Source organism: Nocardioides sp. YJ-D4, from assembly GCF_054031495.1.
In genome coordinates this window covers 5,030,172-5,086,585 of the sequence record NZ_CM132932.1, presented here as the reverse complement: position 1 = coordinate 5,086,585, position 56,414 = coordinate 5,030,172, and the positions used below count along the sequence as shown (strand labels likewise).

Here is a 56,414-nt window from a genome sequence, read left to right as displayed (position 1 = left end):
TAGGCGGCGGTCGCGAAGGCCGCCTCGGACTCCGGGTTGCGGGCTACGGAGCGGCGGGCGAGGGCGAACGCGACGGCACCGAGGACCGAGGTGACGACCATGGTGATCGCCAGCGGAACCGCGGTGTGCTCACCGGCGACGGCGCCGAGCGGTGAGGCGAGGCCGCCGCCGAGGAACATGATCCCGCCCATCAGCGCCGAGCCGGCGCCGACCGAGGGACGGGCCTGCTCGATGGCCAGGGCGCCGGTGTTGCCCATGATCAGGCCGACGCAGGTGGTGACGACCAGGATCGGCAGCAGGATGAGCGCCTTCGGCACCGGCAGCAGCGCGACGACGAGCACGAACAGTGCGCCGATGGCGAGCACCGGCTGCGCCGACCGGATGATCTGCGCCGGGTGCACCTGCCGCTTGGCCAGCCGTGCCGAGAAGAGCCCGGCGACCGTCAGGAAGGCGGCGTTGACCGCGAACCCGATGCCGTAGACCGCCGCCGACGTGCCGATCACCGACTGGTAGAGGAACGAGGAGGAGGAGACGTACGTCATCAGGGTGGCGAACGTGAGCGACTGCGTCAGCGTGTAGCCGAGGAAGGCGGGCTTGGCGAGGAGACGGCCGAGGTCGGCGTACTCGACCCGGCGGCTGCGCCGCTCGACGGGGAGCGACTCGCGGATCACCAGCATCACGACGACGACCTGCGCGACGGCGATCGCGGCCACGATGCCGAGCACCCCGCGCCACGGCACGAACCCGGCGAGGGCGCCGCCGATCACCGGGGCCAGGATCGGCGCGATCCCGCTGATCGACATCATGATCGACATCGCCCGGGCGGCGGCGAAGCCGTGGAGTACGTCGGCCACGATCGCCCGCGCCATCACGATCCCCGCCGCGGCGGCGAGCGCCTGGATGAAGCGGGCCGTGATCAGCAGCTCGACGGTGGGTGCCAGAGCGGCCAGCACACCGGCCGCGGCGGCCACGACCGAGCCGATCAGGAGCGGCTTGAGCCGTCCGAAGCGGTCGGAGATCGGCCCCCAGGCGATCTGTCCGAGCGCGAGCCCGATCAGGAAGGCGGTGAGGGTGAGCTGGACGTTGCTCGCCGCGGCCCCCAGATCGCTGCCGATCTGCGGGAAGGACGGTAGGTAGAAGTCGATCGCCAACGGCGCGGATGCCGAGAGCAGGGCGAGCGCGAGCAAGAGCCGCGGCGGGACTGACGTCACCGAGTGAACCTCCGGAGAGTTTGGTTGAAGAAGACAACCAACCGAACGCCGAAGTCCCGCCGGGCATTCCTCACCAGAGCGTGACGGACCTCTCGAAGATCCCGGTCAGGTCCTCCGCCGACGGCTGCTTCGGCGCGGTGGCGAGCAGCCGCTGCTGCTTGAGCGCCCCTTCGACCAGGTCGGGGATGTCGCCGGCGACGTAGCCGACCTCGCCGATCCCGGCCGGGATGCCGATGTCCCGCATCAGGTCGCTCAGCACCCGGGGCAGCAGGTCGCGCGGCTCCTCCTGAGACTCGTCGAAGCCGGGAGCCAGCAGCCGGGCCGCACGCAGGTGCCGCTCAGGAGCGGCGTCGAAGGTGTAGCGGAAGGCCTCCGGAGCGGTCAGCGAGACGGCCATCCCGTGCGGCACCAGCGCCTCGTCGCCGGGGTAGTCCTTGGGGTGGAAGTCGCGCACCCGCCCGGCGATCGGGTAGGCGCAGGCGTGCGGGATGTGCACGCCTGCGTTGCCGAAGCCCAGACCCGCGAAGGTCGCCGCGAACGCCATGTCACCGCGTGCGAGCGTGTCGTCGCCGTGCGCGACCGCCTGCCGGAACGAGCCCGCCAGCAGCGACAGCCCCTTCTCCGACCACATGTCGGAGATCGGGTTGGCGCCGCAGTAGGGGACGCGCTGATCAGGCGACTTGCGATCGTAGGAGGTGTAGGGGCGGGCCGTGTAGCTCTCCAGCGCGTGGCACAGGATGTCCATCCCGGAGGCGGCGGTCACCCCGGCGGGCTGGGTCATCATCAGGTCGGGGTCGACGACGGCCAGCGTGGGGCGCAGGCGCGCGTGCGAGATCCCGGTCTTCACCTTGAGCGACAGCACGTCGAGCACGCACACGGTCGTCGACTCCGCACCGGTGCCGGTGGTGGTCGGCACCGCGACCAGGGGCAGCAGCGGGTTGGCCGGCGCGAGCCCGCGTCCCACCGGCGCATTGAGGTAGTCCATCAGGTCGCCGTCGTTGGTGGTCAGCAGGTTGACCGCCTTCGCGGTGTCGATGCTCGACCCGCCCCCGACCGCCACGATCGCGTCGAACGGCCCGTGCTCGCGGGCGAACTCGACCGCCTCGCGCATGCTCTCGTCGGTCGGCTCGACATGGACGCCGTCGAAGACGACGGCAGTGACGTCGTACGCCTTCATCTGCTCGGCCGCGCGCTGCGGCAGCCCGGTCGCGGAGATGCCGGGATCGGTCACCACGAGGGCGCGGCGGGCGCCCAGCGACGCGAGGTCGTAGCCGATCTCGGCCGAGGCGCCGGTGCCGAACTTGAGCTGCGGGGAGCCATAGGTGAACACGGTCTCAGGTGTGGCGTGCGTCATGAGGCGCACGATATCGACCGGCTCCCACCCGCATCACCGGTCGGAGTGCCCAAACGTCTCGTGAGACACCCGTGGTCTTAAGTCATGTATTTCACTAGACTTTATTCAGATCAAGCCGACGCCGTCAGAGGAGACCACCCATGACCATCACCGAAGCATCCCCCGTCAACGAGCTCACCGTCCACAAGGTCGGCGGCCGGATCGGCGCCCGCATCGACGGCGTCACCCTCTCCGGCGACCTCCCCGCCGAGACGATCGCCGAGATCCGGTCCGCCATCCTGGCGAACAAGGTCGTCTTCTTCCGCGGCCAGGACCATCTCGACGACCGCGCGCAGATCGCGTTCGGCGAGCGTCTGGGTCCGCTGACGACCGCCCACCCGACCGTGAACACCGGCAGCGCCCGCGTCCTGACCCTCAAGGCCAACCGCGGCATGGCCGCCAACTCCTGGCACACCGACGTCACCTTCGTCGACCGGCCGCCGGCGTTCTCGATCCTGCGCGGTGCGGAGATCCCCGAGTACGGCGGCAACACCGTCTGGGCCAACACCGTCACCGCCTACGAGCGGCTCCACCCCCAGCTCAAGGCGCTCGTCGACAACCTGTGGGCGGTCCACTCCAACGACTACGACTACGTACGCCCCGACCAGGCCGAATCCACCGACGACGTGGCCGCGCGCAAGCGCGAGGAGTTCGTCTCCACGATCTACCGGACCGAGCACCCTGCGGTCCGGATCCACCCCGAGACCGGCGAGCGCGCGCTCGTCCTGGGCCACTTCGTCAAGCACTTCACCGGCCTGAACCAGAAGGAGAGCGCGATCCTCTTCAACCTCCTCCAGGACCGGGTCACCGCCCTGGAGAACACCGTCCGGTGGCACTGGCAGCAGGGCGACGTCGCGATCTGGGACAACCGCGCCACCCAGCACTACGCCGTCGCCGACTTCGACGAGCTGCCACGCGAGGTGCGGCGCATCACCGTCCAGGGTGACGTACCCGTCTCCATCGAGGGCGAGCACAGCCGGGTGATCGAGGGCTCCGCCGAGGTCTACAACCGCCTCGACGAGCTGATCTCCTGACCGACGTACGTCCGGGAGGTCAGGCGAGCGTGAAGCCGACCTTCCGGGCGACGACGTCGGCCGTCTCCAGGCGTACCTCGACCTCCTCGCCGAGCGGGAGCGCCGTCGTGCCGGTGACCCTGGCCTCGATGGCAGGCTCCTCGACGGTGATCGAGCCCTTCTGCTTGTCCTCGTCGTCGATCTCGACCACCACCGCGGTGAAGGTCTCTCCGACCCGGTTGTGCAGCACCCCGGCCTCGACCAGGTCGACGACGCCGCGTTCGTAGGCACCGCTGGTGCGCGAGGAGGCACGCATCGTCTCCGGAAGGGCGGTGAACGCGCTCGTGACCCAGTCGGGGACCGGCTGGTCGGCGCAGAGCGCAAGGCAGACCTCGCCGGCGTAGCGGTCGATCAGCCGGCGCAGCGGCGCCGTCACGTGCATGTACTCGTTCGCCAGCGCCGAGTGCTCGGTCAGCGCGGGCAGCTCGCCGTTGAACGAGGCGTACCCGCTCCCGCGCAGCAGCCGGGTGCACGCGATCGCCATCGCGGCGTGCTTGCCGTTCTTGCCGTCGAGCGAGCGGATGAAGTCGGGGTAGAGCATCTCCGCGGGCCACTCCAGCCCGAGCGCCCGAGCGGTGCGGTGCAGCCGCTGGACGTCTCGGGGGTCGGGTTCGGGGAGGGTCCTGAGGAGCCCGACGCGGGCGTAGACCATCAGGTCGGCCGCCCCGAAGCCGGTGAGCAGCGAGATCTGGGCGTTCCAGTCCTCGACGGGGAGCAGGTCGCGGTACTCCAGCGACCACTGATCGCCCTGGACCGAGATCTCCTGGTCGCGCAGCGGCAGGTTGACCCCGCCGCGGGCCGCCTCGAGGGCGATCCGCTTCTCGCCGATCTCCTTCAGCAGCTGGAGGGAGTCGGCGTAGTCGGTCTCGGCGAACCCGTCGCCGTCGAACATCTTCTGCACGCCCTCGTAGGAGAGCTTCGCCCGCGATCTGACCAGCGCTCGCTCCACGAAGGTGTCGGTCCCCTCGCCGGTCGCGTCGAGCCTGTGGGTCCACAGCAGGGCGGGGCGTACCTGGTCCGGGAGCAGCGAGGCGGCGTCCTCGGAGAGCACCTTGGGGTGGAGCGGGATCTTCGCATCGGCGGCGTAGAGCGTCTCGCCGCGCCTGTTGGCCTCCAGGTCGACCGGGTCGCCGGGCGCCACGAAGGCGGCCACGTCGGCGATCGCGTAGTGCACCACGTAGCCGTCGCCGTCGCGCTCGAGGTGAAGCGCCTGGTCGAGGTCCATCGACGTCTCGGGGTCGATCGTGACGAACGGCAGGTCGGTGCGGTCGAGCTCCGGGAGCCTGGGGTTGGCCGCGGCTGCGGCCGCCGCTTCCTCCACCTCAGGCGGGAACTCGGCGGTCACCCCCAGCTCGGCCTGGAGCGCGGCGATCCCGTCGCGGAGCGTGGTGGCGGCGACACCGTTGTCGGCACTGGCGACCCGGATGATGCGTGCGGAGCCCATGGCCAGAACTGTAGTGGCTACTTCTTCTTCGAAGCCTTGTACGCCTTGTGCAGCGCGGCGGCTTCCTTGCCGAACGCCTTCGGGTTGCCCTTGAAGGCGTCGAACTGCCCCCACAGACCCTTCGTGGACCTGCTGTGCGCCTTCGCCGTCCTGTCGATCTTGGCCACCGCCCTGCGCTGGGAGGAGGTCAGCGACCGCTTCGCCCGGAGGTGCTCCGAGCGCGCCCGAGCCTTCTTCGAGACGTCCTGGATCAGCCAGAACAGCCCGACGATGATGATCACGACGAGGAAGCCGGCAAGGTTGGGCCCGGAGGCGGACTCGGCGGCCAGAACGATCATGACTGGAACGTAAGCTCGCACGTTCCCGCAGGTCACAGGCGCTTTGAAAGATACCCAATCCTCGATTCGGCCATCCTGGCCCCGGGCGGCACGATAGTCCCGTGCTGATCCTGCTGCCGCCCTCGGAGGGCAAGACCGCGGCCGTACGCGGCAACCCGCTCGCGCTCGACGACCTCCGCCTCCCGGGGCTCAACCCGGCCCGAGCCAAGGTCATCGACGCGCTGGTCGAGCTCTGCACCACGCGCCCGGACGAGGCCGTCGACATCCTCGGCATCCCGAAGACCCAGCCCGAGCTCGTCACCCTGAACGCCGGGCTGGCCGATGCCCCCACCGCGCGCGCCGACCGGATCTACACCGGCGTCCTCTACGACGCCCTCTCCCCCGCCACCCTGTCGCCGGCCGCCAAGCGCCGCGCGACCAGCCGGGTCATGGTGACCAGCTCCGTGTTCGGCCTCGTCGGCCTCGCCGACCGCATCCCGGCGTACCGCCTCTCGGGCGACACCACCCTCCCCGGCATCGGCGGCGTCCAGGCCCACTGGCGCGCCCACCTCGGCGCCGGCGTGTCCGAGGCCCTCGGCGACGGCCTGCTCGTGGACCTCCGGTCCGGGACGTACGCCGCCTTCTGGCGACCAGAGGACGTCGCCGCCCGCACCGCCACCGTCCGTGTCCTCCACGAGCACAACGGCCAGCGCAAGGTGGTCAGCCACTTCAACAAGGCCACCAAGGGCCGCCTCGTCCGAGCCCTCCTCGAGTCCGGCGCCAACCCCCGCACCCCCGCCAAGCTCGCCGACGCCTTCCGCGACCTCGGCTGGACCGTCGAGGCCGGCCCCGCCACCAAGACCGGCACCCAGCTCGACATCATCGTCTCCGAGATCTGACCCCGCGCCGAGTCGGCTCGTCCTGACCGAAAACCTCGCCGAGTCGGCTCGTCATGACGAGCCGACTCGGCGAGAAATCAGGTCAGGATGCGCCGAGTCGGCGTCAGAAGAGGCCGGAGGCGAAGGGGTCGCGGGAGACGGGGAGACCGTTGAAGAGGCGCATCGAGGCGCGGTCGTCGGCGAAGAAGGAGACGACGGTGACGGAGGCGGGCGAGAGCTCCATGCTGAAGACTCCGCCGATCGGGGCGCCCAGGGCGTGGGCGACGATCAGCTTGATCGGCGAGACGTGGGAGGTGACCACGACGGTCTCGCCGGCGTGGGCCTCGAGGACCCGCGAGAGGCCGTCGAGCACGCGGGCCTGAGCGGAGTCGAAGGACTCACCGCCCGGGGGCGCGACCTCGGTGGCCCCCATCCACGCCTTCATCTCGTCGGGGAAACGTTGGGCGACCTCACCGAAGGTGAGCCCCTCCCACTCCCCGAACTCGATCTCGGCGAACGCGGGCTCCTCGACCAGCCGGGCACCGAGCGCACCGGCGACGAGCTCACCGGTCTCGACGGTGCGCAGGACCGGCGAGGTCACGACGGTCGAGACCGAGGACGCGAGCGGCTTGAGCCACTCGGCGGTGAGCATCACCTGCTCGCGACCTTCCTGGGTCAGCGGCGGGTTGTCGCCGCCGAGGCCTCCGGAGAACGCCTTGGCGGCGGTGTGCTTGGTGACCCCGTGACGTACGAGAACCAGCGTCGTCGCCGCCGCGCCGGCTCCCCACCCGCGCGCGGTCTTGGAGCTCACAGCCCCGACTCGGCGGTGCGGACCAGGATGCGGGAGCACTCCTCGCAGCGCACGACCTCGTCGGCGGCGAGGCCGCGGATGCGGGAGATCTCGGCGGGGTCGAGCTGGAGGTTGCAGCCGCCGCAGCGGCGGGCACGCAGCTCGGCAGCACCGACACCCATCTTCTCGCTCAGCCGCGAGTAGAGGGCGAGCAGGTCGTCGGGGATGCCCTCGAGCGCGGGCGTCCGCTCCTCGGCGACCGCGGCGAGCTCGCCGTCGATCTTCGAGGTCTCGACGTCGACGGAGTCGACCGCGACCGCGAGCTTCTCGGTGATCTCGGCGAGCTCGGCCTCGAGCCGGGTCACGGCCGTCTGAGCCTCCTCGAGCTGCTCCATGACCTCGAGCTCCTCGTCCTCGAGCACCGAGATCCGGCGGTCAAGGGTGGCCAGCTCGTGCTGCATGCGCTCGAGGTCCTTGGCGCTGCTGATCGCCCCGGAGTCCATCCGCTCCTGGTCGCGGCGGCGGCGGGTCTTGACCGCCTCGACGTCGGCGTCGGCCTTCTTCTGCACCCGCTCGAGGTCGTCGCGCGTGATCCGGGCGTCGCGTACGGCATCGTCGGTGGTCTTCTTCGATGCCTGCAGCTCCGCCACGACGGCGGCCTGCGGCAGGTGCGCACGGCGGTGGCGCAGCTGGAGCGCACGCGAGTCCAGCTCACAGACGTCGAGCAGCTTCACCTGGGCGAACGGGTCGGCTTTCAGCGGATTCTCCTCAGCTATTCACGATCAAGGTCCACGGGTCGGTGACGATCTCCGAGACCCGGGTCTCCACCGTATCTCCGAATGCCTCCCGAAGTCGCCTCGCCAGGACAGGCAGCCAGGTCCACTCCGCCGCCCAGTGCGGGATGTCGATCAGCGCACCGCCCTTCTCGAGGAACTCCGAGGCCGGATGGTGGCGCAGATCGCTGGTCACATAGACGTCGTACGCAGCCACCTGGTCGAGCAGGAAGTCACCCGCGCCGCCGCACAGCGCCACCGAGGAGACCGGCCGGTCGAGGTCTCCGGCGACCCGGATCCCGGCCGCGGTCGCGGGCAGCGCGGCCGCCACGGACTCGGCGAAGGCGCCCAGCGTGGTCGGCGCCACCGTCCCGGCCCGGCCGGTCCCGACATCCTCGGTCAGCCCCGGCACCAGCGGCCGCAGCGAGCTCAGCCCGAGCGCGAGCGCCAGCGACTCCGAGACGCCGCCGAGAGCCTGGTCGGCGTTGGTGTGCGCGGTGAGCAGCGCGCACCTCGCGGAGACCAGCGTCGAGAGCGTACGCCCTTTGGGGGTCGTCGCGGCGAAGCCGTGCACACCCTTCAGGAAGAGCGGATGATGGACCACGACCAGGTCCGCACCCCACGCGGCCGCCTCCTCGGCGACCGGGAGGGTCGGGTCGACGGCGAGAAGCACCTTCGAGACGGGCTGCGAGGGCTCGCCCCAGACCAGCCCGACAGCATCCCATTCGTCGGCGGTCGCGGGCGGGTACCAGTCGTCCAGCAACGAGGTGACGGTGGACAGAGTGGGCGGGGTCGACATGGGGTAAACCCTAGATCCCGGGACCGGGGCCGCACTCAGCGGCGGCGACGTACACGAAATCAAGTTCGTAACCGTTCTTTTACAACTGATTCCGTACTTTTCCCCGGATCTTGTGGTGGAATGCAGCGCTAAGTGAACAATCGACTGGAGCAGCGATGACCACGACAGCTACCCCGGACCAAACCTCCGGCTCGGTAACCATCACCGGCCTGACCAAGACCTATGGCCAGGCCACGGCGGTCGACGGCCTGGACCTGGAGATCCGGGCCGGCGAGTTCATCTCGCTGCTCGGCCCTTCGGGCTGCGGCAAGACCACGACGCTACGCATGATCGCCGGGTTCGAGAAGCCCGACTCGGGCAGCATCGTCATCGGCGGCAAGGACGTGGTCAGGCTCGCGCCCTACCAGCGCGACGTGAACACGGTCTTCCAGGCGTACGCACTGTTTCCGCACAAGTCCGTCGCGGAGAACGTCGCCTACGGCCTGCAGCAGCGCAAGACACCCAGGGCCGAGGTCCGCGAACGGGTCGTCGAGGCGCTGCGGATGGTGCGGATGCTCGACTACGCCGACCGCGGCCCGGCCCAGCTCTCCGGCGGCCAGCAGCAGCGGGTGGCGCTCGCGCGGGCGCTGGTCAACCGTCCCGGCGTCCTCCTCCTCGACGAGCCGCTGGGCGCCCTGGACCGCCAGCTGCGCGAGGAGATGCAGCTCGAGCTCAAGCTCCTCCAGTCCCGCCTCGGGATCACTTTCGTCTTCGTCACCCACGACCAGCACGAGGCGCTCGCGATGAGCGACCGGATCGCGATCATGCGCGCTGGGCGGATCGAGCAGCTCGCCGACGCCGAGACCGTGTACAACCAGCCTGCCAGCGCGTACGTCGCCGGCTTCGTCGGCCAGCAGAACTTCCTGCACGGTGAGGTCAGCGCCGACGGCACCAAGGTCGAGACCCCCTTCGTGGTCGTCGAGGGTCCCGCCAAGCCCGACGGGAAGCCCGGCGAGGCCCACCAGGCCGCGATCCGCCCCGAGATGATCTCGATCGAGCCCCGGGCCGAGTCCGGGACCGTGACCGAGGGTCTCAACTCCGTCGCCGGCGAGGTCCTCCAGGTCTCCCCGCTCGGCGAGGTGATCCAGTACCTCGTCAAGGTCACCGACGAGCTCAGCCTGCTGATCCGGCGCCCCACCCACGGCGCCGCCCGGCTCTCCCCTGGCGACCCGGTCCTCTGCGGCTGGGCCGCCGAGGACGTACGTCTCTTCCCCCTCGACACCCCGCTAGCCCCGTCCACCGCTAGGAGCCCACAGTGAACAAGCCTGTCAACAAGAACGGCAACGTACGGATCCTGGCCAGCCATGCCGGCGCGCGAGCGATCCGCCAGGAGCTCTCGCGGCGCCACTTCCTGAGCCTGGCCGCTCTCGCCGGTGCCGGCGTCGCGCTGAGCGCCTGCGGCTCGGACGGCGGTGGCGGGGCGTCCAGCGCCGTCGAGCCCGGCGGCGGCGCGACCGGTGGACCGGTCGAGAAGTCGCTGTCGATCTACACCTGGGGTGACTACGACTCCCCCGAGGTGATCGACGCCTTCAGCAAGACCGGCCCGAAGGTGACGCTCGACTCCTACGGCTCCAACGAGGAGCTGATCTCGAAGCTGGTCGCGGCCGAGGGCACCAGCGGCTACGACATCGTCGTGCCGACCGGGGTCTACATCCCGCAGCTGATCGAGAACGAGATCATCGTCCCGCTCAACAAGGACCTGATCCCCAACATGGCCAAGGTCGACCCGAAGTTCCTCGGCCAGGACTGGGACCCGGAGAACGAGTACTCGGTGTGCAAGTGCTGGGGCACCACCGGGTTCGTCTACGACACCACCGTGATCAAGCGCGACCTGGCGACGTGGAACGACTTCATCGACGCGATGCAGAACGAGGCCTCGGGCAAGACCTCGCTGCTCGACGACCCGCAGGGTGTCTCCGGCCTGTACTTCTGGGCCAACGACATCGACTGGAACACCGAGGACATGGCCGACTACGACGCCTACGAGGCCGAGGCGGTCGAGAAGTGGGCGCCGCACATCGCCGGCTTCGACTCCTACCCGGCCACCGGCGCGATGCAGCAGAACACCTTCGCGCTGATGCAGAACTGGAACGGCGACTCCCGCCTCGGGATCCTCGAGCACAAGCAGCCCGACCGCTGGAAGTGGGTCCTGCCCGGCCCGACGACCGAGCTGTGGATGGACAACTGGTGCATCCCGACCGGCGCGCCCCACCCCGAGGCCGCGCACGCGTTCCTCGACTACGTGCTGGAGCCGGAGAACTCGTTCCTGGAGATGGACTACATCGGCTACAACACCGGCGCGCTCGGCATCGAGGAGATGGCCAAGGAGCGCAAGGTCGAGCTGCCCGAGATGATCTTCTTCACCGACGAGCAGCTCGCGACCATGAAGAACGGTGCCGTCAACGAGGCTCAGGACCGGCGTACGGAGGTCTACGACAAGCTGAAGGCCGCCGCCAGTGCGTGACCGAGCGGCGAAGCGCCTCCCGGGTTTCGTCCTCGCCGTACCGGCGTGGCTGTGGCTGACGGTCTTCTTCGTGGTGCCGTTCCTGCAGATCGCCTGGTTCAGCTTCGGCGAGAAGCCCGGGATGTTCGGCACCCACAGCAACGCGGTGATGTCGCTGGACCGCTACGCCGAGGCGTTCAGCCCGACCTTCTTCACGATCTTCCGGGCGACGCTGTGGATGAGCGTGCTGGGCACGGTCGCCTGCCTGCTGATCGCGTTGCCCGCCGCGTACTTCATGGCGGTGAAGGTCCCCGCACACCGCCGCGGGCTGCTGGTCGCCCTGGTGATGGTCCCCTACTGGACCTCCTTCCTGATCCGGACGATCGGCTGGAAGGTGATCCTGTCCTCGGAGGGCGCCCTGGCCGGGTTCCTGACCGACGTCGGCCTGGTCGCCGACCCGCACGACCTGCTCAACACCCGCGGTGCGGTGCTGCTGGGTCTGATCTACAACTATCTGCCGCTGATGATCCTGCCGATGTACGTCGCCTTCGACCGCGTCGACAACGCCCTCGGTGAGGCGTCCAAGGATCTCGGCGCCGACCGGGTGCGGACGTTCTTCCAGGTCACCCTGCCGTTGGCGCGGCCTGGGATCATCGCCGGCATCGTCCTGGTCTTCATCCCGATGATGGGCGACTACGTCACCCCGGCGGTCCTCGGCGGCGCGAAGGGCACGATGGTCGGGTCCCTGATCGCCAGCCAGTTCCTGACCGCACAGAACTGGGCGCTGGGCTCGGCCATGGCGGTCGTCCTCATCCTGCTCACCATGCTCATCGTCGTCCTGGCCATCACGCTGATGTGGGCCGTGGGATGGCTCCTGCACAGGCGCAGCAAGCTGGTCATCGGAACCGTCCCGTCTTCGGACACGAGGCTGCACACCAAGGAGGTGGTGACCGCATGAGCAGACCCTCTGGCACCAATCTCGCGCTCGGCGCGTGGACGACCCTGGTCTTCCTCTTCCTGTTCGCCCCGATCATCGTGATCGGCATCTACTCCTTCAACGGCGGCCGGCTGCTCACCGCCTGGGACGGCTTCAGCCTGGAGCCGTTCACAGCGATCGTCGAGCGCCCGACCGTACGCCACACCGTCGCCGTCTCCCTGCAGACCGCCGTGGTCGCCGCCCTCCTGGCGAGCGTGCTCGGCACCCTGGCCGGGATGGCGATGGCCCGGTTCCCGGGCCGCTGGGCGGGCCCGTTCACGCTGCTGTTGCTGCTCGTCTCGGTCACGCCCGAGATCGTCGACGGCATCGCGCTGCTCCCCTGGTTCGTGACGCTCGGGCAGGACTGGTTGCTGCTGCCGTTCAACAACGGCTACGTACGCCTCGTGGTCGGCCACTCGCTCTTCGCGACCGCGGTCGTCACCTACATCGTCCGGGCCCGCCTCGTCGGGCTGGACGCGTCGCTGGAGGAGGCCTCGGCGGACCTGTATGCGCGACCGGTGGCGACGTTCTTCAAGGTCACGATCCCCCTCGTCGGGCCGGCCGTGCTCGCCGGTGGGCTGCTGGCCTTCACGCTGAGCCTTGACAACACGGTGATCTCCTCGTTCATCAACGTCTCCGGCACGACCTCGTGGCCGGTCTACGTGCTCTCCTCGGTGCGCTCCGGTCTCAAGCCCGAGATCGCCGCGGTCTCCACGATCCTGCTGGTCTTCACGCTCCTGGTCCTCGGCCTGGTGGCGCTCGTGCTCAAGCGCTCGGGCTCCTCGGTCACCGACACCATGGCCGTCAACTGATGGGCTCCGACGCCCTCGCAGCGGACCTGCTGCTGCGAGGTGGCCGCGTGCTGCGCGAGGGCCGCTGGGAGGACGTTTCTCTGGCCGTGCGCGACGGCCGGATCGCGGCCATCGGCACGGAGCTCGACGCTCTGGCCGGCCCCGAGACGGTGGTCGAGGAGCTCGACGGCCAGTGGGTCCTGCCCGCCTTCCATGACTCCCATGTGCACCCGATCCAGGCCGGGCTGGAGATGAACCAGTGCGACCTGACCGGTCTCTCGACCCTCGAGGGCTATCTGGACGCCATCGGCTCCTACGCCGCGGCCAACCCCGGACGCACCTGGGTCACCGGCGGTGGCTGGTCGATGGACTCCTTCCCGGGAGGCGTGCCGACCGCGTCGCCTCTGGATCGCCTGCTTCCCGACCGGCCGGTCTTCCTGCCCAACCGCGACCACCACTCCGCCTGGGTGAACAGCCGCGCGCTCGAGATCGCCGGCATCGACGCCGGCACGCCCGATCCCGCCGACGGGCGCATCGAGCGCGACTCCGCCGGCCGGCCCACCGGTGCGCTGCACGAGGGGGCGATGGCCCTGGTCGGCTCGCTGGTCCCCGCCCCGACCTCGCGCGACCTGACCGAGGCGCTGCTCACCGCACAGCGCCATCTCCACTCCGTCGGCATCGTGGGCTGGCAGGACGCGCTGGTCGGCGACGGCCTCGGCATGCCCGACTCGCTACCCACCTACATCGCCGCCAACGAATCCGGCGCGCTCACCGCGAAGGTCGTCCTCGCCCAGTGGTGGGACCGGGACCGAGGCCTGGAGCAGCTCCCTGAGCTGATCTCGCGCCGCGCTCGTGCCGCACAGGCAGGGCTGGACGCGGCCAGCGTGAAGCTGATGCAGGACGGCGTCTGCGAGACGCACACGGCCGCCATGCTCGACCCCTACCTCGACTCCCACGGTCATCTCACCGACAACCGCGGGCTCTCCTTCATCCCGGCCGACGCTCTGGCGACGTACGTCGCGGCGCTGGACGCCAACGGGTTCCAGGCGCACATCCACGCGCTCGGGGACCGGGCGGTCCGCGACAGCCTGGACGCGATCGAGCACGCGCGGGCGACCAACGGGGCCACCGGGCTGCGGCACCATCTGGCCCACGTCCAGGTCGTCGCGGCATCCGACGTCCCCCGGTTCGCCGCGCTCGAGGTCACCGCCAACATCCAGCCGCTGTGGGCCTGCCTGGACGAGGCGGTGGAGGTGCTGACCCTGCCGTTCCTGTCACCGGCGGCGCGGGGCCAGCAGTATGTGTTCGGGTCGCTGCTGCGTACGGGTGCCCGGATAGCGTGCGGCAGCGACTGGCCGGTCTCCGACCCGGCGCCGCTGCTCGGCATGCACGTGGCGGTCAACCGCCGCTCCCCCGACCAGCCCGCCGACGCCACCCCGCTGCTGCCCGAGGAGGCGCTGCCGGTCGCCGAGGCCCTCGCCGGCTACACCACCGGCACCGCCTACCTGAACCGTCTCGAAGGGTCCACGGGCCGGATCGAGACCGGGTACGCGGCCGACCTGGTCGTCGTCGACCACGACATCCTCGGCGAGGACACGACCGTCCTCGCCCGGACCCGGGTCACCCACACGTACGCGGACGGTCGCGAGGTCCATCGGCGCTGACCGCGTGCAAGACTCGTCGGCATGATCATCTTCGGGCTCAAGACCTACACGCGACTGCTGGCCACGCTCTCGCTGGTCTGCCCACACTGCCGCCAGCAGGCAGCCCATCGCCTGTTCGAGGTCGTCAACAAGTTCACGCTCTTCTTCATCCCGCTCTTCCCGGTGAGCAAGTCGCGCCGGATGGACTGCACCTACTGCGGCTACGCCTCGAAGCTGTCCAAGGAGCAGGCGGACCAGCTCCAGTCCGCCCCGCGTCCGAGCCTCGGCTGATCCTCGGCATTCACAGGAACCCCACAGCCGGGGCAGGAGGTCCTCACGGATCCGGACGTCAGAGTCAGGTCAACGCACCAGGACCGACGTCGAGGAGAACCAGATGAGCCGCGTACCCGAACCCGAGAACACCCCTGAAGGCCCGGCCTATGAGGGCCGCCTGCTGGCCCGCCCCGCGGAGGAGGTGGTCGACCAGGGTGCCGGCTTCGACATCTCGACACTGCTGACCCGCCGCCGGGTCCTCGGGCTCGTCGGGGTCGGGGTCGGAGCGGCCGCCCTGGCCGCCTGTGGGGCGGGCTCGTCGGGCTCCTCCACGGGCGGCTCCGCCGCCACCACCTCCACGACCGCCGACGGCGAGATCCCGCAGGAGACCAACGGCCCCTACCCGGCCGACGGCACCAACGGCACCAACGTGCTGACCGAGTCCGGGATCGTACGCAGCGACATCACCTCCAGCCTCGACGGCGGCACCACCGTCGACGGCGTGCCGCTCACCTTCACCTTCACCGTGACCGACATGGCCAACGACGACGTGCCCTTCGAGGGGGTCGCGGTCTACCTGTGGCAGTGCGACGCCCAGGGCCGCTACTCGATGTACTCCGAAGGCGTCGAGGACGAGACGTACCTCCGCGGGGTCCAGGTCGCCGACGCCAAGGGCCAGGTGACCTTCAAGACCATCGTCCCGGGCTGCTACGACGGCCGCTGGACGCACATGCACTTCGAGGTCTACCCCGACGCCGACTCGGCCACGACCGGCGAGAACGCGATCGCGACCTCGCAGGTCGCCTTCCCGGAGAAGATGCTGAGCAAGGTCTACCAGGACGACGCCTACGAGGGCTCGGCCGACAACCTCGCGAAGGTCAGCCTCGACACAGACAACGTCTTCAGCGACGGGTACGACCTGGAGATGGGCACGTTCACCGGCAGCCCGAGCGCCGGCTACAAGGGCTCGCTCGCCGTCGCTGTCGACACCACCACCGAGGCAGCCATGGGCGCCGCTCCCCCGACTCGGCGCTGATGCCCCGCCAGAACCGGCCGAGTCGGCGCAACTGTCCCACCAGATCCCTGGTCGAGCAGAAGGTCGGCCGCGCGCACCCACCTCCGGATGGCGACGCGGCCTGCGCCCTACGCTGATCGGGTGAACGACGCCCAGAAGCCGAAGGATCAGGCCGGCGACGCCGCGGCGCGCGGGACGCGTCGACGGGAGCGAACCCGCGCCCGGGTGCTCGAGGCCGCCGAGCAGATGTTGTCGCAGCATGCCCCTGAGGAGATCAGGATCGAAGACGTCGCCGCTCTGGCGGGGATCTCCCCGGCGTCGGTCTACGTGCACTTCGGCACCAAGGACGGGCTGATGGCAGCCGTCACCGAGCGAGTGCTGACGGTGGCCACCGAGACCCTCCGGTCGGCCTACGCCGCGCAGACCACGCCGCTCGAGCGCTTCGCCGGCGTCGGGTCGGCCTACCTGAAGCTGCTGCTGGAGCACCCGACGGTCGTGAAGTACCTGATGGTCACCGGCGAACGCGGCCCCGGGTCGGCGGTGGAGGATCTGGTCGTCGAGCGGTTCAGCGAGCTGCGTGGCGAGTTCGAGCAGAGCATCCGTGATGCGGTGGACTCGGGCGCGATCCGGGCAGTGGATCCGGAGCTGTTGTCCTACTTCCTCTTCGGGTCCTGGAACGGGGTGGCCGCACTGGCGTTGCGCCGGGACGCACTGGCGCTGGAGCCTGACCGCGTCGAGCTGGCCGTGATCGAGGCCGGCCTGATGTTGCTCGAGGGTCTGATCAAGGCTCCGCCCTCAGCCTGACGGACAGCGGGACTTGGCGGAACGGGTCAGAACGAGTTAACTGGAGTCCGACTCCAAATCACTGCTCCGAAAGCGGCCGGCGATGACCCAGACTGCAGCACCCCCCACTCCGGGCCACGAGGCCGACGACCACACCTGGGATGCCGTGGTGGTGGGCGCCGGGCCGGGCGGCCTCACCTGCGGGGCCTACCTCGCCGCCAACGGCAAGCGGGTCCTGGTGCTCGAGGCCAACCAGGTCGTCGGCGGCAGCACCCAGGTCTTCCGCCGGGCAGGCAACAAGTTCGAGTTCGACGTCGGCACCCACTACGTCGGCGAGTGCGGCCCCGGCGGTCGGATGCAGACCGCGCTGTCCGGCCTCGCACTGACCGAGCGGATCAAGTGGCTGCGCCAGCGACCCGAGGGCCACTGTCAGGTGATGATCCCCGGCACCACCTTCCAGACACCGACGGGCTGGGACACCTACCTCGACCGGCTCATCGCGGCCTTCCCCAGCGAGGAGGCCGGGCTGCGCCGCTGCGTACGGATCATGCGGATCATCGCCGCCGGGGAGCAGCCGCGGCGGCGCCCCTATCACCTGCTGCGCTGGGGCATCCGGCCGATCACGAAGCTGATGGACGCCTGCGGTCTGAGCGCGGACGCGCAGGCCGTGATCCTCGCCGAGAACGGCGACTACACCTGGCCGCCCTACCGCACGCCCACGGCGATGCACGCCGGCTTCCTCCACCACTACCTCCAGGCCGGCGCCTACTACCCGCGCGGCGGCGGGCAGGTCATCGGCGCCCACCTCACCGACGTGATCACCACGCACGGTGGCCGGGTGCGCACCAAGGCCCGGGTCGAGAGGATCCTCATCGAGGACGGACGAGCGGTCGGCGTACGTCTGGCCGACGGTGAGGAGATCCGCGCCGAGGTCGTCGTCTCCGCCGCGGATTTCAAGAGGACCTGGGCCGACCTGGTCGGCGACGAGCACCTGACCCGCCGCCTGCGCCGCCGGCTGAAGGACCTCGAGATGACGCTGCCGATGTTCGCGGTCTACGTCGCTCTCGACGTCGACCTGCGCGAACGCGGCACGCCGCCGCTGGCGTGGGTGTGGCCCACCAACGACGTCGACGGCTACTACCGCGAGGTCGAGGCGGGCCGCTGCCCGGAGCAGATGCCCGTCGGGATCAGCTGCCCCACCGCCAAGGATTCAGAGGGTACGCACTCGGCGCCTGCGGGGTACTCCACGCTCGAGCTGGTCAGCTGGGCGCCGAAGGGACACGAGTTCTGGAACGTCTCCGAGGACCCCACCGACGGAGCGTCGTACGGCCGTGACGAGCGCTACCTCCAGCTCAAGGAGCAGCTCACCCAGCGGGTGCTCAACACCGCCGAGCTGATGATCCCGGACATCCGCGAGCGGATGGTCTTCTGCGAGGCCTCCACGCCGATCACCCAGGAGCGCTTCACGTTGACCAGCGACGGCTCCTGCTACGGCATCGCGCCGCTGATCAAGAACCTCGGCCCCTTCCGGCCGCGGGTCACCACCCACATCCCCGGGCTGTTCCTCGCCGGCGGCAGCACGGAGCACATGTTCGGCATCAACGCCACGATCTGGGGCGGCATGGGCACCGCCGGTGCCGTGCTCGGTCGCGACCTCGCCGCAGAGGTACGCGACGGCGCGGTCTTCGTAGACGAGGCCGACCTGACACCGATCACCGATGACTTCGACCCGCTCCTGGCCTCGAAGCCGGGCTCGGTGATCCGTCGGGCCGCCCGGCGTCGCCCCAGGGCGACGGCCTGAGCGACCCGCCAGCTCGTCTAGTTGACCTTGCGCTCGCGGTCACCCCAGTAGGGCTCACGGAGCTTGAACTTCTGCAGCTTGCCGGTGGCCGTACGCGCCAGGGAGTCGCGGAACTCCACGACCGTCGGCGCCTTGTAGCCGGCGGCTCGCTCCTTGCACCAGGCGATCAGCTCCTCCTGGGTCGCCTGGGCGCCCTCGGCGAGGACGACGAGGGCGAGGATGGTCTCGCCCCACTTCTCGCTCGGGATGCCGATGACGGCCACCTCGGCGACCGAGGGGTGCAGGAAGAGGACGTCCTCCACCTCGGCGGAGCTGACGTTCTCGCCGCCGGTGATGATCACGTCCTTGATGCGGTCGGAGATGGTGAGATAGCCGTCGTCGCCGAGGCTGCCGCCGTCGCCGGTGTGGAACCAGCCGTCGGCGAGAGCCTTCTCGGTCTCCTCCGGCTTCTCCCAGTAGCCCTCGAGCACGACGTTGGAGCGGGCCAGGACCTCCTTGTCGGGCGAGATGTCGAGGCTCACGCCGATCGCCGGCGCGCCAGCGCGGGTCAGCTTCGCGGCGCGCTCCATCGGGTCGAGGTCGTCCCACTCGGCACGGGTGCGGTTGATGGTCAGCAGCGGCGAGGTCTCGGTGAGGCCGTAGATCTGGATGAACTCCCAGCCGAGCTCCTCCTGGACGCGGACGACGGTCTTCGTGGGCGGCGGAGCACCGGCCATGATGATCCGGACCTTGTCCCGCCCGGGGATCTCGCCCTCGGTGGCCTGCCACTGCGGGAGCGCGTCGAGCACGGCGGCCGCCACCGCCGGCGCGGCGCACATGTAGGTGACTCCGTGGTCGCGTACGCGGCGCAGGATCTCCATCCCGTCGACCTTGCGCAGCACGATGTGCTTGATGCCGAGGCCGGTCGCCGCGAACGGCATCCCCCAGCCGTTGGCGTGGAACATCGGCAGGGTGTGCAGGTAGACGTCACGATCGGTCAGCCCGGCGTGGAGCCCGAACGTCAGCGCGTTGGTCCAGATGTTGCGGTGGGTGATCTGCACGCCCTTGGGCCGGGCGGTGGTGCCGGAGGTGTAGTTGATCGACGCGGTCGCGTTCTCGTCCGGCTCCCACGGCGTCGGCTCGACACCCTCCTCGGCGTAGAGGTTGGCGTCGTCGCCGAGCACGAACCGATGCTTCGCGGTCACGTCCTTCAGCGCCTCGTCGACCTCGGGGTCGACCCAGAGCACCGAGGCGCCGGACTGCTCCACGATGTAGGAGACCTCGTCGGGACGGAGGCGGAAGTTGACGGGCACCAAGATGCGGCCGTAGCCGGAGACGCCGTAGAACGCGGTCAGCAGTCGCGCCGAGTTGTGGGAGACGATCGCGACCCGCTCCCCCACCCCGATGCCGAGCTCGTCGAGCCTCGCGGCCATCCGCTTCGCGAGCGACTTCATCTCGGCGTACGTCACCTCCCCGAGCGAGGCCGCCGGCTGGTCGGGCTCGTCGACGATGCCCACCCGCTCGCCGTAGACGGATGCGGCACGGTCGATGAAGTCGTTGACGCTGAACGGGACGAACACGGGCGTTACCTCCAGGTGCAAGTGGTGACCCGGATCACTGTATCGATGAGAGGTCTCTCATGGACCCCCACTTCGGACAGGTGGTCAGGCACTATCGGAGGGTCATGTCGCGCACCCTGAAGATCCTTCTCCCGCTGGTGGTCCTCGTGGCTGTCGGCGTCTACCTGGCCGGCTCCTTGGCCGGAGCCTCCGAGAACGACCCGCCGCCCCGCGAGCCCGTCGTACTGCCTTCGCAGTCGGTCTCCCCGTCCGCGCCGAGCACGGGATCGTCTCCGAGCACAGATCCTTCGAGTGTCCCGGTCGTCACTCCTGGTCCCGTCGACGATGATGATGACGACGATGACCGCGACGACCGACATGACGACGACTGACCCACGCCGGGGGCTGTCCGTACGCACCCGGATCACCGCCTCGGTGGCCCTCCTGGTCACCCTCGCCCTCGCCGGCGCCGGGCTCATCGTCTACGCCGTCGAGCTCAGCCGGGTCGACGCCGCGACCACGCGCGAGATGGAGCAGGAGCTCGACGAGTTCTCCAGGCTGCGCACCGAGGGCATCGACCCCGAGACCAGGGCGCCGTACGACGTGGAGGGCCTGCTGCGGACGTTCCTGAGCCGCAACGTGCCCGACGACGACGAGCTCCTCGTCGCCTGGGTCGACGGCCGGCCGCGCGCGCACTTCCCCGAGGACCCGCTGGTCGAGTCGCCACGGTTCCGCAGCGCCGTACGCGACGTGGTCCGCGACGGCGGGACGACCTATCTCGACACCGCGGACGGCGAGGTACGCATCACCGGCCAGCCGGTGCGGCAGGGCAACGCCCAGGGCACCACGGAGGGCGCCCTGCTGGTCGTCTCCTACCTCGACGAGGACCGTGCCGAGCTGCGCAGCACCATGCGGACCTACACGATCGTGGCCGCCCTTCTCGCCCTGCTCGTCACCGTGGTCGCGGCCTGGCAGTCCGGGCGGCTGCTGGCCCCGCTGACCAGGCTTCGGCAGGCAACAGGTGCGGTCAACGCCAGCGACCTCTCGGCCCGGCTGCCCGAGTCGGGTAATGACGACATCTCGGCTCTGACCAGGAACTTCAACGACATGCTGGCCCGCCTGGAGCAGGCGTTCTCCGACCAGCGTCAGTTCCTCGACGACGCCGGTCACGAGCTGCGTACGCCGTTGACGATCATCGGCGGCCACCTCGAGCTTCTCGACGAGTCCGACCCGGCCGAGGTCGAGCAGACCCGGCGGCTGGCGCTCGACGAGGTCGACCGGATGGGCCGTCTGGTCGGCGACCTGATCCTGCTGGCCAAGCACGACCGGCCCGACTTCCTCACCCTGGAGGAGGTCGACGTCGACACCCTCACCGAGGACATCCTGGCCAAGGCCAGCGCGCTGGCCGACCGCGACTGGCACCTCGACGAGGCCACCCCAGGCACCTGGCGCCTGGACCCGCAGCGGGTCACCCAGGCGATGCTGCAGCTGTGCGACAACGCCGCCGGGCACACCTCGCCCGGCGACCGGATCGCGGTCGGCTCGGCGACCGTCGACGGCACACTGCGGCTGTGGGTGCGCGACACCGGACCGGGCGTACCCGCCGAGGACCGGGACCGGATCTTCGAACGGTTCGCGCGCGGCGCTGAGACCGGCTCCGGCGACCGGCCGGGCCTCGGGCTCGGCCTCGCCATCGTCTCGGCCATCGCCACCGCCCACGGCGGCACCGTGGGCGTCGAGGACGCGACACCCTCCGGCGCCCGCTTCACGATCACCCTGCCCGCACGCACCGAAGGAGAGGCATGGCCCGCATCCTGATCGTCGAGGACGAGGACCGCATCGCGGCCTTCCTCGCCAAGGGCCTGAGCGCCGACGGCCACCAGGTCAGCACCGTCGCCGACGGGCTCGAGGGGCTCGAGGAGGCGCTGAGCGGTGCCTTCGACCTGATGGTGCTCGACATCGGTCTGCCGACCATCGACGGCTTCGAGGTCCTCGACCAGCTCCGCGCCCAGGGCTCCCGGATGCCGGTGGTCGTGCTGACCGCCCGCGACTCGGTGCACGACACCGTCTCCGCGCTCGAGGGCGGCGCCGACGACTACCTCGCCAAGCCGTTCCGCTTCGCCGAGCTGCGGGCCCGGATCAACGTACGCCTGCGCCAGCAGGACAACACCGACGCCGAGGTCGGCGAGCTCCGCTCCGGCTCGGTGGCGCTGGACCTGCGTACCCGGCGGCTGCGGGTCGACGGGCGCGAGAGCGACCTCTCCGCGCGGGAGTTCGCACTGGCGGAGGTGCTGCTGCGGCATCCGGGGCAGGTCCTCTCCCGGGCGCAGCTGCTCGACCTGGCCTGGGGCATGGACTTCGACCCGGGCTCCAACGTCGTCGACGTCTACGTCGGCTACCTGCGCAAGAAGCTGGGCTCGGCCCGGGTCGAGACCGTACGTGGCATGGGCTACCGCTTCCAGCCCTGAGCTCGGTGCCGGGAACGGCTGAGGACCCGGCAAGCGCCGGGCCTCAGCCGCAGGGGATATCGAGAAGGGTCAGTGGATCCGCAGGCCGCCCAGCGAGGCTCGCGGGAGCCGCTCCAGCGCGGGCGAGACCGTCTCGGCGATCTCCGCGGGGGCCGGCCGGTCGCCGGCATCCGGCGCGAGGCACGCCTCGATGACCTTGACGACCTCGGGCGGCGTACGCCTGGGGAGGTCGACGGGCCCGGAGACGAGCTGCGGGTAGCGCTCGGTGCGGTCCGCGGCGTCCGGGTCCCCGGCAGGGAACGGCCGCTCGCCGGTGACGGCGTGGAAGAGCGTTGCGCCGAGCGCCCACACGTCGCTGGCGGGGCCGACCTCGCCGCGCTCGCCGGGCAGGCACTGCTCGGGGGCCATGTAGGCGTCGGTGCCGATCTCGTGGCGCAGCGCGGCGGCCGCGGCGGCCGGCCGGGCCACGGAGAGGTCGATCAGCCGGGCCGGCGAGCCCATGATCAGGTTGCTCGGCTTGATGTCGAGGTGCACCCAGCCGGAGCGCCGCAGATAGTGCAGCGCCGAGGCGAGGTCGAGCGCCAGCGGCAGGTACTGCTGCTCCGGGAGGCGCCCGTGGCGGCGGATCAGCGTCGAGAGCCGGGGACCCTCGACGTGCTCCATCACGACGTACGGGCGCTCGCCGTCGAGGTCCTCGCGCAGGCCGCGGACGAGGACCGGATGACGCAGCTGCGTCAGTGCGTCGGTCTCGCGCCGCAGCGCGTTGCGGCTGGTCTCGCTCTCGATCAGGTTCGGTCGCAGGACCTTCGCGACCACCGGCCCGTAGGTGATCTCGTCGAAGGCCAGGAAGGCCTCGTACGACGAGCCGCCCCCGAGCAGCCGCATCGCGGTCAGCTCGGGGGTGATCGCGTCACCCTGGACCAGGCCCCAGGTGTCGGTCATCTTCGACTCAGCCCTGGGTCCGGTCGTTGGTGTTGTTGTCGCGCGGGTTGTTGTCCCGCGTGTTGTCCTTGGTGTTGTTGTCCTTGGTGTTGTCGTCCTTGGTCTGGACGTCGCGGGTGACGTTGTCGCGGGTGTTGTTGTCCCGGGTGTTGTCCTTGGTCGCCCGGGTCACACCGGTGCCGTTGGTCGCGGTGTCGTTGCCGGCGGCGTCGCGGGTGACGTCGTCGGCGTCGTTGTCGTCGTCATCGTCGACGGTGGTCACCTGGGTGTTGGACTTCTCCTCACGCTTGGCATAGCCGTCGTCATCGACAGCGGCAGCGCTCTGGTAGCTGAACACAGCGGCCGCGACCACGCCGACCAGGCCGGTCCCGAGGATCATCGGAAGCTTCTTCATCATTCGTCCCTTCAGGTTCTGCCCCGGGTGTTCCCGGCGCCATGCAAGAACCATCTCGACCCGCGGTGAGGTGATCGTGAGATGACCATGAGAGCTCTCTCATCCGCGAGCCGGTTCGGGTCCTGGGGCCGGTGGTGATAGGAACGTCCCGTGCAGAGCAGCGAGCGGCGCGAGATCGCGATCAAGGTCGGTGTGCTGCTGCTGGTCGGGGTGCTGATCTCGGTGGCCGGCTACGGCTACTCGCGCTCGCGCTTCCGCGAGCACGCCACCGAGCAGTCCGAGACGGCCGCCAGCCGGTTCGCCCGGACCACGAGCTGGACCACGGTCGAGGCGAAGCCGGAGCTGGTGGCGCAGTGGGCGCGGGCCTGTCCCTCCGTCCAGACCCCGCCCACCGAGAAGACGGCCGACGCGCGCGGCCACCTGGAGAAGGTACGCATCACCTCCACCGACCTCACCGAGACCGGCGCCACGGTGGAGCTGACCCCCGACGGCGGCAGGTCCGTGTTCACCTTCGTGGTCACCCGCTCCGGCGAGGGCAAGGACGAGGAGTGGCACGTCACCGAGGTCACCTGCGCAGCCGGTTGATCCGACCCCCGTGTGACGTCCCCTGTGGCTGGGTACCACACCGATATGGACACCGCTGGATTCACCAATCTGTTGACCCGACCCGGGCCGTACGCCACCGTGCTGGCCGATGTCAGCCAGAACTCGGAGGACGCGGCCCATGCCAAGGAGCTCCGGGTGCGAGCCGCCTGCGAGAAGCTCTCCGCCCAGGGCGCTCCCCCGGGCGTCGTCGCCCAGGTCTCCGACCGGCTCGAGGCGAACGTACGCCAGCCGGCCCCGCTCGCGCGGGTCGTCGTCGCGACGCCCGAGGGGATCGCCTACGACGAGGTCGCCGTAGCCGAGGTCCCGAACCCGGTCGCGACCTGGGACGCGCTCCCCGACCTCGGCTCCTGGATCGCCGCACGCGAGGCCTCGATGCCGTTCGTGCTGGTTCTGGCCGACCACACCGGCGGCGACATCTCGCTGTGGGACTCCGGACTGCCGCAGCCCACGAGCACGACCACCGTGGCGGGCGACGAGCTCGAGCACGTCCACAAGGTCCACGACAACGTCGGCTGGGCGGCCTTCCGCATGCAGCAGACCACCGACAACGTCTGGCGGCACAACGCCGACAAGGTCGCCGAGGAGGTGACCAGACTGGTCCGCGACCACGGCCACGAGCTCGTGCTCATCGGCGGCGACCCGACCTCGGTGGGCAGGCTGCGCGAGAAGCTCGCCGGCCTTCCCGCCGAGGTGGTCGAGCTGGCGAGCGGTCAGCGCGCCGAGGACGGCGGCGACCACGCTCGCGACGAGGCGATCCGCACCGCGGTGCTGGACCAGGTCGTACGCCGCCGAACCGCGCTGGTGCGGCGGCTCGAGGAGGCCTGGGGCAAGGGTGAGCGCGCGGCCACCGGCGTACGCGACGTCGCCGACGCCTTCGTCACCGGCCGTGTCGAGACGCTGCTGATCGATCCCGGCGCACTGGCCGGGCACACCCTCGACCCGGCGGACCATCCCGGCCTCACCTTCGGCGAGGCCCCGGTCTCCGGTCCGGTCCCGGCCGGTGAGGCGCTCGTCGCCGCCGCGGTCCTCACCGACGCGGAGGTGTGCGTCCTGCCCGCCAGCGTGCTCGGCGACGCGCCCGTCGCCGCGCTGCTGCGCTGGGCCTGAGTAGCTGGGCCTGAGTGTCAGCGGCGCCAGGCGTTGATCCGGTCCGGCTCGGGGTCGGGTGACTCCGTGGCCGCCCAGACCTTGCGCCACTCGGCGATCTCCTCGCCGGCGGGGTCGGGCGTGCGTTCCTCGGCGGCGCGGCGCATCGAGGCGTACCAGGCGGTGGCGTCCTCGTCCAGCAGCCTCGCCACCGCCGTCCGGATCCGGGGCGCGAACTCGCGGATCGACTCGCCCTCGGCGGGGCGGAGCGGCTCCCCGAAGCGTACGGTCAGCTGGCGACGGCCCCCGGCCTTGTCCTTGCCCGGCCAGTTCACCCCGCGCGGCATCGCCGCGTAGGTGCCGCGGTGGGCGATCGGGACGACGGGGACGCCGTACTCGATGGCCAGGTAGGCGGCGCCCGACCGGAACCGGCCGACGGTGCCGTCCTTGGACCGGGTGCCCTCGGGGAAGACGACCAGCGACCAGCCGTCGGCGAGCACCTCACCGGGCGCGTTCGCGAGCGCGCCCCCGCGGCGGTCGATCGGCAGCGTGTTGAAGACCAGCGAGGAGCCCACCGCCCGCCACCAGGTGTCGAAGAAGTAGTCGGCCGCGGCCGCCACCGCCGTACGCCGCCGCCACCGGTCCGGAAGGCTCAGCAGGATCAGCGGAGTGTCCAGGTGGGAGGCGTGGTTGGCCACGAAGATCACCGGCCCGTCGAGCCTCTCGAGCACGTCCAGCCCCTCGACCTGGGTCTTCACCTGCGACCGGAAGACCGCCTCGAGCCCGGCCTGGGCGACCTCTCTGACCGCCCGCGCGGCCGGCTTGCGCGACCACTCGTTGTCGAAGACCGTCGTCGTCGCCGGCGGTACGAACGGCTCCGCCGACCGCGGCACCTGCGCCCGGTGACCCCATCGCCAGCCCCGCTGGAAGAGCCGTACGTCGCGGGCCGTCTCCTTCCAGAAGCTGCTCATCGGACGTCCGCCAGCAGGTGGGGAGGGTTGCGCAGGTAGGTGATCGACGGCGACGGCCCGACGGTCGAGCTCGCCATCTCGAGCGCATCCCGCAGGGTGGATGCCGAGCGGAAGCCCATCCGCGCCGCGGCCTTGGGGTTGCCGCCGACCCAGATGACGTCGCCGAGGTGGTCGAGGGCGTGCGCGATCCAGTACCACATGTAGAACGGGTGAACGCCGTGGTAGGCGTTCGAGGTGCGGTAGAGGTGGACGTACCAGGGGTCCGTGGCGAACTGCTCCTCGAACTTCGGCCCGATCAGCGCCGGGTCGGTCGTGTCGGCCAGCACCTCCTCGTAGAAGTCGACGTAGGAGGGGTGCGTGAGGGTGTTGAAGCCCTCGTCGAGCGGGTGGTAGAGGATCGCCACGCCGCCCTCGCGCACGACCGGCTGGCGCAGGTAGGAGTTGAAGTAGTAGCCCAGCCCCATGCAGGCGGCCAGGATCGGGTTCATGGTCGAGTTGACGTTGTAGGGACCCAGATAGGGCACCCCCATCACCATCACGTCGGACTGTCCCTCGACCTTGACCCGCTGCTGCTGGTGGACGCGCTGCACGGTCAGCTCGTGCACCGGTTCGACGGCGCCGGCGGTGATCCCGGTCAGCCCGTAGTTGGACCGCAGGTCGTGGAACATCTTGTGGCGCATCTTCTGCGGCGCGACCGCCAGCCCGCGACGCAGGCCGAGCACGGTGGCCTGGTCGCGCAGCGACCACTCCCACTCGCGCTTGAGCAGAGTGTCGTACGGCTTCCCGAACACCTCGTTGTCGAGCGTCGTCTCGATCTGGAAGACCTTGACGTGCTCGCCGATCAGCCGGCCCATCCGCCAGGCCGAGGAGTGCATCTCGGAGTGCTTGTGGTCCATGAAGCTGCGCGAGTGGACCATGGTCTTGGCGTTGTGGTGGTGCTTGATCGACTTGTAGGACGCCAGCCCGATGCCGACCGACTTGTGGCCGCCGTCCATCGCGACGAGGTTGACGTTGACGTAGATCAGCAGGTCGGAGGTGGCCGCCCGCTTGTTGATCTCGACGTCCTCGCCCTTCTCGGTGACACCCATGTGCTCGAGGTTGGCGCGGTCCTCGGCGTCGTGGTTGTAGAGCAGCCCCTGCGGCGCGAAGCTCCGGAAGACGCGCTCGCCGACGATGTGCTTCATCTCCGCGTCGGTCATCCGGCGGTGCAGGGCCAGCGCGGCGATGATCTCGACGTCGTCGACGCCCTTCTCGGCCGCGATCGTGAGCACCTGCTCGATGATCCGGCCCCGGATGTCGGGCGCCTTCATGGTCGGCAGCGGCAGGGAGAGGTCGTCGAAGGCGATCGTCAGCCGCATCCCCGGGAACATCAGCTCCCGCAACGGCTCGGAGTCGACCGGGTTCTCCAGCGACTCGCGGATCGCCGCTTCCACATCCGGCACCGTCGGCAGCGACTCGGGCGGGTAGACCACCCGGGTGCCCTGCGGGAACTCCTCCAGCCGGAACCCGAGCCCCTCGTGGACGAGCAGGGGCGGCGTACGGTCGTCGACCTCCAGCACGAAACCTGGCCGTGTCATCGATGACTCTCCTTCTTCAAGACGTACGTCTGGGGTCGAACGCCACCTTGACGGTGCCGAGCCGACCGGCTGAATGGGCATGGTCGAGGGCCTCGCGCCAGCGGTGGAGCGGGTAGGGCGCGACGGTCTTGGCCAGCCGGCACATGGCGTCGTGGCCGACCAGATCGAGGGCGGTGGCGAAGTCGCCGGAGCCGCGCGAGGAGGCGTACGTCCCGACCACCTCGAGCTCTCGGAACCAGGCCGCGGACAGATCGGCGGAGGCGGGCATCCCGGAGAGCACCACGCGTCCACCCGCGCGGGTGGCGTGCAGGCAGGTCTGCAGCGACTCCTTCGAGCCGACCGCATCGACGGTCACGTCCACGCCGCCGAGCAGGTAGGGCGAGGAGAGCATCTCCGGCTCGAGCATGAACGCGCTGGTCGCGCGCCTGATCCTGCGCAGCGTCTCCGACGGTGCGACGACCTCGGTGGCGCCGAACTCGAGCGCCAGCTCGCGCTGATGAGCATGCTTGGCGACGACCAGGATCTCGCCGGCGTCGGTGAGCTCGCGCAGGGCCAGCGTGGCCAGCAGCCCGACAGCCCCGGCGCCCGAGACGAGCACCCGGTCACCGGGCTTGACCGCGGCCCTTCGCGCCGTGTGCACCGCGCAGGCGACCGGCTCCGCGAGCAGCGCCTGCTCGTCGGAGTAGCCCTCCGGCACCACGTGGAGCTGGGAGCGGTGCACCGAGAGCTGCTGGGACCAGCCGCCGCCGGTGTCGTGGCAGAACCCGGTCTGCAGCCCGGAGGAGATGTCGCCGACGGTGATCCGGGAGCACCGGTTGGTCTCGCCCCGCGCACACGCCTCGCACGCCTCCAGCCCGCGCGCGGCGCAGGTCAGGACCGGGTCGACGACCACGCGGGTCCCGGCCGCCAGGTCGCCGCAGGGGTCGAGCAGCTCGCCCACGATCTCGTGGCCGGGCACGAACGGCAGGCTCACCAGCGGCTGGAAGTAGAGGCTCGTCCTGCCCGACAGCATCCCCAGGTCGGAGCCGCAGATGCCGGACAGCGAGACCCGCAGCCGTGCCCATCCGTCGTGCTCGACCCTCGGCGGATCGAGCGTCACCATCCGCAGCGGCGCCGCGGCCCCGGTCAGCAGCAGCGGCAGCCGCCCGCCGGCGACCTTCCCCAGCGCCGTCTTGGCGACGCTGCGGTACATCTCGAGCGCAAGCATTCAGGCCCTCCTCATCGGTGCAGCCCGGCCGGGTCGAGCGTCCTGCTCGCATGGCCCGGCGACTCCCAGTCGACGATCGACCAGTGCGACTTCTTGGCGTGGCGGAAGAGAGGTACGTCGGGCCGGACCGCCACCGGGTGCCCCACCGCCGCGAGCAGCGGGAGGTCGGAGTGGGAGTCGGCGTAGGCGAAGCAGTCCGACGGCGAGATGCCCTCGCGGCGCGACCACTCGCGGACGAACGCCCCTCGCGACTCCCCGACCAGCGGCGACGCGGCCAGGTGGCCGGTGCAGAACCCACGGTCGTCGACGGCCAGGTCTGCCGCCTCGATGTGGTCGAAGAGCGGCATCAGCGGCCGGGTCAGCGGCCGGATCGCGCCGGTGACCAGCACCGTCACGTGCCCCGCCGCCCGGTGCTCCCGGATCCGCCGGACAGCGTCCGGGGCCAGCCGCCCGAGGATGTGCGTGGTCAGGTGCTCGTCGACGATCTGGTCGAGCTCGGAGAGCCGGGCACCGGCGTACTCCTTGTAGACCGTACGCAGCAGCGTGCCGCGCTCGGTGCGGTCCGCCCACACATAGCCGGGCACCTTGCTCGCCATCCGGGCGATCTCGGCTGCCTTCTGGGTGCCGGAGAGCTCACCGAGCCGCAGCCACAGGTAGGTCTCGATCACGTTGGAGGACATCAGGGTGCCGTCGAGGTCGAAGAAGGCCGCGACGCGCCCGTCCCTGAGCTGCGGCAGCCGGCCGGAGTCCGGCCTCTTCCGCAGCTTGCGCAGCTCGTCGAGCTCACGGACCGGCTTGGTCACCGACGGCACGTGGATGTCGTAGAGGTATTCGTGCCAGTCGATCACGCCGGTGTCAAAGGCGAAGGTCTCCTGGTCGGCCGGCGACAGCGACCGGTAGAGCGCGAGCGTGTTGGTGTCGACGAAGCGCAGGTCGGCCTGGGCGTACTCCTTGTAGAGGTCCAGGTAGCGACGGAGGAACTGCAGCCGCCGACCCTGCCGGTCGAGGTCGCGCGCCCAGCTGCGGGTGCGGTCGCTGCGCGGGGCCAGCCCGAGCAGCCGGTCGGCGATCTTGTGCACCCGCTCCCCGGTCACCATCATCCGCTCGACCGAGGCGCCTCCGGGGAACGTCCACTCCGGCAGCCGGGCCGCGCCGCGGTCTCCCGCCGCGAACGGCTCCTTGGAGAAGTAGGCCCGCACGGTCTCGTAGAGCATCCCGAAGGTCACCGGGTTGCGGTCGCCGGAGGCGAGATGGAAGTAGGCCGGGTCGCCCGGCTCGGGCGGGTGCGCCAGGCACGCCACGATCGAGGCGACGACATGGTCGACCGGCACGATGTCGACGGGGGTGTCCGCGGCCGCCGGGAAGAGCGGCAGCTCGCCGCGCCCGTAGGCGAGGATCAGCGGCTCGGCCATCTTGAAGCCCTCGATCCAGCCCGGATGCGGGCGGGAGACGGCCGACTCGATGATCGCCGGGCGGTAGATCGTGGCCCGGTGCCCGGCTGCGGCGTGGGCTTCGACCACCCGCTCCCCGAGCGCCTTGGTGAACGTGTAGGCGTCGGTCCAGCCCAGCGACCGTGCCCGCTCGGTGCCGAGGCGTACGAGCTCGTCCTTCACCCACTTCTTGCGCGCCTCCTCCGCGGCAGCGGCGGCGGTCATCAGACCGGCACGACCGTGCTCCCGCTCGGCCTGCTTGCGCAGCCTGGAGATCACCTCGACGCTGCGCGAGCGCTCCTCGACGGCCGCGCGCTGCGCCAGCCCCCAGGCAAGCTCGGCGTCCACGTCGACGGCGTGGTCGACCGGCCCCTCGGGGATGTGGCCCCTTCGCCGCCCGGACACATAGGCCGTCGAGACATGCAGATAGTGGATGTCGCGCCCGGTCTCCTCGACCCGCTTGAGCAGCTCGCGGACGCCGACGACGTTGGTGACGAACCCTTCGTCGACCGGCGGGTCGAAGGAGACATCGCCCGCGGAGTGCACCACGGCGTCGAGATCGTCCGGCAGCACCGGCGGTGCGGAGAGATCGCCCTCGACGACGTTCACCTCCGCATCCGAGACGGACGCGAAGATCGGCTTGGTCAGCATCTTCGCGATCCGGTCCGCCCCCGACGTCGACCCCTTGCGCCGGACCAGGACGCTGAGACGTACGTCCGGCACCTCGGTCAGCATCAGATGCAGCAGCGCCTCGCCGACAAACCCGGTCACTCCCGTGAGCAGCACATGCTGCCCCGCGAGCCGTTCTCCGATGTCAGAGTTCACGCCGGAGATTCTGCCCAATCCAGCAAATGTCGCACGGGAATTCTGTTCAAATCAGCACACCCAACCTTCGGCGAGGCTCGATACGTGTCAGTCATCGGACAACCGAACTGGAGACCGATGTGCTGACCAATCTACTCGAAGAACTCGCCCGTGAGGCGCCTTCCGGCGGCGAGACACCCGGACAGCTGTGGCGGCGTGGCCGCCGCATGGCGCGTACGCAGCGCGTCGGCACGATCACCATCGCTGCTGTCGCCTGCTTGCTGCTGATCGCGCTCGGCACGGCGACCTGGCAGCAAGGAACCGGCGTTGAACCGGCGACGGACACCGGGACCGGCAGCTACCTCCCCAGCCGTTTCCACGAGCCCAGTCCACATCTCCCCGGCACGGACTCGGTGGGTCCGCTGGGCCCACTCATCGCCACGTTCGACGCGCCCCGCAAGGGCTGGCTCGGGAGCAGCGACGGCGTGGTCGGAGTATCTGCCGAGACCGGTGCGTACGCGTTCCTCGACCTGCCGCAGGCGGCTACCCCCTACCTCGGTGAAGCCCAGCTCGCTCCGGATGGCCGCCATGTCGCCTACTGGACGACCGGGAAGGTGAACAACCCGATCCCCGCCCTCGAAGGCGGCACCATCAACGGATATGCGGTCTATGACACCGTGACCGGCAAGGTGGTCAGCCAGCGGCCCAGCACCGAGCGCGGGATCGGTCACGGCACCCTGATCTGGTTCGATCCCACCCATCTCGGCGTCGAGTTCGGGCAGATGCAGGACTGCTGCTCCTCGATCCAATCCCAGAGCCTGGTCTTCGACCTGACTTCTGGACGCGCAACCAGCATCGACGTCACTCTCGACAGTGCAAGCACCAACGCTGTCGGCAGCGTGGTCGCGGGGAATGACAGCTCGGTCGTCGTCGGAACCGACGGGTCCACGACGCCCGCCTATGTTCCGCAGACCGCGGCACGGGTCAACGGGACCCAGTTCGTCGCCCTCTCCCCAGACGCTGAGCGCCTCGCGGCGATCTTCGGGGACAGCGCGCCCGGACCGGTCTACGTCAAGGATGTCGATTCCAACGTCAACGGCGAGCGGATCCCGGACACGTACGTCGGGGTGTTCTGCTGGCTGGACGACACCCATCTAGCGGCCTTGCAGCGCCACGGAGACAGCGGCCGGGTCGACCTGGTAGCCGTCAACATCGAGGACGGTTCCGCCGAGATGCTCAGCGAGTACGTCGACACCGCCAACCTCGCGCTCAACCTGCTCGACTCGCCGGTGAAGAACCAGCCCGCCCCGCCGCGCCCGTGGTCACCATGGGTCCCGACCGTCACAGCCGGCACGACGCTCGTGGTCGCCGCCCTCGCGATCCTCGTCTGGAGGCGCCGTGCCAGAGCCTGACGGTCATCTCTTCGACGAGTTCGTCACCACCCGCCGCCCCGCCCTGCTTCGTACCGCCTTCCTCCTCACCGGACATGCTGAGGACGCCGAGGACCTGGTTCAGACCACGCTCATCAAGGTGGTCCCGAAGTGGGGCAAGATCCAGGACAACCCCGAGCCGTACGTCCGCAAGGTCCTCGCCCGAGAAGCCACCACTCGGTGGCGTACCCGCCGCTGGCGAGAGACACCGGTCGAGCATCTCCCGGACCGGGAGGCGGCGGGGCCCAGCCTGGCCTGGAACCTCACCGTCCGGGACGCACTCCTCCGGCTCCCACCCCGGCAGCGCGCCGTCATCGTCCTGCGGTTCTACGACGACCTCACCGAGCGCGAGACCGCGGCCACGCTCGGCGTCGCGATCGGCACCGTCAAGTCGCAGACCAGCGACGCGCTCGCGCGGCTGCGCACGTTGATCCCCGATCTCGCCGCCTCCGATGCCTCGGTTGCGGGCATGCGAGGGTGACCTGAGAAACTGGCGAGACTTCCGCAACCCCGAGGAGCCGTACGTGTCGAGGAAGCTGCTGAGCGTCGCAGCCGTCCTCTCGGCGACCGCTCTCACCGGCTGCGGCTCCGGGGAGCCGACCACCAGCAGTCCTGGCCCGAGCCCCTCGACCTCCTCCCCCGTCGAAGCCTCTGGACCCTGTCTCTTCGAGCCCGGTCAGGTCGCCAGCGCCATCCCCGGCTCCTGGTCGCATACCGCCGACGAGGACGTCTGCACCTACACCAGCGACCGGGGGGCGATCTTCGTGACGACCTTGGTCGACACCTCCGTCTCCGCTGGGCTCTCCGCCAGCCGGGAGGACTGCATCGCCTCGCCTGCGCCGGTCGAGATCGGGGACCGGGCGTTCGTGTGTATCGAGTCGCACGACGACGGGGATCTCGTGGTCGGCAACGTTGCTGTCGGGAGTCGGCTGTGGTCGCTCGTCATCGTTCCTGATGAAGGGGTTCACGACGCCGAGCTCGGTGCGATGGGTCGGCTCGTCGAGATGGTTGCCGACTGACTCCGCTGGTCGAGAACCGCCGTCTACCCGAGGCCACCGAGACGGAGGGCGTCGTCGAGCTCGTCGAGCTTCGCAGAGGACAGAGCCCCTGCTCGCTCGATCAGGTCGTCGCGGGACAACGTCGTCAGCCATGTGCAAGGGGTGACACCCGGACGTGGGAGCGCCAACCGGAGCACGCCTTCACTGGGCAGTCCTTCCGTGGCGCCTACTGCCACTTCGACGGCCAGACCGGTGATGTCGACACCCGCCGGATCGACGACCTGCATCACCTGGATCCCGGACGCATCCTCTTCCGACAGCAGCACCACCGGGCGTCGCTCGTCGAACTCCACCCACCAGACTTCGCCACGTTGCACATGTCCTCCTGACGTACGACGGCATGTCGCGGGTCTCAGCTTGACCTTATCTGCTGATTCGTGGCGGCTGGTCCGCTGGTCGAGCCGCCGGTGATCACCGCTGGTCGAGCCGCCGGAGCCGCTAGGCGGAGGCGTGTCGAGACCAACACGTCGCTTCTCGGGGAAACCTCGGTTGGGTGACTGTTCTTCGTTTCGGGGTTCGCCGCCGACCCTTGCTTTGAGTGTTTCTCGATCGTGCGCCGCGTCAAGGACGCCCTTCGGGCGCCGGCTTCGCCGGCCGCTTCGCGGTCCTTGACCCGGCACCCGATCGAGAAAGATTTCGCCTGTATCGGGGCGGCGGCGAGAGAGTGGCGCGGAGTTCACGATGCTCGTTCGCTGACCGCGTAACATGGGTTTGAACTGCTTAAATAGGTCGCTTGATGATGCTGTCTCGCATATAATAAGACCCATGTACGAGACCGTCGACCGCCTCCTTACCGGGCCGCCTGCGGGTGCGTCTGAGGCTGAGCTGGTCGACTGGATCGCGCGTCTTGAAGAGGTCAAGTGCACCGCCGAGGCCGTCCAGGCCGAAGCGGCGGTACGCCTGGATGAAGCGGTCCGGGTCCGCCAGGCCGAGGCCGGGGTGCCCGCCCGGAAGCTTGGTGAGGGCGTGGCCTCGCAGGTCGCGTTGGCGCGGCGGGTCTCGCCGGAGAAGGGCGCCAAGCTCCTCGGGCTCGCGAAGGTTCTGATCAGCGAGATGCCGCATACCTTCGCGTTGATGAAGGCCGGGCTGTTCTCGCAATGGCAGGCCACCATCCTGGCCCGCGAGACCGCCTGCTTGGCATTGGAGGACCGCAAGGTCATCGACTCCGAACTCTGTGCCACCGAGCCGGGCGGGGAACCTGCTCGTGCGGTGTCGATGGGGCTGCGGCAGCTCGAGAACGCCGCCAAGAAGCTCGCCATCACCCTCGACCAGGCCTCCGTGGTGGCTCGGGCTGCGAGCGCGGTGAAGGATCGTCGGGTCAGTCTGCGGCCGGCACCGGACACGATGACCTGGCTCGGGGCGCTGTTGCCGGTCAAGGACGGGGTCGCTGTCTTCGCTTCGCTGGACCAGGCCGCCAAGGCGGCTGCGGCTGCGGGTGATGAGCGGAGCCGGGGTCAGGTCATGGCCGACACCCTGGTCGACCGGATCACCGGCCGCAGCACCACCGGCGCGAAGCCCCGGATCGAGGTCAAGATCGTGATGTCCGCCGACTCCCTCACCGGCGACGCCGACCAGCCCGCCATGGTCGAGGGCTACGGGCCCGTCCCCGCCGCCTGGGCCCGCGACGCACTCAACGACGCCGAGGTGTTCGTCCGCCGCCTGCTCACCGACCCGGTCGGTCGGCTGGTCGCCATGGAGTCCCGCTCCAGGAAGGCACCCGACGGGCTGGCCGAGTTCATCACGACCAGGGACGGTGGGATCTGCCGGACCAACGGGTGCGATGCTCCGATCCGCAACGTCGACCACGTCGAACGCCACGCCGACGGCGGTGAAACGAGATCCGAGAACCTGCAGGGCCTGTGCGAACGATGCAATCAGGCCAAGGAAGCCCTCGGCTGGCAGGCCAGACCAGGACCCGACGGCAGCATCATCACCACCACACCCACCGGGCACACCTACACCAGCCCACCACCCGACACCTGGCCACCGGACCCACCGCCGCGACTGTCGCCGGCTGAGCTCCGGCTGCGCGACGTACTCCTCACTCACACCCTTGCGGCCTGAGGCTCGTGGGCCTCCGAGGACTTTCTTCGGATCGGTGCTTGACCTTGACGCTACGTCAGGGCTGCACGCTTCTTCCACGGCCCCACACAGGGCCGGAAACACACCGAACCGAACCAAAGGGAGCATCACCATGAACAACATCCTCAGCCGCCTCGTGGGTGACAAGAAGGACTGGAAGCGCATGGAAGCCCGCGCCGCCGCACTGCCCGCCGACTACCGCACCGTCTATGGCGAGATGAAGAGCTACATGTGGCGCTTCACCGCCGGCGACGGCATGGACATCGTCGAGGTCCTGCGCGAGATCCTCGACCTGTTCGAGACCGAGGCCGCCGCCGGACGCCCGGTCCTCGAGGTCACCGGACCCGACCTGGCCGCCTTCTGCGACGCCCGACTGCCCGAGCAGCACGACGCCTACCGCGCCAAGCTCCGCGCGAATCTCAACGAGGTCGCCTCGAAGCTGGCATGAGTCAGGGAAGGTCGAGGAAGGCGTACTGGGCGACCTTGTGCGGAAGCTGAACGACAGGGCCGCGTTTGAAACCGAAGTCGTCGAGCCTGGCGAGGGAGGCCTCGTTGGAGGCGTCGGGCTCGACGACGGCGCGGCGGGCGCCGGACTTGGAGATGACCTTGTCGATGAAGAACTCCAGGATCTCTTCCGTCCGGCCCTTGCGGATCGGGGTGTCGGCCAGGAAGAGGTGGACGCCGATGTCGCCGGGGCGGCGATCGTAGAAGGTGCCGAGCTCGTCGACCTCGGGGTCCCAGGTCTGGAAGAGCGCGACCGGATCGCCGTCGACCTCGACGATGTACGCAGCCAGATGGGGCTGCTCCTGCAGCCAGGTGTAGATCTCCTCGATCTCCTCGCGCGGCTTCTCGACCATGCCCCAGAACCGGGCCCGATCGTCGTGCAGCCAGCCGCACAACAGGTCGATGTCGGCCGACGGCTCCAGGTCACGAATGGTCAGGGACATGTCTTCTCCTCGGTGAGCAGGGACCAGTCGGTGACGACGCGGACCGCGCCTCCCCTGGCCCAGGCGTCGTGCTGATCGATGTGGTGGGGGCTGTCCGGGAATCCGCTGACACCGAGGGGTACGACCCAACGGCTGTTGTCGCGGTCAGCCAGATCCCAGGCGTAGCGCGCCACCGAGCCCCGGACGGTCACGGTGGTGCCCGGGATCCAGGCGTTGCAGCGCACCGTGTCGGTGTCGCCGGACAGAGGGGTGGCCGGGGCGGTCCGCGCGTGTGGGAGGTCGAACTGCTCCAGCGCGTGCAGCGGCCAGAAGCGGTGTTCCTCCGGCCAGGGCGTCGGCTCGCTGTCGGCGTCGCGTACGACCTTCGCCGCCTCGGCGACGAGCGCTCGCGGGTCCAGACCGAAGGGCTTCTCCGCGGCCAGGATGATGTGCAGGGCGCCGGCCACCCGCGCGGGCAGGCTGAACCACGGCTCATAGGGGGGCCCGTGCTCCGACGGCTCCCGCAGCGGCGCGAGCACCGGTGCCGCGCAGACGCGGTCGACGACCTCGGCACGCAGCGCGGCGTACCAGGCCGCGCCCGGCGAGCCGTCCATCGCGCCGTCCCACGCTGCCAGTGCCTGGGGGCGCACATCGGCCGGGACCAGCCCGAGCAGCGGCGCGCCGGCGGTCTGGGTCGTGTCGGCGAGGACCGCGACCGCCTGCTCAGCGTCGAGGGGTCCCGCTTCGTCGAGGAGCTGCGCGATCCGGTGCGCCCGGAACGGCGGCGCGAAGCCGGCCGCGAGCACGTCGAACTCCGGCATGCACCGGTCGTTGGCGGTCACGACAGAACCATCTGCCGAGGCCGTACGCCGCGGAAGCGGGTCGACCCAGCCGGTCCACTCCCCTGCCTCGTCCCGCCGCGGCACCCGGCCGCCGACGGTGTGGATGACGTCGCCGGCCACGTCGGCGATCACCCAGTTGTTGACCGGCTCGACCCAGCGCGCCACCGCGGCCTCGACGTCGGCGACCGAACGGGCCCGCAGCAGCGGCAGCAGCGCCCCGAAGCCGAGGTCGGCGAGCTCGTGACCGGGTGAGCGCAGCACCTCTCCCCAGCCCTCGTCGAAACCGCCAAGGACCACCGGTCCGCGGTCGGTCTCCAGGATCTCGACCTCGACCGGCTCCTGGTCGCGGACGAGCACCGTCTCCACGCTGCGCCGCACCACATCGCCGCCCGAGCGCAGGTCGACGCGGTAGAGATCCTGATAGTCGGCCATCGCGTTGGTGATCCCCCAGGCGACCTGACCGGCGTGCGCGAAGTGCTGCACGCCGGGTACGCCGGGGAAGGTCATCCCGACGACATCGAAGGGGTCGTCGGGATCGGTGCAGGCCAGCCGGACCTGGAGATAGACGTTGGGCGCCTCGAAGACGCGATGCGGGTCGCCGGCCACGAGCGGCAGACCGGACCGGGTGCGGCCGCCGCCGACGGCGTACGCGTTGGAGCCGCCGGACAGCCCCTCGGTGCGGAACAGCTCGGCTTCGGCCCCGAGCACCCGCGCCGCTCTGGCGCCGAACAGCTTCGAGGGGAACGACCCGAAGAGGATCTGCTGCACCCAGAAGACCGCCAGCGGCGTCCACGGCTGCCAGGTCCCCGGCGCGGGCCCGAGCCCGTCGAGCTCCGGGCAGGACGCCCCCTCCAGACCGGACCGGACGCCCTCGACGTACGCCGTCAGGAACCCCTGCGTCTCCGCGTCGAGCCGCTCGTAGGCCGCCTGCGCCACCGCCGCCAGTCGAGCGCGGCGGGCGAAGGCATCCCACTCGAGCCCGGCCGGGCCGAGCAGCTCGGCGGTGCGGCCCTCGCCACGCAGCCGCTCGATCTCGAGCTGCCACGCGCGGTCCCGCGCGGTGGCCCAGCCCTGCAGCCGGGCCACCTCGGCGAGCGAGGCACCCCGCACATGCGGGATGCCCCACTCGTCCCGATGGAGAATGCTCATGCGATCGGGTTGGCCAGCGTGCCGGCGAACATGAGCGACTCGGCCTGGTCGGTGATGTCGACCATCTGCAGGGTGTTGCGCAGCTGGAGCCGGTTGAGGCAGGAGTGCCGGAAGCGCGGGCGGAGGAAGTCGTAGCGCGCGACCGCGTCGGCCAGCTCGGGGTGGTCGGCGGCGTGGTCGACGATGCACGCCCGGGCCTCGGCCCAGAACTCGGTCTCCGGCAGCACCCCCTCATCATCGAGGATCGCGGCGACGTAGCGCAGCACCCCGTCGAAGATGTCGGTGTGCACCGCCAGCGCCTTGACGTCGTCAGGGAAGGACCCGCGGATCCGGGAGACCTCCTCGGGCAGCGGCAGGTCACCCATCACCGCCACCTCCTCGCCGATGTCCTTCATGAACATCCGCACCGGGACGTGGTCGCGCAGCACCATCACCAGGTTCTCGCCGTGCGGCATGAACGCCAGGTCGTACGCCAGCAGGCAGTGCACCAGCGGGCGCAGGTAGGCGTCGAGGTAGCTGCGCACCCATTCGCGGGCGGGCAGCCCGGAGGCACGGACCAGCTCGGCCGCGTACGAGGCACCGGCGGCGTCGCGGTGGAGCAGCGCCGCCATCGTCGCGCACCGCTCCCCCTCGGAGAGGCGCGGCACCGGCGACTCCCGCCACAGTGCGGCGATCATCTTCCGGTAGGGCGACGGGTTCGGCAGGGAGTGGAACACGTCGCCGGTCCAGCCGATCGAGGCGAGCTCGCGCAACACCCCGAAACCGCGCTCCTTCAGCTCCGCGTCGCCCTCCACCAGGTCAGCGACCCAGTCGTTGATGACCGGGGTCGCCGCCATGTACGCCGGCGAGAGCCCCCGCATGAAGCCCATGTTCTGGATCGACAGCGCGGTCTTGACGTAGTGCCGCTCCGGACGACTGGTGTTGAAGTACGTCCGGATCGACTGCTGCGGGCGGTGGACGTCCTCGCCCTCGCCGACCAGCACGATCCGTCGCGCGGCGACGTCGGTCGCAAAGGTGACCGCGAGCTTGTGGCGCCACTGCCACGGGTGGACCGGCAGGTAGCGGAACCCGTCCGGGTCCAGCCCGAGCCCGCGCAGCTTCGCCGCGAACCGGGCCAGCGTCGCCTCGCCGAGCTCGGCCTCGTAGAGCGCCTGCTCGTCCTCGCCGCGGCCCAGGGCCAGGTGGGACTGGTCCCGGGAGACGGCGACCCACAGCAGGCTCAGGTCGTTGCTCGTCTCCGGCGCCCAGCGCGCGTGGTCGTCGATGTCGAAGCCGATCCGGCCGTTGTTGGCGACGAAGGCCGGGTGGCCCTCGCTCATCGCACCTTCGACGCTCTGGTGGTCGGCGTCGACCAGGTCGGCGGCGGTCAGCGTCTGGTGCTCGAGCTTCCAGCAGGCCGAGGCGATCGTGGCCGCCAGCTCCTCCAGATAGGTCGGCAGCAGCTTGTCCGGGATCCCGAGATCGGGCGCGAACTCGGCGACGAACGCCTGCGCGTCGACCTCGGCCTCCTCACCTCCGCTCGTCCGGACGATCGAGGCCGGGTCCACCACCCAGTGCTCGAGCTGGAAGCGGCGCCCGGTGAACGCGTACGTCGAGGACGGCCCCTGCAGCTCCCAGCCCGTGTCGGTGGCCACGGGTGCGATCATCCGCTCGTGGCTGAACTCCGCGATCGCCTTGGCGACCAGGTGGCGGTGCGCGACGCGGAGGTTCTCGGGGCGCAGGTGAGCGGCTGCGTACATCTCCCGGGTGCAGACCGAGAGCATCGCGGTCTTCTCCCCGATGCTGATCTCGCGCAGCTCGACGAAGCCGGCCTCGGTGTTCTTGCGCCGGATCGGCTCGTTGCGTACGTCCGGCTCGACCACCACGCGACGCACGCCGGGGTCCGCGAAGCAGTGCCGCATGACCGCCCGGAAGACCCGGGTGGTGTAGCCGGTCACGGGCTCACCTGAGGTCGGCGCGACCAGGACGTGCATGCCCAGGTCTCCGGCGGCGAGGTCGGGCACGTGGGTGATCCCGGCGAGCTCGCTGCGGGCGGGGTCGTAGGTCTCGACCAGGAACGCCGGCACGCCGTCGACCCGGCCGAGCCAGGCGTCGTGGTGCGGGTGGCCGGCGATCCGCGCGTACTCCGCGGCGACGTCCTCCAGCGTGGCGTCCAGCATCATCCAGTACGCCGAGCGCGGGTGGGTCACCCAGGAGTGGACGGTGGCGAGGTGGGCCTCGATCTCGAGGGGCTCGATCGTGATCCTCATCGGTTCTCCTCCGTGGGCTGAAGCTTGAATCTGTCGGGGACGCCGAACTCCTGGAAGGCGACCCGCTTCTCGACGGGGTACGGCTCCCGGCCGAGGATCGCGGCGAGGATCACCGAGCTGCGATACGCCCCCATGCCGAGGTCGGGTGCGACGAAGCCGTGGGTGTGCTCCTCGCCGTTCTGGACCCAGATCTCGCGGTCGGCGGTGTCGACCGAGAAGGTCGAGCTGGCGGCGTAGCGCCCCTGCTCGTCGAGGCGGAGCCGGTCGCGGACGGGCTCCAGGAACGCCGGGATGCCGGCGCGGTCGCCGGTGGCGAGGACGAGCGCCTCGGTGGCCATCTCGTAGTCCTCCTCCTGCTCCACGTGGTGCAGCGCGAGGTGGTAGCCGCTCTCGGTCCGGGTCACGCCGCGCACCTCGGTGTTGGTGAGCAGCGTGGTCTCGGCCGCCTCGGTGACCGACCGGGTGTAGAGCGCCTCGTGGATCGCGTCGATGGTGTCGCCCGAGATGCCCTTGTAGAGGCTCTGCTGCGCCTTCAGCAGCCGCTCGCGCTTCTCGCTCGGCAGCGCCTGGAAGTAGGCGGAGTACTCCGGGGAGGTCAGCTCGAGGGTGAGCTTGGTGTACTCCATCGAGAAGAACCGCGGGCTGCGGGTCAGCCAGGCCAGCTGGTAGTCGTGGTCGGGCTGGGCGGTCAGCAGGTCGAGGTAGACCTCGGCGGCCGACTGGCCGCTGCCGACGACGGTGATGCTGCGCCGGGTGACGAGCTCGTCCTTGCGGGCCAGGTACTCGGCGCTGTGCAGCGCCGGCCCCTCAGCGGCCACGGCCTCGGCCGCACACTCCGGGACGCGTGGGGTCGTCCCGGTCCCGAGCACCAGCCGCCTGGTCCGATGCGTCTCGCCGGAGGCGGTGGTCACGACGTACGTCTCCCCGTCGTGCTCCACCGAGGTGACCTGCTGACCGAAGCGCACCGAGTCGAGCCGCTCGGCGACCCACTGGCAGTACTGGTTGTACTCGCGCCGGTGGGGCAGGAAGTTCTCGCGGATGTAGAACGGGTAGATCCGGCCGGTCTGCTTGAGGAAGTTGAGGAAGCTGAACCGCGAGGTCGGGTCGGCCATCGTCACCAGGTCGGCGAGGAACGGCACCTGCAGGGTGGCCTCGTCGAGCATCATCCCGGGGTGCCAGTCGAACCGGTCGCGGCCCTCCAGGAACAGACAGTCGAGCTCGTCGATCGGGTCGGCGAGCGCGGCCAGACCGAGGTTGAACGGGCCGAGCCCGATGCCGATCAGGTCGTGGACGCGGGAATCGGTGGCTGTGAACACGGTTGCGGGGGCGGTGGGCGTGGTCATCGGGCGACCTCCGGAACGGCGCGGCCCAGCGTACGGACCTGCTCGATGATCTCGAGTACGTCCTGCACGGAGGCCTTGGGGTTGAGCAGGGTCAGCTTGAGGAACTGCCGGCCGTCGACCTTGGTCGCGGCGACGACGCCGCGGCCGCCGCTCCACATCTCGGAGCGGATGCGCCGGTTGAGGTCTCCCAGAGCCTCCTCGTCCAGGTGCGGGTCGACGTAGCGGAAGACGACCGTGGAGAGCTGGGAGGGCGTGATGACCTCGATGTCGGGCTGCACGCTGAGGATGTCGTAGACCTCGCGCGCGAGATCGATCACGGTCTCCAGGTAGGCGCCGATCTGGTCGGGACCCATCGTGCGCAGCGTCAGCCACAGCTTGAGCGCGTCGAAGCGGCGGGTGGTCTGCAGGGACTTGTCGACCTGGTTGGGGTTCTCCGACTCGCGCGGGTTGAGGTAGTCGGCGTACCAGGAGGCGTGCTGCATGGTCGCCAGGTCGCGGACCAGGAGCGCGCTGGAGGAGACCGGCTGGAACCAGGTCTTGTGGTAGTCGATCGTGATCGAGTTCGACCGCTCGATGCCGTCGAGCAGGTGGCGATACTTCGGCGAGGCGAGCAGCCCGCCGCCGTACGCCGCGTCGACGTGGAACCAGACGTTGAAGTCCTGGCAGGCGTCGGCGATGGCGTGCAGGGGGTCGATGACGCCGAAGTCGGTGGTGCCGGCGGTGGCCACGACCGCGGCCGGGACGAGACCGTCGACGACGCACTCGTCGAGCGCCTCACGCAGAGCGGCGACGTCCATCCGGTGCTCGGCGTCGGTCGGGATCGCGATCGCGGCTGCGTCGCCCATGCCGAGCAGGCGGGCCGACTTGGCGATGGAGAAGTGGCTGTCCGCGGAGGTCAGGAAGCGCAGCCGGTCCAGAGGTACGCCGCGGCGCTCCGCCTCACCACGGGCCAGGAGCAGCGCCTGCAGGTTGGACTGGCTGCCGCCGCTGGTGAAGATGCCGTCGCGGGTCGCCTCCGGGTAGCCCGCGCGAGCGGCCGTCCAGTCGATGAGACGACGTTCCATGAACGTACCGCCCACGGACTGGTCGAAGGTGTCCATCGAGGTGTTGACGGCCGCGATCAGCAGCTCCCCGACGAGGGAGGGGATCACGACCGGGCAGTTGAGGTGGGCGGCATAGGAGGGGTCGTGGAACCAGACCGCATCCTGGAGCCACAGCTTGCTGACCTCGGCCAGCGCTGCGGCGCCGTCGACGAGGGGGTTGTCCAGGTCGACCTCGGCGACCGGTACTGCTGCCTCCTCGGGCGAGATTCCGGTGGTGGGACCCTCGAGAGTGGCGAGCTGGTCGACGAGCAGCCGGATTGCTTCGGTGATGCCGCTGGTGTACTCACGAGCATTGTCGGGGTGGAACAGATGCTCCAAGTGCGGTGCGCTCACTGGTCTCCTTCGACACGGGGGGATTAGGTTAGGCGAACCTAAGTGAGGCTACCCTAAACGCATCCCCGCCAGACAGGTGGGCCAGAGAGAGGACGATCACACCCGTGCCGCACTCCCCCACCCAGGCTCGTCGCGTGCTCGCCGGCTTCGCCTTCGCCTCCCTCGGCAACGGCCTGACCCTTCCGTTCCTGTACGTCTACATGGCCCAGGTCCAGGACCTCGGCTCGTCGACCGCCGGCTGGATGTTCGCCTGGATGGGCCTGGTCGGCCTGGCGGCCGCCCCCGGTGTCGGAGCGCTCCTCGACCGCTTCGGGCCTCGCGCGGTCCTGATCGCCGCGCTGATCGTGGAGTCCGTCTCGATCGGGTCGCTCGGCTTCGTCGACGGGACCGTGCCGACGATGGCGGTGCTGGCCGGCGTGGTCGTGGGCGCCTCTCCCCTCTGGCCGGGCACGACGACGCTGCTGGCCGGGATGGTCCCGGCCGAGGACCGCGAGCGGGCCTACGGGTTCGCCTTCCTGGGCCTGAACGCGGGCATCGGCGTGGGTGGTCTGGTCAGCGCGTTCCTCATCGACGTCGCGCGTCCGGAGACGTTCCAGGTGCTCTACCTGTGCGACGCCGTCGCCTATCTCGTCTACGCCGCGGTGCTGGCCTTCCTGGTCCGCTCCCCCGCCCGGGCCGGGGAGGACGAGGCCGACAACCCGGCCGGCGGATCCTGGGGCGAGGTGCTGCGCGACCGGCGTGCGGTGGCCCTGGTCGCCTGTGGCGTGCTCGCGGTGACCTTCGGCTACGGACAGCTCGAGGCCGGCGCGACCGCGTACGCCGTCGATGTGGCCGGGGTGCCCGCGACCGCGCTCGGCTGGGCCTTCGCCGCCAACGCCGCCGTGATCGTGTGCGGGCAGGTGATCCTGCTGCGGCTCACCTCCCGGTGGCGGCGTACGACTGCACTGGCGTGCGCCGTGCTGACCTGGTCCCTGGCCTGGAGCGTGCTGGCGGCCGCCGACCTGATGCCCGTCGCCGGCGCGGTGGCCGCCGTCGTGATCGGCCTGGCCATCTTCGGCCTGGGCGAGACGCTGTGGGCGCCGATCGTGACCGGGCTGGCGAACACCATCGCCCCCGACCACCTGCGCGGCCGCTACAACGCCTCCCTCGGCCTCACCCTGACCCTCGGCCAGATCCTCGGACCGGCGCTGGCCGGCTCGCTCATCGGCAGCGGCCTCGGCCACCTGTGGGCGGTCGTCGTGATCGGCGGCACCCTCACCGCAGGCCTGGTGCTGACCCGGCTCCGGTTCCTGCTCACCGCGGCCGAGGACGGCGCCCCGGAGGCCGAGACCCTCCGGGAGCCCGTCCAGGTGGCCGCCGACTAGCCTGCGGAGCGGTATCCCAGCCGGCCGCGCGTGGCGACGATGACGATCGCCGCGCCGATCCCCGCGGCGAGCAGCACCGCGAGCTGGAACCGGTCGGCGTCGACGCCCGGGAAGAGCTCGGTGGAGGCGACCGAGGCGTAGTTGTTGACGCTGGTGTGCAGGAGCATCGCCAGCGGCAGGCTCTGACCGGTGCGGTTGAAGACCCAGGTCATCACGATCCCGAAGGTGATGCAGAAGGCCGTGAACACGAGCGGGGCGTACCAGCGCACGTCCGGCCAGCCGGCCCAGTCGGTGAGGAAGAGCGGCATGTGCCACAGCGCCCAGATCGGGCCGAGCACGAACGCTGACCCGAGCGGTCCGACCTTCCGCTGCAGCCGGGGCAGGGCGAAGTCGCGCCAGCCCGGCTCCTCGGCGAGGCCGGTGGTGATCATCTGCAGGATGAGGCCGGGGACGTACGCCACCAGCACGATCAGCCACGCCTGCAACGGCGCCGCCATCTGCCCACCGACGGCCTGGGTCGCGACGATGATCGTGGCCGGCACGCCGATCAGGATGCCCGCGTACCAGCGCCAGCTCGCCCGCCAGCGCCACATCCCGACGACCCAGGCCCGCAGGCCGGCCCGGCCGCCGACGAGCCCGGTGACCAGCGCGGCGCTGCCGATCGGACCGAGGTACGCGCCCGGGAGCATCCCGAGGAGCTGGCCGCCGATCATGCCGCCGGGGAAGGTGAGGTCCCAGACGCCGAGGCCGCTGTTGGACAGGACGTACGGTGTCCAGGCCAGCCAGCTCGCCGCGAGGGCCAGCACGAAGAAGGTGGAGAGCTGGTGGCGGGTGACAAATGCTCGTAGGCCCTGATCCGGTTCGGTGACGGGCCGGGTCACGGGCTGTGTTGTGGTCATGATCGTTCCCTTTCGGCGTTGGGTCGCTTTCCTGACCTGAACCTAGGAACGGGGCCGGTCCGGCCGCGCCGGGCAAAAGAGCGAACCTTCGCACTTGCATCGAAAGATGCTGGCGACCGGGACCGGTTGCGGAAAGGATGATGGCGTGAGCGACGAGACGACCCGGATGGTGCCGCGACTGATCCCACCCGTGGTGGTCTGGCTGGTCACCACCGCACTGCTGGTTGCCGCCCCGGGCCTCGACTCGGCCGACGCCGAGATCGGCGGGAGCCCCGCGCTCGGCAGCGCGGGGTGGTGGGTCGCGCTGGTGGTGCTCACCGCCCAGGCGGTGGTGCTCCTCGAGCGGCGCTCCCGGCCACTGGCGGTGCTGCTGGTCGTGGCCGCCGCCTCGGTCGTGCTCGCGGTCAGCGGCGCGGGCGACGCCACCAGCCTCGCCTCCGCGGCCGTGCTGGTCGCGGTGTGGTCGGCGGTGACCTCGACTCCACTCCCCCGCCGGATCCGGGCCTTGGCCGGGGCGCTGACCGGGGCCGGGCTGCTGGTCGCGCTCGGCACCTGCCTGAGCCAGACGAGCATCGGCCTTCCGGCCGGCACCGCGGTCCTGGCCGGTCTCGTCCAGGGTGCGGGCGTGATCGCCGCTCCGGCGCTGCTCGCCGCCACCGTGCGCGCACGCCGGGACGCGCGGTCGGCCCGGACCGATCTCGCGGACGCCGTCGACCGGGAGCAGTCCGCCCAGATCGCCGCGGCGATCGCGGAGGAGCGTACGGCGATGGCCCGCGAGCTCCACGACATCGCCGCCCACCACCTGACCGGCATCGCGGTGATGACGGGCGCGGTCGAGCGGCAGATCGACACCGACCCGGCCGGCGCGAAGGAGTCCGTACGCCAGGTCCGCACCCAGAGCACCGCGATGCTGCGCGAGCTGCGTGGTCTGGTCACGCTGTTGCGGAGCCCGGGACAGGCAGGGGAAGCGAGCGGGAACGAGCGCCTGTCCCAGCTGGGCTCGCTCGTCGACGACGCCCGTCGCGCCGGGCTCGAGGTGTCGTTCTCCTTCCTGGGGGCCGGTTCCGTCACCGAGAGCGTCGGGCCGCTCGCCCAGCTCTCCGCCTATCGCACTGTGCAGGAGTGCCTCGCGAACGCCGCTCGGCACGCGCCGGGCGCCCGGTGCGAGGTGGTCCTGGACGCCCGGGATCCGGCCGAGGTGGTGGCGACGGTGCGTAACGGGCCGCCACCGATCCCCGCTGAACCGCCGCGTCGGCGTGGCCTGGGCCTGGTCGGCATGCAGGAGCGCGCCGACCTGACCGACTCGACGCTCGAGGCCGGACCGACCCCCGAGGGCGGCTGGCAGACGCGGCTGCGGATCCCCGCCACCGCGACCGCGGAGGTCGCCGGATGATCCGGGTCGTGGTCGCCGACGACCAGCCGCTGGTGCGTGCCGGGCTGCGTACGCTGCTGGAGACCGAGCCCGACATCGAGGTCGTCGCCGTGGCCGAGGACGGTGCCGCCGCGGTCGAGCGGGCGCTGGCGCTGCGGCCCGACGTGGTCTGCATGGACATCCGCATGCCCGGCCGCGACGGCATCAGCGCCACCCGCGAGCTGTGCGGCCCGGACGTCGCCGACCCGATCCCGGTGCTCGTCCTGACCACCTTCGACATCGACGACTACGTCTTCGGTGCCCTCGAGGCCGGCGCCTCCGGCTTCCTCCTCAAGGACGCCGACCCCGATGCCATCGTCGCCGCCGTACGCTCCGTCGCCGCCGGCCACGGCACCCTCGACACCTCGCTGACACGGCGGGTCCTCCGCGAGGTCGTCACCCGCAGGCGTACGCAGCCCGTGACCGCCGCGCGCGCCAGCGAGGTCCTCACCACCCGCGAGCTCGACATCCTTCTCCACCTGGCTGAGGGCATGTCCAACGAGGAGATCGCCCAGGCGCTCGTCCTCGAGGTCTCCACGGTCAAGTCCCACCTGGCCCGGATGATGCCCAAGCTCGGCGTCAAGTCCCGTCTTCAGGCGGCCGTGTGGGCCTACCAGTCGGGGCTCGTCGAGCACTGAGACATTGCCAGTCAGATCAGGCCGGTCTCCTGCGCGACGTGGATGGCGCGGGAGCGGCTGTCGACGTCGAGCTTGGTGAAGATGTGCGCGAGGTGGCTCTTCACGGTGGCCTCGGTGACGAAGAGCGTGCGCGCGATCTCCTTGTTGGTCGCGCCCCTGGCCAGGTGCCGCAGCACCTCGATCTCGCGATCGGTGAGCCGCGGCAGCGGGCTGCGCATGCCCTTGAGCACCCGGGTGGCCAGGTCCGGAGCGAGGACCATGTCGCCGGCGGCGGCGCGGTGGATGCCCTGGACGATGACCTCGGGGTCGACGTCCTTGAGCAGGTAGCCGGCGGCACCGGCCTCGATCGCACCGAGTACCTCGGCGTCGCGGTCGAAGGTGGTCAGGATCAGCACGGCCGGCGCCGGGTCGAGGGCGCGGAGCGCGATCGTGGTTCGGATGCCGTCGATCCCGCTTCCCAGGCGCAGGTCGCACAGCACGACGTCGGGATGGAGGTGACCGGCCAGGGTGATCGCCTCCTCGCCGGTGGCGGCCTCCCCGACGACCGTCAGGGCGTCGCCCGCCTCGATCACGGCGCGCAGGCCGCTGCGTACGACCGGGTGGTCGTCGACGAGGAGCACCGTGGTCATCGCGACCCCTCGATGTGGATCGGGAGATGCGCGGAGACTGCGGTGCCCTCACCGGGTGTGCTCTCCACGTCGAGGCCACCTCCGAGCTCGCGAAGTCGGGCCCGCATGAAACGCAGGCCATAGCTGGACGAGCCGGCATCGGCGTCCTGCTCCCAGGCGGCGACGTCGAACCCGTCGCCGTCGTCGCTGATGTCCATACGCACCGAGTCACCGTCGTCGATCAGCGTGACCACGACCCGCGTCGCCGCGGCGTGGAGACGTACGTTGGAGAGGGCCGACTGAGCGGTGCGAAGCAGCGCGACCTCGACCTCGGTCCGCAGCAGCGGGAGCGTGTCGTCGACATGGAGCTCCGCGTGCAGCCCGGTCTCGTCCTTCGTGCGGTCGAGCATCCGCCGAAGCGCCGAGGCGAGGGCGGCGTCCTCGAGCTCGGCCGGTGCCAGGGCCTCGACGATCCGGCGTACGTCCGCGAGGCTGTCGCCCGCCAGCGCCTCGACCTGCGCGAAGGTGCGCGAGGACTCCGGGTCCGTGGTGCGGTTGCCTCCGGCGTGGGTGAGGAGCCGGATCGAGGAGAGCGCCTGCGCGATGGTGTCGTGGATGTCTCGCGAGATCCGGGTGCGTTCGGCGATCGCTCCGGAGTGGCGCTGGGCGAGCAGCAGCTCGTCCTGCAGCTCGGCCATCTCCTGCTGGGCGCTCCGCAGGGACGTCACCAGCCGCTCGCGCTCGGCGGCGTCGCGGAGGAGCTGCAGGTACCCGCGGGAGATGCCGAACGCGAAGATGCCGCCGATGAGCGGGCCGAAGACGTCCGCATAGCTGGTCGTGCCACGGTGCAGGATCGGGGCCACGACCACCACCACGAGGATCGCCGCCGAGAAGACCAGTCCCCAGCGCAGCGGCAGCAGGTGCCCGGCGAGCAGCCACAGCAGGAATGCGAGCCAGACGAACTCGTCCGAGACCGCGACCGCGGCGACCCAGATCACCGCGAAGCCGAGCAGCCACCACACCGGCAGCCGCGGCGAGCCCGTCCTGGCCGGCAGGATCGTGCCGGCGGTGTGCCACCCGAGGATCGCGAGCCCGGTGATGACCGCGGCAGGAGGCGCCACGCCCTCGCCGATCGCTCTGCTGACGCCGATCGCCGTCAGCACGACCGCGATCACGTGCTGCCCGATCTCCATCGCCCGCACCGTCGAGGCGGCGGGGGTCGGGTGCGAGGCGCCGGGCCGCCTCAGCGGCGCGTGTACGACACTCATGTGCTCGATTCTCCCCCGGCCCTCTGCAGTCGTCCCGGCCACCAGATGCGGTCGCCCACCAGGGCGAAGATCGCCGGCACGATCACCGTACGCACCACCAGGGTGTCCACGAGCACGCCCACACCGACGATCAGGCCCAGCTGTCCGAGAGTGACCAGCGGCAGCACCCCGAGAGCGGCGAAGACCCCGGCGAGGACGATGCCGGCGCTGGTGATCACACCGCCGGTGTGGGCGACCGCCTCGACCACGCCCGCCCGGGTGCCGAGCCGCCCCGCGTCCGCGCGCGCCCGGTGGACGAGGAAGATCGTGTAGTCGATCCCCAGCGCGACCAGGAACAGGAACGCCAGGATCGGCACCTGCAGGTCGAGCGCCTGCTGATCGAAGAGGACGCGGCTCAGCCAGGCCCCGGCGCCGATCGCGGCGACCGCGCTGGCGAGGTTCACCAGGAGCAGCAGGCCGGGCGCCACCAGCGAACGCAGCAGGACCAGGAGCACGAGGAAGCTCACCGCGAGCACCAGCGGCGCGATCAGCAGCAGGTCGTCCTCGCTCCCCGCGGCGGCGTCCAGCTCGGTCGCGACCGCGCCGCCGACGAGTGCCTTCGCGCCCTCGATCGGGTGGACCGCCTCCCGCAGGTCGGTGATCTGGTCGAGACTCCGCTCGGTTCCGGGCGAGAACTCGCTGGTCACCATGATCTTCGTCAACGCCCCGTCGCCGGTGACTCCGGCCGGCTGGGCGCGCACCACGCCCTCCACGTCACCCGCGATCGAGGCCACCTCAGCGGCGGCCTCGGTGTCGGCGAGGATGTAGATCGGCTGGGCCTCTCCGGGCGGGAAGTGCGCCGAGAGCGTCTCCAGACCGGCGGCCGACTCGGACTGCACCCGGAACTTCTCGATCTGATCGAGCCCGACCGACGTACCGGAGAGGCCGGAGGCCATCACCGCGAGCAGCACGAGCCCACCCAGCAGGCTCGCGACCGGACGCTTCACCACCCGCGACGCGATCGCGCGCCATACCCGGCCCTGGTCTCGCGAGTCACCCGGGCGAGGTACGAACGGCCAGAACAGTCGTCGTCCACACACCGCCAGGGCCGGTGGCAGCACGAACAGCACCGCGACCAGGGCGATCAGCAGACCGATCGCCGCGGGCACCCCCAGCCCGCGGGTCATCGGGATCGTGGCCAGGACCAGGGTCAGCAGGGCGAGCACCACCGTCAGGTTGGAGGCGAGGATCGCGAGCGCCGTCTTCCGCCAGGCCGTGCTCAGCGCCAGCCGGTCGTCCTCGGTCCGCTGCAGCTCCTCCCGGTACCGCGAGATCAGCAGCAGCGCGTAGTTGGTCCCCGCACCGAACACGAGGACGCTGACGACGCCGGCGTCGAACCCGAAGTCCCACAGCGCTCCCGCCGCCGCGGTGACCCGCCCGGCGAGCGCATCGGCGAGAGCGACCACGACCAGCGGGACCAGCCACAGCACCGGCGAGCGGTAGGTGATGATCAGCAGCACCGCCACGATCAGGACCGTCACCAGCAGCAGCGTGAGGTCGGCGCCGTCGAAGGCCGCGGCCGCATCAGCCCCGAACGCCGGCCCGCCGGTCACCTGCAGCACCAGCCCGTCGGGAGCCTGCGCCGCCACGTCGGCTCGCAGCGCCTTGATCACCCCCGACGTCTCGGCGTTGTCGGCGCCGACCGTGATCGGCACGGCGAGAGCCGCGGCCTCCCCGTCCTCGCTGAGCATCGGACCGGCGGAGCCCGGCGCGGCCTGCGCACCGACCTGGACGCCGAGCCGCTCGAGGCCGTCGAGATCACTGCTGGAGAGGGCGCCCTCGTCCGCCCGGGAGGCGACGACGAGCACGGACTCACGATCGGCGCCGGGGAACTCCTCCAGCAGCGCGCTCACCCGCGTCGACTCCGACCCCGCCGGCGCCTGCCCGGTCTGCGCCGGGGCCTCCGCACCGGCGAAGGCCCCGAAGAGCACCCCCATCACGACCACCGCGAGGCCGAGCGCCACCCAAGCCCCACGGCGGGACGTCAACCTGTCTGCGAGATGCGGACGAGCACCCGACCGCGTACGAACCAGAGAATCTGCCATGCCGACAACTCCACCAGCGGCGTCGTCCCAGATCATCGCGAGCAGGACTGAACCAGGAATCATCCATTTGGCTGATGCCGGCCGGCCGGAGCGGTCAGGGACCGGTCACGGAAGGCTTGACCGCGAGCACCGGGGAGGTGGCGTCGAGCAGGATCCGCTGGGCGGTGCTGCCGAAGACCAGCTTGCCCACCGGCGTCCGCGCGCGCAGACCCAGGACGATCAGCCGCGCGTCGAGCCGCTGGGAGACCTGAATAACGGTGTCGCTGGGGTCACCCAGGTCTCCGCGCTCGACCTCGACCCGGCCGGCGAGCTCCGGCCACCGACCTTCGAGCTCCTCGGCGTCGGGGACCCGCTCGCCGCGCACGGCAGGCACGATGACCACGGTCTCTCCCTCTCGGGACTCGGCGACCGCGGCCGTGACGGCGGCGTGTCCGGGCGGGGTGTCGGCGTAGGCGACCACGATGGTCATCGGCGTTCCTTTCGGTTCGTGGAAGGGCGGGAGGTCGGCGCGGTCATTGCAGCAGGCCCATCGGCAGGTCGACCGGCAGCAGCGACGGCAGGGCGAGCAGCACGGCGCCCAGGACGAGGGTGTAGATGATCGCCGTACGTGGCCGGGTGCGGGCTGCGTACAGGAGGAACACCGGGGTGAACACCAGGGTCGCCGCAAGGTAGCCGCCGAGCATGACGAGGACCAGGAACGCGGCCATCGCGACAAAGGTGCGCATGGCGATCACCAGGTCGTGACGCCGAGCCAAGGCCTTGGCGTCGACCGCCGGGTCCACTCGGGTGGCGACCATGGTGCCACCGGACCCACCCGCGGGTTCGAGGCTGTCGTCGAGCGTGTCGCGGCGGGTGTCCTGCCGCCTCGCGCGCAGCTCCTGCCAGGTCAGGATGAGCGCCGCGACCAGACCGCCGATCGCCACGAGCCGCGGCATCAGCGCGGCCTCTGCGGAGAAGGACCCACTCACCCACAGCGCGCCGGCGAAGACCAGCACCGCGACGATCGCGACGGCGAGGGACCAGGGCGTACGGGCCAGCGAACCCTCGAGCTCGTCGCCGTGCTCGTCATCGCTCTCGTGCTCGTCCCGGTGACCGTCGTCGGCAGCCCCCGAGGCTCGCCGAACCTTCTTGATCAGGGACCAGGCCAGCGGCACGATCAGCAGCGCGGCGAAGACGAGCACGCCGGGTCGCGCGACCCAGGAGGCGCCGTCGTACAGGCTGGCGGTCAGGTAGTAGTAGCGCTCCATCGGGATGGCCAGGACGAAGCCGATCAGGAACGGGGCCCGCGGCATCCCGGTGGCCTTGAGGAAGAAGCCGACCACGCCGAGGGCGACCATCACCCACAGGTCGCCGATCTGGCCACCCTCCTGGAACGCGCCCAGGAGCATCACCACGAGAAGACCGGGCCCGAGCACGGCGAAGGGCACCTTCGTGAGCTTGGCGAGCGAGCCGGTGGCCAGGAAGCAGAGGAACGCTCCGGCGACCGAGGCGATCGCGAACGCCCACACGATCAGGTACATCAGGTCGAGATGGTCGGTGACGATCGCCGGCCCCGGCTGGATGCCGTACGTCAGCAGCATCCCGAGCAGCATCGCCGACGGCACGCCGCCGGGGATGCCGAAGAGGAAGGTCGGGATCAGGTCGCCGGCCTCGACGGAGTTGTTGGCGCTCTCCGGACCGACGATGCCACGGGGGTCGCCCTTGCCGAACTTCCGCTTGTCCTTGGCGGTGGCCACAGCCTGCCCGTAGGCGAGCCAGGTGCCGGCGGTGGCGCCGACGCCGGGCAGCACACCGGCCCAGATGCCGATCAGCGCACCTCGGATGACATGCGTCCAGTGGGTCAGCCACTCGCGGATGCCGGATCCCCAACCGCCGGTGAGCTCCACCGGCTTCTCAGTGACTCGTCGCTGCCCGACCCGGCTGGCGATCTCGGCGAGCCCGAACACACCCAGCGCGACCGCGACCAGGGAGATGCCGTCGCTGAGGAACAGCGACCCGAAGGAGAACCGCTCCTCGGCGGTCGTGGGCGAGGTGCCGACGAGCCCGAGCAGGAGCCCGAGCAGGCCGGCGGTCAGGCCCTTGACGACGTTGCCGCGCGAGAGCACGGCGGCGAGCGAGACCCCGAGGATGGTCAGCATGAAGAGCTCCGGGCTGCCGAAGGACAGCACCAGGGGCCGAGCCAGCGGAATCGCGAGGGTGAGCCCGACCGCTCCGATTAGGCCGCCGGCCATCGAGGAGAGGAAGGCGAGCGACAGGGCGCGTTTGGCCTGTCCTTGTCGCGCCATCGAGTAGCCGTCGAGCATCGTCACGCTCGCCGAGGCGGAGCCGGGCGCGCCGAGCAGGACGGCGGCGACCGTGTCTGAGGTGTGCACCACCGCCAGTGCTCCGATGAGCATCGCGAGTGCGGGTTCGGGCTCCATGCCGAAGGTGATCGGAAGGAGGATCGCCACCGCGCCGGTGCCGCCGAGCCCCGGGATCAGGCCGATGACCAGACCGGCCACCACGCCGACGGCGAGCATGATGAGGAGCGAGGGATCGGCCAGGGAGGCCAGGGCAGAGAAGGCTGCGTCAGTCATGTGTCCGCCCTCAGTCGATCGTGATGTCGTAGTCGGTCTCGAGCAGCTCGAGGACGTCCTGGCGGACGCTCTCGTCCACCTGGTACGCCTCGCCGATCCGGTCGGCGAGGTCGGGTGAGGCATCGAGCGGATAGCCACCGAGCACCTCGGCGGCGGACTTCTGGAACGCGGGATCGGCACCCATCTCATCGGCCGTCGAGCGCAGCAGCTCGACCGCCTCGTCCGGTGTGTCCTCAGGCACCCAGAGCGCCTTCTGGTAGGTGTAGGTCAGCGCCAGGATGGCGCGGTAGGTCTCCAGCGCCTCGGGATCCGGCTGCTTGCCATGGAGCTTCTCGTACGCCTCGACGACGGTCGGCAGGTCCGGGAAGTTGGGATCGCGCACGATCTCGCCGTCCTCGTTGACCTGCCCGAGCGAGAAGAGCGGCACCGCGGTGCCGTCCTCGACCAGCGGCTCGACCGCGGGCTCGTACGACGAGGTCGTCTGGTAGTCGATGTCGACCTCGCCGCGCTGGAGCGCGAGGTTGACCGGTCCACGGCCCTCGAACCCGAAGGTCGAGTCGATGTCGGCCGAGAGCAGGTCGAAGGCCAGCATCGTGGTGAGGTCGAGGCTGGTCGCCGCGATGCCACCGAAGATGAGCGGCTTGTCCCGGTCGACGAGGTCCTCGATGCCGTTCACCCCGGCGCCGGTCCGGGCGTAGACCACCGCTCCGGTGCCGTTGGCCAGGACCGGCCGCAGCTTGTTGAAGTCGTAGCGCACCGCCGGCATGTCGAGGAGGTAGGGCACCACCGTCGAGGCGGTGCTGACCAGCACCTCGGTGCCGTCGGTCTTCGCCGAGGTCATGAAGTGGTTGGTGCCCAGGATCCCCTCGCCGCCGTCGTCGTTGACCGGAGCCAGGCCCGGGGAGCCGGGCACCGCCTCGGTCAGCTCGGCGCCGACGAACCGGGCCCAGGTGTCCGTGCCACCACCCTCGGCCAGCGGGATCATCATCTCGACGGTCTCACCCGAGTAGTCGCCGTCGGCCGTGGAGGCGGCCGGGTTCAGGAAGTCCCCGCCCAGGACGGAGACGCCCACCGCCAACGCGGTGAATCCGGCGAGGACGGCTCCGGCGAGTCGTGGGGTCGGCGCAGGTCGCTCCGGCGGGTCCTGCGTCGGGCCGGCATCCTCGTCTGCGGTCGTGGCCACGTCCTCTTCTTCGACGTGCTGGGTCATGAGTTCCTCCAGGTGTAGCGAGCCTCACACGGGCATCCCGTGTCAAGGGGTCAGATGGTCAAGCCGACGCGGACGGCAGCAAGGGCGGGTCCGGCAGGACTACGGCTCCGTGGGCGAGACGGCGGTAGGTGCGTACGACGCCGACGACAGGGACGCCGTCGTGCTCCTCGGCGAAGGTGCTGACGTTGCCCGCGGGCGTACCGAGCCGCAGGCCGGTGGCGGGTCGCCCAGCCGGGACGAGGTCGTGCACCACCGTGCCGGGGGCGTCGGCGGCCAAGGTCAGCGCCACCGACCCGGTCACCGGAACAGCTGGATGGAAGCGCCCCATCGACAGCATGCGCACGGTCAGGTCGGTGCGCTCCTCGCTCGCCGGGTC

General features: G+C 70.4%; 52 protein-coding genes (2 of these 52 cut by a window edge). 24 read left to right on the top strand and 28 right to left on the bottom strand.

Annotated elements, in window-relative coordinates; translation table 11 throughout:
- Positions 1-1,211 carry the 5' portion of a multidrug effflux MFS transporter gene (locus ACW14X_RS24300; RefSeq protein ID WP_457163607.1) on the bottom strand. The gene continues 1 nt to the left of window position 1, outside the view, so the window shows 1,211 of its 1,212 coding nt (coding positions 1-1,211); it begins with the start codon at positions 1,209-1,211; its stop codon straddles the left edge of the window (only 2 of its three bases are visible, at positions 1-2).
- A 70-nt stretch (positions 1,212-1,281) separates the two neighbouring features.
- Positions 1,282-2,565: a hydroxyacid-oxoacid transhydrogenase gene (locus ACW14X_RS24295; RefSeq protein ID WP_457163606.1), complete on the bottom strand. Its 1,284-nt coding sequence runs from the start codon at positions 2,563-2,565 to the stop codon at positions 1,282-1,284.
- Between the two features lie 140 nt (positions 2,566-2,705).
- On the opposite strand from ACW14X_RS24295, the gene ACW14X_RS24290 reads away from it, so the two are divergent.
- Positions 2,706-3,638: a TauD/TfdA dioxygenase family protein gene (locus ACW14X_RS24290; protein WP_457163605.1), complete on the top strand. Its 933-nt coding sequence runs from the start codon at positions 2,706-2,708 to the stop codon at positions 3,636-3,638.
- Positions 3,639-3,657: 19 nt separating this feature from the next.
- Here the strand turns inward: ACW14X_RS24290 and ACW14X_RS24285 are convergent, their stop codons facing one another.
- Both ACW14X_RS24285 and ACW14X_RS24280 read right to left on the bottom strand, forming a co-directional pair.
- Positions 3,658-5,121, bottom strand: a complete 1,464-nt coding sequence (locus ACW14X_RS24285; RefSeq protein WP_457163604.1) for an RNB domain-containing ribonuclease — start codon at positions 5,119-5,121, stop codon at positions 3,658-3,660.
- A 17-nt stretch (positions 5,122-5,138) separates the two neighbouring features.
- Positions 5,139-5,459, bottom strand: coding sequence for a hypothetical protein (locus ACW14X_RS24280; RefSeq protein ID WP_457163603.1), 321 nt, complete (start codon positions 5,457-5,459; stop codon positions 5,139-5,141).
- A gap of 101 nt (positions 5,460-5,560) precedes the next feature.
- Between ACW14X_RS24280 and yaaA the strand changes: the two genes are divergently transcribed.
- Positions 5,561-6,337 carry a peroxide stress protein YaaA gene (gene yaaA / locus ACW14X_RS24275; RefSeq protein WP_457163602.1) on the top strand — a complete coding sequence of 259 codons (777 nt, stop codon included), beginning with the start codon at positions 5,561-5,563 and terminating at the stop codon, positions 6,335-6,337.
- 103 nt (positions 6,338-6,440) lie between these two features.
- Here yaaA and ACW14X_RS24270 read toward each other — a convergent pair whose 3' ends face one another.
- Genes ACW14X_RS24270 through ACW14X_RS24260 form a run of 3 tightly spaced genes read right to left on the bottom strand, consistent with a single transcriptional unit; the run spans position 6,441 to position 8,678 of the window.
- Entirely contained in the window at positions 6,441-7,127 is a 687-nt protein-coding gene (locus ACW14X_RS24270; protein ID WP_457163601.1) for a histidine phosphatase family protein, read from the bottom strand.
- The gene (locus ACW14X_RS24265; RefSeq protein ID WP_400468515.1) at positions 7,124-7,840 is read right to left on the bottom strand and encodes a zinc ribbon domain-containing protein; all 717 of its coding nucleotides are present in this window, start codon (positions 7,838-7,840) and stop codon (positions 7,124-7,126) included. Before ACW14X_RS24265 ends, ACW14X_RS24270 begins: the two co-directional genes overlap by 4 nt.
- Before the next feature lie 34 nt (positions 7,841-7,874).
- Positions 7,875-8,678: a Nif3-like dinuclear metal center hexameric protein gene (locus ACW14X_RS24260; RefSeq protein WP_160021953.1), complete on the bottom strand. Its 804-nt coding sequence runs from the start codon at positions 8,676-8,678 to the stop codon at positions 7,875-7,877.
- A gap of 155 nt (positions 8,679-8,833) precedes the next feature.
- Between ACW14X_RS24260 and ACW14X_RS24255 the strand changes: the two genes are divergently transcribed.
- From ACW14X_RS24255 to ACW14X_RS24215, 9 genes are all read left to right on the top strand, one after another.
- Positions 8,834-9,976 carry an ABC transporter ATP-binding protein gene (locus ACW14X_RS24255; RefSeq protein WP_457163600.1) on the top strand — a complete coding sequence of 381 codons (1,143 nt, stop codon included), beginning with the start codon at positions 8,834-8,836 and terminating at the stop codon, positions 9,974-9,976.
- Positions 9,973-11,181, top strand: a complete 1,209-nt coding sequence (locus ACW14X_RS24250) for a polyamine ABC transporter substrate-binding protein (RefSeq protein ID WP_350721019.1) — start codon at positions 9,973-9,975, stop codon at positions 11,179-11,181. The genes ACW14X_RS24255 and ACW14X_RS24250 overlap by 4 nt, the downstream gene beginning before the upstream one ends.
- The gene (locus tag ACW14X_RS24245; protein ID WP_457163599.1) at positions 11,174-12,118 is read left to right on the top strand and encodes an ABC transporter permease; all 945 of its coding nucleotides are present in this window, start codon (positions 11,174-11,176) and stop codon (positions 12,116-12,118) included. The genes ACW14X_RS24250 and ACW14X_RS24245 overlap by 8 nt, the downstream gene beginning before the upstream one ends.
- Complete coding sequence (locus ACW14X_RS24240; RefSeq protein WP_457163598.1) at positions 12,115-12,948, top strand: ABC transporter permease; 834 nt, start codon at positions 12,115-12,117, stop codon at positions 12,946-12,948. The genes ACW14X_RS24245 and ACW14X_RS24240 overlap by 4 nt, the downstream gene beginning before the upstream one ends.
- On the top strand, positions 12,948-14,591 hold the full coding sequence (locus ACW14X_RS24235) for an amidohydrolase (protein WP_457163597.1): 1,644 nt from the start codon (positions 12,948-12,950) through the stop codon (positions 14,589-14,591). The genes ACW14X_RS24240 and ACW14X_RS24235 overlap by 1 nt, the downstream gene beginning before the upstream one ends.
- A gap of 21 nt (positions 14,592-14,612) precedes the next feature.
- The gene (locus ACW14X_RS24230; RefSeq protein ID WP_160021941.1) at positions 14,613-14,861 is read left to right on the top strand and encodes a zinc-ribbon domain-containing protein; all 249 of its coding nucleotides are present in this window, start codon (positions 14,613-14,615) and stop codon (positions 14,859-14,861) included.
- A 103-nt stretch (positions 14,862-14,964) separates the two neighbouring features.
- Positions 14,965-15,879, top strand: coding sequence for an intradiol ring-cleavage dioxygenase (locus ACW14X_RS24225; RefSeq protein ID WP_457163596.1), 915 nt, complete (start codon positions 14,965-14,967; stop codon positions 15,877-15,879).
- A 120-nt stretch (positions 15,880-15,999) separates the two neighbouring features.
- Entirely contained in the window at positions 16,000-16,662 is a 663-nt protein-coding gene (locus ACW14X_RS24220) for a TetR/AcrR family transcriptional regulator (RefSeq protein ID WP_457163595.1), read from the top strand.
- Between the two features lie 82 nt (positions 16,663-16,744).
- The gene (locus tag ACW14X_RS24215) at positions 16,745-18,442 is read left to right on the top strand and encodes a phytoene desaturase family protein (RefSeq protein ID WP_457163594.1); all 1,698 of its coding nucleotides are present in this window, start codon (positions 16,745-16,747) and stop codon (positions 18,440-18,442) included.
- A 17-nt stretch (positions 18,443-18,459) separates the two neighbouring features.
- Here ACW14X_RS24215 and ACW14X_RS24210 read toward each other — a convergent pair whose 3' ends face one another.
- Positions 18,460-20,001, bottom strand: coding sequence for an AMP-binding protein (locus tag ACW14X_RS24210; RefSeq protein WP_457163593.1), 1,542 nt, complete (start codon positions 19,999-20,001; stop codon positions 18,460-18,462).
- 104 nt (positions 20,002-20,105) lie between these two features.
- Here ACW14X_RS24210 and ACW14X_RS24205 point away from each other — a divergent pair, with 104 nt between their 5' ends.
- Genes ACW14X_RS24205 through ACW14X_RS24195 form a run of 3 tightly spaced genes read left to right on the top strand, consistent with a single transcriptional unit; the run spans position 20,106 to position 22,448 of the window.
- A complete protein-coding gene (locus ACW14X_RS24205; protein ID WP_160021932.1) occupies positions 20,106-20,372 on the top strand; it encodes a small secreted hydrophilic protein in 267 nt (88 codons plus the stop codon).
- Positions 20,341-21,798 (top strand): sensor histidine kinase, encoded by a 1,458-nt coding sequence (locus ACW14X_RS24200; RefSeq protein WP_457163592.1) that lies wholly within the window; start codon positions 20,341-20,343, stop codon positions 21,796-21,798. Before ACW14X_RS24205 ends, ACW14X_RS24200 begins: the two co-directional genes overlap by 32 nt.
- Positions 21,783-22,448, top strand: coding sequence for a response regulator transcription factor (locus tag ACW14X_RS24195; protein WP_406034106.1), 666 nt, complete (start codon positions 21,783-21,785; stop codon positions 22,446-22,448). The genes ACW14X_RS24200 and ACW14X_RS24195 overlap by 16 nt, the downstream gene beginning before the upstream one ends.
- Positions 22,449-22,517: 69 nt before the next feature.
- On the opposite strand, the gene ACW14X_RS24190 is transcribed toward ACW14X_RS24195, so the two are convergent.
- Both ACW14X_RS24190 and ACW14X_RS24185 read right to left on the bottom strand, forming a co-directional pair.
- Positions 22,518-23,390, bottom strand: coding sequence for a serine/threonine-protein kinase (locus tag ACW14X_RS24190; RefSeq protein ID WP_457163591.1), 873 nt, complete (start codon positions 23,388-23,390; stop codon positions 22,518-22,520).
- A gap of 7 nt (positions 23,391-23,397) precedes the next feature.
- Positions 23,398-23,784, bottom strand: a complete 387-nt coding sequence (locus ACW14X_RS24185; protein WP_457163590.1) for a hypothetical protein — start codon at positions 23,782-23,784, stop codon at positions 23,398-23,400.
- Positions 23,785-23,934: 150 nt separating this feature from the next.
- On the opposite strand from ACW14X_RS24185, the gene ACW14X_RS24180 reads away from it, so the two are divergent.
- Positions 23,935-24,369 carry a hypothetical protein gene (locus ACW14X_RS24180; RefSeq protein WP_350720998.1) on the top strand — a complete coding sequence of 145 codons (435 nt, stop codon included), beginning with the start codon at positions 23,935-23,937 and terminating at the stop codon, positions 24,367-24,369.
- A 45-nt stretch (positions 24,370-24,414) separates the two neighbouring features.
- Complete coding sequence (locus ACW14X_RS24175; protein ID WP_457163589.1) at positions 24,415-25,497, top strand: baeRF2 domain-containing protein; 1,083 nt, start codon at positions 24,415-24,417, stop codon at positions 25,495-25,497.
- Positions 25,498-25,514: 17 nt separating this feature from the next.
- On the opposite strand, the gene ACW14X_RS24170 is transcribed toward ACW14X_RS24175, so the two are convergent.
- Genes ACW14X_RS24170 through ACW14X_RS24155 form a run of 4 tightly spaced genes read right to left on the bottom strand, consistent with a single transcriptional unit; the run spans position 25,515 to position 31,486 of the window.
- On the bottom strand, positions 25,515-26,447 hold the full coding sequence (locus ACW14X_RS24170; protein WP_457163588.1) for a lysophospholipid acyltransferase family protein: 933 nt from the start codon (positions 26,445-26,447) through the stop codon (positions 25,515-25,517).
- The gene (locus tag ACW14X_RS24165; protein ID WP_350720992.1) at positions 26,444-28,024 is read right to left on the bottom strand and encodes a lactate racemase domain-containing protein; all 1,581 of its coding nucleotides are present in this window, start codon (positions 28,022-28,024) and stop codon (positions 26,444-26,446) included. Before ACW14X_RS24165 ends, ACW14X_RS24170 begins: the two co-directional genes overlap by 4 nt.
- Positions 28,025-28,040: 16 nt before the next feature.
- Positions 28,041-29,231, bottom strand: a complete 1,191-nt coding sequence (locus ACW14X_RS24160) for a zinc-dependent alcohol dehydrogenase (RefSeq protein ID WP_457163587.1) — start codon at positions 29,229-29,231, stop codon at positions 28,041-28,043.
- An 11-nt stretch (positions 29,232-29,242) separates the two neighbouring features.
- A complete protein-coding gene (locus ACW14X_RS24155; RefSeq protein ID WP_457163586.1) occupies positions 29,243-31,486 on the bottom strand; it encodes an HAD-IB family hydrolase in 2,244 nt (747 codons plus the stop codon).
- Between the two features lie 119 nt (positions 31,487-31,605).
- On the opposite strand from ACW14X_RS24155, the gene ACW14X_RS24150 reads away from it, so the two are divergent.
- Genes ACW14X_RS24150 through ACW14X_RS24140 form a run of 3 tightly spaced genes read left to right on the top strand, consistent with a single transcriptional unit; the run spans position 31,606 to position 33,914 of the window.
- Positions 31,606-32,877 carry a hypothetical protein gene (locus tag ACW14X_RS24150; RefSeq protein ID WP_457163585.1) on the top strand — a complete coding sequence of 424 codons (1,272 nt, stop codon included), beginning with the start codon at positions 31,606-31,608 and terminating at the stop codon, positions 32,875-32,877.
- Positions 32,864-33,376, top strand: coding sequence for a SigE family RNA polymerase sigma factor (locus ACW14X_RS24145; protein ID WP_457163584.1), 513 nt, complete (start codon positions 32,864-32,866; stop codon positions 33,374-33,376). The genes ACW14X_RS24150 and ACW14X_RS24145 overlap by 14 nt, the downstream gene beginning before the upstream one ends.
- A gap of 43 nt (positions 33,377-33,419) precedes the next feature.
- Positions 33,420-33,914: a hypothetical protein gene (locus ACW14X_RS24140; RefSeq protein ID WP_160021906.1), complete on the top strand. Its 495-nt coding sequence runs from the start codon at positions 33,420-33,422 to the stop codon at positions 33,912-33,914.
- Positions 33,915-33,937: 23 nt separating this feature from the next.
- Here the strand turns inward: ACW14X_RS24140 and ACW14X_RS24135 are convergent, their stop codons facing one another.
- Complete coding sequence (locus tag ACW14X_RS24135; protein WP_457163583.1) at positions 33,938-34,270, bottom strand: type II toxin-antitoxin system PemK/MazF family toxin; 333 nt, start codon at positions 34,268-34,270, stop codon at positions 33,938-33,940.
- 448 nt (positions 34,271-34,718) lie between these two features.
- Between ACW14X_RS24135 and ACW14X_RS24130 the strand changes: the two genes are divergently transcribed.
- Both ACW14X_RS24130 and ACW14X_RS24125 read left to right on the top strand, forming a co-directional pair.
- A complete protein-coding gene (locus tag ACW14X_RS24130; protein ID WP_457163582.1) occupies positions 34,719-36,017 on the top strand; it encodes a DUF222 domain-containing protein in 1,299 nt (432 codons plus the stop codon).
- Positions 36,018-36,147: 130 nt separating this feature from the next.
- Complete coding sequence (locus ACW14X_RS24125; RefSeq protein WP_457163581.1) at positions 36,148-36,483, top strand: DUF1048 domain-containing protein; 336 nt, start codon at positions 36,148-36,150, stop codon at positions 36,481-36,483.
- A gap of 1 nt (position 36,484) precedes the next feature.
- Here the strand turns inward: ACW14X_RS24125 and ACW14X_RS24120 are convergent, their stop codons facing one another.
- From ACW14X_RS24120 to ACW14X_RS24100, 5 genes are read right to left on the bottom strand one after another with little or no spacing between them, the layout of a single operon-like run.
- Entirely contained in the window at positions 36,485-36,982 is a 498-nt protein-coding gene (locus ACW14X_RS24120) for a GNAT family N-acetyltransferase (RefSeq protein ID WP_457163580.1), read from the bottom strand.
- Positions 36,973-38,952 carry a penicillin acylase family protein gene (locus ACW14X_RS24115; RefSeq protein WP_457163579.1) on the bottom strand — a complete coding sequence of 660 codons (1,980 nt, stop codon included), beginning with the start codon at positions 38,950-38,952 and terminating at the stop codon, positions 36,973-36,975. The genes ACW14X_RS24120 and ACW14X_RS24115 overlap by 10 nt, the downstream gene beginning before the upstream one ends.
- Complete coding sequence (locus tag ACW14X_RS24110) at positions 38,949-41,201, bottom strand: GNAT family N-acetyltransferase (protein ID WP_457163578.1); 2,253 nt, start codon at positions 41,199-41,201, stop codon at positions 38,949-38,951. The genes ACW14X_RS24115 and ACW14X_RS24110 overlap by 4 nt, the downstream gene beginning before the upstream one ends.
- A complete protein-coding gene (locus ACW14X_RS24105; protein ID WP_457163577.1) occupies positions 41,198-42,544 on the bottom strand; it encodes a lysine N(6)-hydroxylase/L-ornithine N(5)-oxygenase family protein in 1,347 nt (448 codons plus the stop codon). The genes ACW14X_RS24110 and ACW14X_RS24105 overlap by 4 nt, the downstream gene beginning before the upstream one ends.
- Positions 42,541-43,980 (bottom strand): pyridoxal phosphate-dependent decarboxylase family protein, encoded by a 1,440-nt coding sequence (locus tag ACW14X_RS24100; protein ID WP_457163576.1) that lies wholly within the window; start codon positions 43,978-43,980, stop codon positions 42,541-42,543. The genes ACW14X_RS24105 and ACW14X_RS24100 overlap by 4 nt, the downstream gene beginning before the upstream one ends.
- 104 nt (positions 43,981-44,084) lie before the next feature.
- On the opposite strand from ACW14X_RS24100, the gene ACW14X_RS24095 reads away from it, so the two are divergent.
- On the top strand, positions 44,085-45,344 hold the full coding sequence (locus ACW14X_RS24095; RefSeq protein WP_457163575.1) for an MFS transporter: 1,260 nt from the start codon (positions 44,085-44,087) through the stop codon (positions 45,342-45,344).
- On the opposite strand, the gene ACW14X_RS24090 is transcribed toward ACW14X_RS24095, so the two are convergent.
- Positions 45,341-46,243 (bottom strand): CPBP family glutamic-type intramembrane protease, encoded by a 903-nt coding sequence (locus tag ACW14X_RS24090; protein WP_457163574.1) that lies wholly within the window; start codon positions 46,241-46,243, stop codon positions 45,341-45,343. The two genes, ACW14X_RS24095 and ACW14X_RS24090, sit on opposite strands and share 4 nt — an antisense overlap.
- Before the next feature lie 145 nt (positions 46,244-46,388).
- Here ACW14X_RS24090 and ACW14X_RS24085 point away from each other — a divergent pair, with 145 nt between their 5' ends.
- Complete coding sequence (locus ACW14X_RS24085) at positions 46,389-47,636, top strand: histidine kinase (protein ID WP_160021886.1); 1,248 nt, start codon at positions 46,389-46,391, stop codon at positions 47,634-47,636.
- Entirely contained in the window at positions 47,633-48,292 is a 660-nt protein-coding gene (locus ACW14X_RS24080; RefSeq protein WP_160021884.1) for a response regulator, read from the top strand. Before ACW14X_RS24085 ends, ACW14X_RS24080 begins: the two co-directional genes overlap by 4 nt.
- Before the next feature lie 11 nt (positions 48,293-48,303).
- On the opposite strand, the gene ACW14X_RS24075 is transcribed toward ACW14X_RS24080, so the two are convergent.
- The 7 genes from ACW14X_RS24075 to ACW14X_RS24045 form a co-directional block, all read right to left on the bottom strand.
- Positions 48,304-48,921: a response regulator gene (locus ACW14X_RS24075; RefSeq protein WP_160021882.1), complete on the bottom strand. Its 618-nt coding sequence runs from the start codon at positions 48,919-48,921 to the stop codon at positions 48,304-48,306.
- Complete coding sequence (locus tag ACW14X_RS24070; protein WP_350842167.1) at positions 48,918-50,168, bottom strand: sensor histidine kinase; 1,251 nt, start codon at positions 50,166-50,168, stop codon at positions 48,918-48,920. The genes ACW14X_RS24075 and ACW14X_RS24070 overlap by 4 nt, the downstream gene beginning before the upstream one ends.
- Positions 50,165-52,171, bottom strand: a complete 2,007-nt coding sequence (locus ACW14X_RS24065) for an MMPL family transporter (RefSeq protein WP_457163573.1) — start codon at positions 52,169-52,171, stop codon at positions 50,165-50,167. The genes ACW14X_RS24070 and ACW14X_RS24065 overlap by 4 nt, the downstream gene beginning before the upstream one ends.
- A 175-nt stretch (positions 52,172-52,346) precedes the next feature.
- Positions 52,347-52,721 carry a universal stress protein gene (locus tag ACW14X_RS24060; protein ID WP_457163572.1) on the bottom strand — a complete coding sequence of 125 codons (375 nt, stop codon included), beginning with the start codon at positions 52,719-52,721 and terminating at the stop codon, positions 52,347-52,349.
- 43 nt (positions 52,722-52,764) lie between these two features.
- Positions 52,765-54,828, bottom strand: coding sequence for a tripartite tricarboxylate transporter permease (locus ACW14X_RS24055; RefSeq protein WP_457163571.1), 2,064 nt, complete (start codon positions 54,826-54,828; stop codon positions 52,765-52,767).
- Between the two features lie 10 nt (positions 54,829-54,838).
- Complete coding sequence (locus tag ACW14X_RS24050; protein WP_457163570.1) at positions 54,839-56,038, bottom strand: Bug family tripartite tricarboxylate transporter substrate binding protein; 1,200 nt, start codon at positions 56,036-56,038, stop codon at positions 54,839-54,841.
- A 58-nt stretch (positions 56,039-56,096) separates the two neighbouring features.
- Positions 56,097-56,414 carry the 3' end of a PrpF domain-containing protein gene (locus ACW14X_RS24045; protein WP_457163569.1) on the bottom strand. 792 nt of this gene lie beyond the right edge of the window, so 318 of the gene's 1,110 nt are visible here — the last part of the coding sequence; its start codon lies beyond the right edge, outside the window — the gene reads right to left on this strand; the stop codon is at positions 56,097-56,099.

What these genes read in the sequence shown, in the direction of transcription:
- ACW14X_RS24295 (WP_457163606.1), bottom strand. Translation starts at nt 2,565, where the DNA reads ATGACGCACGCCACACCTGAGACCGTGTTCACCTATGGCTCCCCGCAG.
- ACW14X_RS24290 (WP_457163605.1), top strand. Translation starts at nt 2,706, where the DNA reads ATGACCATCACCGAAGCATCCCCCGTCAACGAGCTCACCGTCCACAAG.
- ACW14X_RS24285 (WP_457163604.1), bottom strand. Translation starts at nt 5,121, where the DNA reads ATGGGCTCCGCACGCATCATCCGGGTCGCCAGTGCCGACAACGGTGTC.
- ACW14X_RS24280 (WP_457163603.1), bottom strand. Translation starts at nt 5,459, where the DNA reads ATGATCGTTCTGGCCGCCGAGTCCGCCTCCGGGCCCAACCTTGCCGGC.
- ACW14X_RS24260 (WP_160021953.1), bottom strand. Translation starts at nt 8,678, where the DNA reads ATGTCGACCCCGCCCACTCTGTCCACCGTCACCTCGTTGCTGGACGAC.
- ACW14X_RS24255 (WP_457163600.1), top strand. Translation starts at nt 8,834, where the DNA reads ATGACCACGACAGCTACCCCGGACCAAACCTCCGGCTCGGTAACCATC.
- ACW14X_RS24240 (WP_457163598.1), top strand. Translation starts at nt 12,115, where the DNA reads ATGAGCAGACCCTCTGGCACCAATCTCGCGCTCGGCGCGTGGACGACC.
- ACW14X_RS24235 (WP_457163597.1), top strand. Translation starts at nt 12,948, where the DNA reads ATGGGCTCCGACGCCCTCGCAGCGGACCTGCTGCTGCGAGGTGGCCGC.
- ACW14X_RS24230 (WP_160021941.1), top strand. Translation starts at nt 14,613, where the DNA reads ATGATCATCTTCGGGCTCAAGACCTACACGCGACTGCTGGCCACGCTC.
- ACW14X_RS24225 (WP_457163596.1), top strand. Translation starts at nt 14,965, where the DNA reads ATGAGCCGCGTACCCGAACCCGAGAACACCCCTGAAGGCCCGGCCTAT.
- ACW14X_RS24215 (WP_457163594.1), top strand. Translation starts at nt 16,745, where the DNA reads ATGACCCAGACTGCAGCACCCCCCACTCCGGGCCACGAGGCCGACGAC.
- ACW14X_RS24205 (WP_160021932.1), top strand. Translation starts at nt 20,106, where the DNA reads ATGTCGCGCACCCTGAAGATCCTTCTCCCGCTGGTGGTCCTCGTGGCT.
- ACW14X_RS24200 (WP_457163592.1), top strand. Translation starts at nt 20,341, where the DNA reads ATGACCGCGACGACCGACATGACGACGACTGACCCACGCCGGGGGCTG.
- ACW14X_RS24195 (WP_406034106.1), top strand. Translation starts at nt 21,783, where the DNA reads ATGGCCCGCATCCTGATCGTCGAGGACGAGGACCGCATCGCGGCCTTC.
- ACW14X_RS24190 (WP_457163591.1), bottom strand. Translation starts at nt 23,390, where the DNA reads ATGACCGACACCTGGGGCCTGGTCCAGGGTGACGCGATCACCCCCGAG.
- ACW14X_RS24185 (WP_457163590.1), bottom strand. Translation starts at nt 23,784, where the DNA reads ATGAAGAAGCTTCCGATGATCCTCGGGACCGGCCTGGTCGGCGTGGTC.
- ACW14X_RS24175 (WP_457163589.1), top strand. Translation starts at nt 24,415, where the DNA reads ATGGACACCGCTGGATTCACCAATCTGTTGACCCGACCCGGGCCGTAC.
- ACW14X_RS24170 (WP_457163588.1), bottom strand. Translation starts at nt 26,447, where the DNA reads ATGAGCAGCTTCTGGAAGGAGACGGCCCGCGACGTACGGCTCTTCCAG.
- ACW14X_RS24165 (WP_350720992.1), bottom strand. Translation starts at nt 28,024, where the DNA reads ATGACACGGCCAGGTTTCGTGCTGGAGGTCGACGACCGTACGCCGCCC.
- ACW14X_RS24160 (WP_457163587.1), bottom strand. Translation starts at nt 29,231, where the DNA reads ATGCTTGCGCTCGAGATGTACCGCAGCGTCGCCAAGACGGCGCTGGGG.
- ACW14X_RS24130 (WP_457163582.1), top strand. Translation starts at nt 34,719, where the DNA reads ATGTACGAGACCGTCGACCGCCTCCTTACCGGGCCGCCTGCGGGTGCG.
- ACW14X_RS24125 (WP_457163581.1), top strand. Translation starts at nt 36,148, where the DNA reads ATGAACAACATCCTCAGCCGCCTCGTGGGTGACAAGAAGGACTGGAAG.
- ACW14X_RS24120 (WP_457163580.1), bottom strand. Translation starts at nt 36,982, where the DNA reads ATGTCCCTGACCATTCGTGACCTGGAGCCGTCGGCCGACATCGACCTG.
- ACW14X_RS24115 (WP_457163579.1), bottom strand. Translation starts at nt 38,952, where the DNA reads ATGAGCATTCTCCATCGGGACGAGTGGGGCATCCCGCATGTGCGGGGT.
- ACW14X_RS24110 (WP_457163578.1), bottom strand. Translation starts at nt 41,201, where the DNA reads ATGAGGATCACGATCGAGCCCCTCGAGATCGAGGCCCACCTCGCCACC.
- ACW14X_RS24105 (WP_457163577.1), bottom strand. Translation starts at nt 42,544, where the DNA reads ATGACCACGCCCACCGCCCCCGCAACCGTGTTCACAGCCACCGATTCC.
- ACW14X_RS24090 (WP_457163574.1), bottom strand. Translation starts at nt 46,243, where the DNA reads ATGACCACAACACAGCCCGTGACCCGGCCCGTCACCGAACCGGATCAG.
- ACW14X_RS24080 (WP_160021884.1), top strand. Translation starts at nt 47,633, where the DNA reads ATGATCCGGGTCGTGGTCGCCGACGACCAGCCGCTGGTGCGTGCCGGG.
- ACW14X_RS24075 (WP_160021882.1), bottom strand. Translation starts at nt 48,921, where the DNA reads ATGACCACGGTGCTCCTCGTCGACGACCACCCGGTCGTACGCAGCGGC.
- ACW14X_RS24070 (WP_350842167.1), bottom strand. Translation starts at nt 50,168, where the DNA reads ATGAGTGTCGTACACGCGCCGCTGAGGCGGCCCGGCGCCTCGCACCCG.
- ACW14X_RS24060 (WP_457163572.1), bottom strand. Translation starts at nt 52,721, where the DNA reads ATGACCATCGTGGTCGCCTACGCCGACACCCCGCCCGGACACGCCGCC.
- ACW14X_RS24055 (WP_457163571.1), bottom strand. Translation starts at nt 54,828, where the DNA reads ATGACTGACGCAGCCTTCTCTGCCCTGGCCTCCCTGGCCGATCCCTCG.
- ACW14X_RS24050 (WP_457163570.1), bottom strand. Translation starts at nt 56,038, where the DNA reads ATGACCCAGCACGTCGAAGAAGAGGACGTGGCCACGACCGCAGACGAG.